49 protein-coding genes, 1 tRNA gene and 2 rRNA genes (1 of these 52 only partly in view) are annotated in these 45,693 nt (G+C 67.2%); 21 read left to right on the top strand and 31 right to left on the bottom strand.

Translation table 11 applies throughout. The annotated features are described in order from the left end of the window. Positions 1 to 737 (bottom strand): P-type ATPase actuator domain-containing protein (locus L1066_RS18825; RefSeq protein ID WP_446499923.1); only part of this gene is annotated, 737 nt, incomplete at its 3' end. Further along, positions 734 to 1,108, bottom strand: a complete 375-nt coding sequence (cmtR, locus tag L1066_RS18820) for a Cd(II)/Pb(II)-sensing metalloregulatory transcriptional regulator CmtR (protein WP_235737733.1) — start codon at positions 1,106 to 1,108, stop codon at positions 734 to 736. The genes cmtR and L1066_RS18825, both read right to left, overlap by 4 nt. 92 nt (positions 1,109 to 1,200) lie before the next feature. Here cmtR and L1066_RS18815 point away from each other — a divergent pair, with 92 nt between their 5' ends. The 7 genes from L1066_RS18815 (at position 1,201) to L1066_RS18785 (ending at position 7,003) form a co-directional block, all read left to right on the top strand. Beyond that, positions 1,201 to 1,491, top strand: coding sequence for a DUF6112 family protein (locus L1066_RS18815; protein WP_235737732.1), 291 nt, complete (start codon positions 1,201 to 1,203; stop codon positions 1,489 to 1,491). Between the two features lie 102 nt (positions 1,492 to 1,593). After that, positions 1,594 to 1,866, top strand: coding sequence for a DUF6112 family protein (locus tag L1066_RS18810; protein ID WP_067430786.1), 273 nt, complete (start codon positions 1,594 to 1,596; stop codon positions 1,864 to 1,866). Between the two features lie 49 nt (positions 1,867 to 1,915). Beyond that, the gene (locus L1066_RS18805; RefSeq protein ID WP_235737731.1) at positions 1,916 to 3,187 is read left to right on the top strand and encodes a TrbL/VirB6 family protein; all 1,272 of its coding nucleotides are present in this window, start codon (positions 1,916 to 1,918) and stop codon (positions 3,185 to 3,187) included. After that, the gene (locus L1066_RS18800; protein ID WP_235737730.1) at positions 3,184 to 4,653 is read left to right on the top strand and encodes an SCO6880 family protein; all 1,470 of its coding nucleotides are present in this window, start codon (positions 3,184 to 3,186) and stop codon (positions 4,651 to 4,653) included. Before L1066_RS18805 ends, L1066_RS18800 begins: the two co-directional genes overlap by 4 nt. Before the next feature lie 57 nt (positions 4,654 to 4,710). Further along, positions 4,711 to 5,106, top strand: coding sequence for a hypothetical protein (locus tag L1066_RS18795; protein ID WP_235737729.1), 396 nt, complete (start codon positions 4,711 to 4,713; stop codon positions 5,104 to 5,106). Then, positions 5,103 to 6,641: a putative type IV secretion/conjugal transfer ATPase gene (locus L1066_RS18790; RefSeq protein ID WP_376707702.1), complete on the top strand. Its 1,539-nt coding sequence runs from the start codon at positions 5,103 to 5,105 to the stop codon at positions 6,639 to 6,641. The genes L1066_RS18795 and L1066_RS18790 overlap by 4 nt, the downstream gene beginning before the upstream one ends. Before the next feature lie 212 nt (positions 6,642 to 6,853). Beyond that, positions 6,854 to 7,003: a hypothetical protein gene (locus tag L1066_RS18785; protein WP_235737728.1), complete on the top strand. Its 150-nt coding sequence runs from the start codon at positions 6,854 to 6,856 to the stop codon at positions 7,001 to 7,003. Positions 7,004 to 7,041: 38 nt separating this feature from the next. On the opposite strand, the gene L1066_RS18780 is transcribed toward L1066_RS18785, so the two are convergent. After that, positions 7,042 to 7,434, bottom strand: a complete 393-nt coding sequence (locus L1066_RS18780; protein WP_446499922.1) for a heavy metal-responsive transcriptional regulator — start codon at positions 7,432 to 7,434, stop codon at positions 7,042 to 7,044. Between the two features lie 114 nt (positions 7,435 to 7,548). On the opposite strand from L1066_RS18780, the gene L1066_RS29205 reads away from it, so the two are divergent. From L1066_RS29205 to L1066_RS18770, 3 genes are all read left to right on the top strand, one after another. Then, positions 7,549 to 7,824 carry an FAD-dependent oxidoreductase gene (locus L1066_RS29205; RefSeq protein WP_446499921.1) on the top strand — a complete coding sequence of 92 codons (276 nt, stop codon included), beginning with the start codon at positions 7,549 to 7,551 and terminating at the stop codon, positions 7,822 to 7,824. Next, positions 7,821 to 8,969, top strand: a complete 1,149-nt coding sequence (locus L1066_RS18775; RefSeq protein WP_446499920.1) for an FAD-dependent oxidoreductase — start codon at positions 7,821 to 7,823, stop codon at positions 8,967 to 8,969. Before L1066_RS29205 ends, L1066_RS18775 begins: the two co-directional genes overlap by 4 nt. Before the next feature lie 212 nt (positions 8,970 to 9,181). Further along, on the top strand, positions 9,182 to 10,294 hold the full coding sequence (locus L1066_RS18770) for an ArdC-like ssDNA-binding domain-containing protein (protein ID WP_235737727.1): 1,113 nt from the start codon (positions 9,182 to 9,184) through the stop codon (positions 10,292 to 10,294). Between the two features lie 365 nt (positions 10,295 to 10,659). Here L1066_RS18770 and L1066_RS18765 read toward each other — a convergent pair whose 3' ends face one another. Then, positions 10,660 to 10,806, bottom strand: a complete 147-nt coding sequence (locus L1066_RS18765; protein ID WP_235737726.1) for a hypothetical protein — start codon at positions 10,804 to 10,806, stop codon at positions 10,660 to 10,662. Between the two features lie 86 nt (positions 10,807 to 10,892). Here L1066_RS18765 and L1066_RS18760 point away from each other — a divergent pair, with 86 nt between their 5' ends. From L1066_RS18760 to L1066_RS18735, 6 genes are all read left to right on the top strand, one after another. Beyond that, positions 10,893 to 12,653, top strand: a complete 1,761-nt coding sequence (locus tag L1066_RS18760) for a type IV secretory system conjugative DNA transfer family protein (RefSeq protein WP_235737725.1) — start codon at positions 10,893 to 10,895, stop codon at positions 12,651 to 12,653. Positions 12,654 to 12,751: 98 nt separating this feature from the next. After that, positions 12,752 to 13,192 (top strand): single-stranded DNA-binding protein, encoded by a 441-nt coding sequence (locus L1066_RS18755; protein WP_235737724.1) that lies wholly within the window; start codon positions 12,752 to 12,754, stop codon positions 13,190 to 13,192. A 3-nt stretch (positions 13,193 to 13,195) separates the two neighbouring features. Then, positions 13,196 to 13,828, top strand: a complete 633-nt coding sequence (locus L1066_RS18750; protein ID WP_235737723.1) for a hypothetical protein — start codon at positions 13,196 to 13,198, stop codon at positions 13,826 to 13,828. Positions 13,829 to 13,947: 119 nt separating this feature from the next. Then, entirely contained in the window at positions 13,948 to 14,268 is a 321-nt protein-coding gene (locus L1066_RS18745) for a hypothetical protein (protein ID WP_235737722.1), read from the top strand. Continuing rightward, positions 14,268 to 14,645, top strand: a complete 378-nt coding sequence (locus L1066_RS18740) for a hypothetical protein (protein ID WP_235737721.1) — start codon at positions 14,268 to 14,270, stop codon at positions 14,643 to 14,645. The genes L1066_RS18745 and L1066_RS18740 overlap by 1 nt, the downstream gene beginning before the upstream one ends. After that, positions 14,579 to 15,607, top strand: coding sequence for a hypothetical protein (locus L1066_RS18735; RefSeq protein ID WP_235737720.1), 1,029 nt, complete (start codon positions 14,579 to 14,581; stop codon positions 15,605 to 15,607). Before L1066_RS18740 ends, L1066_RS18735 begins: the two co-directional genes overlap by 67 nt. Here L1066_RS18735 and L1066_RS18730 read toward each other — a convergent pair. From L1066_RS18730 to L1066_RS18675, 12 genes are all read right to left on the bottom strand, one after another. After that, positions 15,500 to 16,933, bottom strand: coding sequence for an IS1380 family transposase (locus L1066_RS18730; protein ID WP_207082367.1), 1,434 nt, complete (start codon positions 16,931 to 16,933; stop codon positions 15,500 to 15,502). The two genes, L1066_RS18735 and L1066_RS18730, sit on opposite strands and share 108 nt — an antisense overlap. A gap of 336 nt (positions 16,934 to 17,269) precedes the next feature. After that, positions 17,270 to 17,575, bottom strand: a complete 306-nt coding sequence (locus L1066_RS18725) for a helix-turn-helix domain-containing protein (RefSeq protein WP_235737719.1) — start codon at positions 17,573 to 17,575, stop codon at positions 17,270 to 17,272. Position 17,576: 1 nt separating this feature from the next. Continuing rightward, positions 17,577 to 17,987 carry a type II toxin-antitoxin system RelE/ParE family toxin gene (locus L1066_RS18720; protein WP_235737718.1) on the bottom strand — a complete coding sequence of 137 codons (411 nt, stop codon included), beginning with the start codon at positions 17,985 to 17,987 and terminating at the stop codon, positions 17,577 to 17,579. Then, on the bottom strand, positions 17,984 to 19,180 hold the full coding sequence (locus L1066_RS18715) for a tyrosine-type recombinase/integrase (protein WP_235737717.1): 1,197 nt from the start codon (positions 19,178 to 19,180) through the stop codon (positions 17,984 to 17,986). Before L1066_RS18715 ends, L1066_RS18720 begins: the two co-directional genes overlap by 4 nt. A 6-nt stretch (positions 19,181 to 19,186) precedes the next feature. Beyond that, the gene (locus L1066_RS18710; RefSeq protein WP_235737716.1) at positions 19,187 to 19,417 is read right to left on the bottom strand and encodes a helix-turn-helix transcriptional regulator; all 231 of its coding nucleotides are present in this window, start codon (positions 19,415 to 19,417) and stop codon (positions 19,187 to 19,189) included. A gap of 178 nt (positions 19,418 to 19,595) precedes the next feature. Then, positions 19,596 to 19,672, bottom strand: a tRNA-Met gene (locus tag L1066_RS18705). A gap of 93 nt (positions 19,673 to 19,765) precedes the next feature. Next, on the bottom strand, positions 19,766 to 22,753 hold the full coding sequence (locus tag L1066_RS18700) for a UPF0182 family membrane protein (protein WP_235737715.1): 2,988 nt from the start codon (positions 22,751 to 22,753) through the stop codon (positions 19,766 to 19,768). After that, positions 22,750 to 23,289, bottom strand: coding sequence for a PPA1309 family protein (locus L1066_RS18695; RefSeq protein ID WP_235737714.1), 540 nt, complete (start codon positions 23,287 to 23,289; stop codon positions 22,750 to 22,752). Before L1066_RS18695 ends, L1066_RS18700 begins: the two co-directional genes overlap by 4 nt. A 54-nt stretch (positions 23,290 to 23,343) precedes the next feature. Continuing rightward, positions 23,344 to 23,787 carry a S16 family serine protease gene (locus tag L1066_RS18690; protein ID WP_235737713.1) on the bottom strand — a complete coding sequence of 148 codons (444 nt, stop codon included), beginning with the start codon at positions 23,785 to 23,787 and terminating at the stop codon, positions 23,344 to 23,346. Then, positions 23,784 to 24,395 (bottom strand): PDZ domain-containing protein, encoded by a 612-nt coding sequence (locus L1066_RS18685; RefSeq protein ID WP_235737712.1) that lies wholly within the window; start codon positions 24,393 to 24,395, stop codon positions 23,784 to 23,786. Before L1066_RS18685 ends, L1066_RS18690 begins: the two co-directional genes overlap by 4 nt. A 44-nt stretch (positions 24,396 to 24,439) precedes the next feature. Next, a complete protein-coding gene (locus tag L1066_RS18680) occupies positions 24,440 to 24,700 on the bottom strand; it encodes a hypothetical protein (protein ID WP_235737711.1) in 261 nt (86 codons plus the stop codon). 65 nt (positions 24,701 to 24,765) lie between these two features. Continuing rightward, on the bottom strand, positions 24,766 to 25,197 hold the full coding sequence (locus L1066_RS18675) for a molybdenum cofactor biosynthesis protein MoaE (protein WP_235737710.1): 432 nt from the start codon (positions 25,195 to 25,197) through the stop codon (positions 24,766 to 24,768). 319 nt (positions 25,198 to 25,516) lie between these two features. Between L1066_RS18675 and L1066_RS18670 the strand changes: the two genes are divergently transcribed. Further along, entirely contained in the window at positions 25,517 to 26,578 is a 1,062-nt protein-coding gene (locus L1066_RS18670) for a zinc-dependent metalloprotease (protein ID WP_235737709.1), read from the top strand. Beyond that, positions 26,575 to 27,171, top strand: a complete 597-nt coding sequence (locus tag L1066_RS18665; RefSeq protein ID WP_235737708.1) for an NUDIX hydrolase — start codon at positions 26,575 to 26,577, stop codon at positions 27,169 to 27,171. The genes L1066_RS18670 and L1066_RS18665 overlap by 4 nt, the downstream gene beginning before the upstream one ends. On the opposite strand, the gene L1066_RS18660 is transcribed toward L1066_RS18665, so the two are convergent. The 3 genes from L1066_RS18660 to L1066_RS18650 all read right to left on the bottom strand — a co-directional run bounded on the left by L1066_RS18660 (position 27,117) and on the right by L1066_RS18650 (position 29,688). Continuing rightward, complete coding sequence (locus L1066_RS18660; RefSeq protein ID WP_235737707.1) at positions 27,117 to 27,635, bottom strand: M48 metallopeptidase family protein; 519 nt, start codon at positions 27,633 to 27,635, stop codon at positions 27,117 to 27,119. The genes L1066_RS18665 and L1066_RS18660 overlap by 55 nt on opposite strands. Positions 27,636 to 27,645: 10 nt before the next feature. Continuing rightward, complete coding sequence (locus L1066_RS18655) at positions 27,646 to 28,677, bottom strand: PHP domain-containing protein (protein ID WP_235737706.1); 1,032 nt, start codon at positions 28,675 to 28,677, stop codon at positions 27,646 to 27,648. 216 nt (positions 28,678 to 28,893) lie between these two features. Continuing rightward, positions 28,894 to 29,688 (bottom strand): enoyl-CoA hydratase/isomerase family protein, encoded by a 795-nt coding sequence (locus L1066_RS18650; protein WP_235737705.1) that lies wholly within the window; start codon positions 29,686 to 29,688, stop codon positions 28,894 to 28,896. Positions 29,689 to 29,902: 214 nt separating this feature from the next. On the opposite strand from L1066_RS18650, the gene L1066_RS18645 reads away from it, so the two are divergent. Together L1066_RS18645 and L1066_RS18640 are read left to right on the top strand one after the other, a co-directional pair. Then, a complete protein-coding gene (locus L1066_RS18645) occupies positions 29,903 to 30,061 on the top strand; it encodes a DUF5679 domain-containing protein (protein ID WP_181407747.1) in 159 nt (52 codons plus the stop codon). A 127-nt stretch (positions 30,062 to 30,188) separates the two neighbouring features. Next, on the top strand, positions 30,189 to 31,109 hold the full coding sequence (locus L1066_RS18640) for a TOMM precursor leader peptide-binding protein (protein ID WP_235737736.1): 921 nt from the start codon (positions 30,189 to 30,191) through the stop codon (positions 31,107 to 31,109). A 19-nt stretch (positions 31,110 to 31,128) separates the two neighbouring features. Here the strand turns inward: L1066_RS18640 and L1066_RS18635 are convergent, their stop codons facing one another. From L1066_RS18635 to L1066_RS18615, 5 genes are all read right to left on the bottom strand, one after another. Then, positions 31,129 to 31,290 (bottom strand): hypothetical protein, encoded by a 162-nt coding sequence (locus L1066_RS18635; RefSeq protein ID WP_235737704.1) that lies wholly within the window; start codon positions 31,288 to 31,290, stop codon positions 31,129 to 31,131. Positions 31,291 to 31,398: 108 nt separating this feature from the next. Beyond that, on the bottom strand, positions 31,399 to 31,695 hold the full coding sequence (locus L1066_RS29320; protein ID WP_512699727.1) for a putative WhiB-interacting protein: 297 nt from the start codon (positions 31,693 to 31,695) through the stop codon (positions 31,399 to 31,401). Then, complete coding sequence (locus L1066_RS18625) at positions 31,664 to 31,972, bottom strand: WhiB family transcriptional regulator (RefSeq protein ID WP_235737702.1); 309 nt, start codon at positions 31,970 to 31,972, stop codon at positions 31,664 to 31,666. The genes L1066_RS29320 and L1066_RS18625 overlap by 32 nt, the downstream gene beginning before the upstream one ends. Positions 31,973 to 32,087: 115 nt before the next feature. Next, positions 32,088 to 32,267: a hypothetical protein gene (locus L1066_RS18620; RefSeq protein WP_235737701.1), complete on the bottom strand. Its 180-nt coding sequence runs from the start codon at positions 32,265 to 32,267 to the stop codon at positions 32,088 to 32,090. A 172-nt stretch (positions 32,268 to 32,439) separates the two neighbouring features. Then, entirely contained in the window at positions 32,440 to 34,458 is a 2,019-nt protein-coding gene (locus tag L1066_RS18615) for an ATP-dependent DNA helicase UvrD2 (protein ID WP_235737700.1), read from the bottom strand. 269 nt (positions 34,459 to 34,727) lie between these two features. Here L1066_RS18615 and L1066_RS18610 point away from each other — a divergent pair, with 269 nt between their 5' ends. Then, the gene (locus tag L1066_RS18610; protein WP_312008226.1) at positions 34,728 to 34,973 is read left to right on the top strand and encodes a mycoredoxin; all 246 of its coding nucleotides are present in this window, start codon (positions 34,728 to 34,730) and stop codon (positions 34,971 to 34,973) included. Here L1066_RS18610 and nudC read toward each other — a convergent pair whose 3' ends face one another. From nudC to L1066_RS18580, 7 genes are all read right to left on the bottom strand, one after another. Next, the gene (gene nudC / locus L1066_RS18605; protein ID WP_235737699.1) at positions 34,974 to 35,882 is read right to left on the bottom strand and encodes an NAD(+) diphosphatase; all 909 of its coding nucleotides are present in this window, start codon (positions 35,880 to 35,882) and stop codon (positions 34,974 to 34,976) included. It abuts the gene before it with no gap. After that, entirely contained in the window at positions 35,879 to 37,798 is a 1,920-nt protein-coding gene (locus L1066_RS18600) for a M3 family metallopeptidase (protein ID WP_235737734.1), read from the bottom strand. Before L1066_RS18600 ends, nudC begins: the two co-directional genes overlap by 4 nt. Positions 37,799 to 37,816: 18 nt before the next feature. Next, complete coding sequence (locus L1066_RS18595) at positions 37,817 to 41,041, bottom strand: ATP-dependent helicase (RefSeq protein WP_235737698.1); 3,225 nt, start codon at positions 41,039 to 41,041, stop codon at positions 37,817 to 37,819. Further along, complete coding sequence (locus tag L1066_RS27020) at positions 41,038 to 41,256, bottom strand: PD-(D/E)XK nuclease family protein (RefSeq protein ID WP_312008223.1); 219 nt, start codon at positions 41,254 to 41,256, stop codon at positions 41,038 to 41,040. Before L1066_RS27020 ends, L1066_RS18595 begins: the two co-directional genes overlap by 4 nt. Then, complete coding sequence (locus L1066_RS18590) at positions 41,157 to 44,270, bottom strand: ATP-dependent helicase (protein WP_283095508.1); 3,114 nt, start codon at positions 44,268 to 44,270, stop codon at positions 41,157 to 41,159. Before L1066_RS18590 ends, L1066_RS27020 begins: the two co-directional genes overlap by 100 nt. Before the next feature lie 97 nt (positions 44,271 to 44,367). Beyond that, positions 44,368 to 44,484, bottom strand: a 5S ribosomal RNA gene (gene rrf / locus L1066_RS18585). Positions 44,485 to 44,574: 90 nt separating this feature from the next. Further along, positions 44,575 to 45,693: ribosomal RNA gene (locus L1066_RS18580) — 23S ribosomal RNA — on the bottom strand; it runs 1,989 nt beyond the window's last position.

Here is a 45,693-nt window from a genome sequence, read left to right as displayed (position 1 = left end):
CGGTCGCCCTTCTCGGTCTGGGCCTGCTCCACCAGTTCCACGATCGTGGTCAGTGAGTTGTCCGTGCCAGCCGCGGTCGTTTCGACCTCCAGCACGCCGGCGGTATTGATCGCGCCTGCCGAGATCTCATCGCCGGGTTCGACCTCAATTGGGATCGACTCGCCTGTGATCGCCGACGTGTCCAGGCTCGACCGCCCCGCGCGGACGACTCCGTCGGTCGCTACCCGTTCCCCGGGTCCGACCACCATCACTTGCCCGACCAGGATCTCTCTCACCGGCACCTCGACCATGCTGCCGTCGCGGACTACGGTCGCGGTCTCGGGCACCAGTTTCAGCAAAGCCCGTAGGCCACCGCGGGCACGGTCCATCGCCTTGTCTTCCAACGCTTCCGCGATCGAGTACAAGAACGCCAACGCGGCAGCCTCCTCGACGTAGCCGAGAAGAACTGCGCCCACTGCGCTGATCGTCATCAGCAGAGCGATCCCGAGTTTGCGCTTGACCAAGTTTCGGATCGCGCCGGGTACGAACGTGTACGCACCCAACAACAGGCCGAGCCAGAACATCAACGATGCCGCTGCCTCCAGCGATGACCACTCCAGAGCCAGCCCCACGACGAACGCGATACCCGAGAAGATCGGGATCAGCAGGCCCCGGTCCCGCCACCACGGACTCGCCGGATCTTCAGCCCCATCCACTGCGGGAGTGGACGGCTCGTCACACCCGCACGCCGCGCTCACGAGACGTCCTCCGATGACGGAACCTCAGCCTCGCAGCAACCAAGCACGGTGCAGCCCGGGTCCATACACGGCACGTTCTCATCCACTGCCAACGTGACATCGACAAGCGCTGTCAGTGCAGCGCTCAGATGCGGATCAGCGATCTCATACCGAGTCTGCCGCCCCTCGGGCTCGGAAACCACGATCCCGCATCCCCGCAGACACGTCAGATGGTTCGACACGTTCGTCCGCGTCAACTCCAACTCCCGCGCCAACTTCGCCGGATACCCCGGCGAGCCCAGCAACGACAACAAGATCCGCGACCTCGTCGGATCAGCCATCGCCCGGCCCAACCGATTCATCACATCAACACGGGAAGCAATAGTCAGCATGCGATGACCATACAGCATCTACTGACCTATTGGCTCCAGGCTTGCCTCCGGCGCCAATCAACTGACCGACACCCTCGCCGCACCTACCGAGCATGACAACAATTGATGTGATGGCGCGGGCTGTCGGCCCTGACTTCGGCGCTGTTGGTGGCGCCCGCGACATGCGTGAGGTCATTGGCGCACTGCTGACCTACGGCCTCCTCTTCGCGTGCCTGATGCTGATCGTCTCTGCCGCGGCCTGGGCCATCGCATCGTCAAACGGCAGCTGGCAGTCCGCCTCGAAAGCGAAAGCCGGAGTCTTTGTCGCCCTCGGCGGAGCAGCCCTCACTGGTGGGGCTCTCGCCTGGGCGAACTGGCTCCTCGACGTCGGCGCCGTGCTCTGACCTGCGCGCGTGTGCGCACCTCTCGAACAGGTACACCCAGCGACTTCAGGAGGAATCGTGATTCACCTTGATCTACTTCCCGCTCTTGTTCAGGTTCTGCCGATGGACATCACCATCGACCCGAACTCCAACGGACTGCCCGGCATCGGACAGCTCCGAAAGATCGTCGGCGCCTCAATGACCGTCGGCCTGATCCTGGCCGTCCTCGCGTTGATCATCTCGGCCGTCGTGTGGGCGATGGGCTCGAACTCGTCCAACCCCCACCTGGCCGGCCGCGGCAAGTTGGGCGTCGTCATCGCCCTCGGCGCCGCGATCGTGACCGGCGCATCTGTCGCGTTGGTCAACTTCTTCTGGAACGTCGGCCAAGCGGTCTGAACTTCAGCAAGCGACGGGAGCAACGGCGATGGGCGTCTGCGATCTACCGGTGGTCTCCACCGTGTGCGACAAGGCCGGTGATGCGGCCGCGAGTCTGGTGACCGCGCCGTTCGACTGGCTCGCCGAGGGTATGGGCAACGCAGCTGAGTGGATGTTTGAGTCGGTCTGGTCCGTCTTCGACTCCACCACCTCGGTCGACATCACCAGCGACGAATACATGAAGGTCTACAACATCCTGTTCGGGGTCGCGGTGTTCGTGATGCTCGGCTTCTTCATGCTCCAGGTCATCGGCGGCATGATCCGACGAGAACCCGCCGCACTGACCAGAGCCCTGACTGGCTTGGCCAAATCGGTCCTCGGGTCCTTCGTCGCCATCACACTCCTCGCGCTGGCTCTGGAGATCACCGACCAACTCACCATCGGGATAGTCAACGCCGCCGGCACCAACATGGACGAGATGGGCGACCGCATCGCGCTCTTGGCTGTCGGCATCGGCGGACTCAGCCTCAAAGCACCGGGGGCCGCAGCGATTCTGACGATCTTCCTCGCCGGGATGGCGATCAGCGCAGCCGTGATCGTGTGGATCAGCCTGCTGGTCCGCAAGGCCCTTCTGCTGGTTGCCATCGTCTTCGCCCCGATTGCCCTGGCCGGTGCTTCGTGGGACCAGACCCGCGGCTGGATCGGGAAGTGGGCGACGTTCGTGATCGCGCTGATCTTGTCCAAGCTCGTGCTCGTGGTGATTTTCCTGCTCGCGACCGCTCAAGTGTCGGCACCGATCGATGCTGATCTGCAATCGGTGAGCGAGCCGATCGCGGGTGTGGTGCTAATGCTGATGGCCGGGTTCGCGCCGTACATGACCTACAAGGCGATCAGCTTCATGGGCTTCGACATGTACCACGCGATGTCAGCCGAACAGGAAGCCAAGTCCGCCATGAACCGACCGCTCCCGATTCCCTCAGGCGGCGGAGCCGGCGGCACTGTGCCGAAGATCCTCGGCGGGGGCAACGGTGGTGGTGGAACTGGTGGTTCGGGTGGTGCCCCGGCCCCGACTGCCGCACCCAACGCGGGAAGTTCAGGTGGCGCGGGATCTGGTGGGGGCGGTGCTGCCGCGGGTGGCGCGGTCGCAGCAGGTGCTGTGGTCGCCAAGGAAGCCGCGAGCGCCGGACCCAAGTTGGGCAACTTCGTCTCCAGCCAAGCCTCTGGCCAGGCCGATCAGGCCGCTGCTCCGACCGGCGCTTCCGGGACTGTTCCGGGCCACACCGCAGATCCCACTCCTCCGATGTCGAATCGTGGATCCAACCGTTCTGGAGGCAAGTCATGAACGCCGCTACCTCCTCGAAGCCCGGTGACTACGAACTCCAGCCGGTGAAGTTCTCCCGCCTCACCCGGCGAGGTGTCCTGTTCGGACTGGCCGCCTCCCAACTCGTCGTCATGGGGATAGGCGCCGTGATGCTCGTGTTCTCGCTGTACGTCGGCGGCGGGGCTAGCCTGATCGTCGCCTTCCCCGTCATTCTCTTCTGCGCCGCACTCGCGTTTGTCGGAGTCGGTGGCCACAAGCTCATCCAGTGGCTTCCCATCGCCGCCGTCTGGTTGTGGCGATCCACCGGCGGACAACTCATCTACCGGCGACGCGTCGTTGCCCCGCGACCTGTCGGCACCCTTGCATTGCCCGGTGATGCCGCCCCCTTGCGGCAATGGCTCGACCCCGAGACCGGCGCTGTGATGGTGCACGACCCGCACCGCAACACTCTGACCGCGATCGTCGCGGTCGCGCACCCGGCATTCATCCTGCTCGACCCCCTCGAACAACAACGCCGCGTCACCGGTTGGGGACGAGTCCTGGCCACCGCATGCCGCTCCGGACGCATCGCATCGCTGCAGATCATGGAGCGGACCCTGCCCGACTCCGGGAAGGGACTGGCCGAGTGGTGGCACCAGCACGGCACCGGGGACGACTCGTTTGCCGCGACGACGTACGGCGAACTCATCGACCGCGCCGGACCCGCCGGCGAACGGCACGCCTCCACCATCTCGCTGTCCCTGGACCTCAAGACCGCTGGCCGGGCAATCCGAGCCGCAGGAGGGGGCAACCGCGGATCTGCTGCCGTGCTGCGACAAGAGATGTCGACCATCGTGGCCGCGCTCCGCTCCGCTGACCTCTCCCCGTCGGACTGGCTCGAACCCGGCGATCTGGCCGTGATCCTGCGCGGCGCCTACGACCCCGACGTCGGTGCTGCCCTGGAGCGACACGGCGACGTCGGCCGTGACCTCGCCACTGCCGGCCCGGTCGCGGTCACCGAAAGCTGGTCGTCATTGCGGTCAGACTCCGCGCACCACTGCGTGCTGTGGATCAGCGAATGGCCCAGATCACTGGTGTTTCCGGGCTTCCTGGCCCCCGTGCTGCTGTCGTCGGGGATCCGCCGCACCTTCACCCTGCTCTACACCCCCATGCGCACCGACCAGGCCGCCCGCGACATTCGGAAGAAGAAGACCGAGTACGTCTCCGATGCCGCGCAACGCCAACGGATCGGGCAGATCGAAGACGCGCAACACAGCGCCGAGTACAACGACGTCCTGCAGCAAGAGGCCGACCTCACCGCCGGGCACGGGATCCTCCGGGTCACCGGACTCATCGCCATCACCGCAGGCGACCCGGACGAACTCGAAAGAGCCATCGCCGACATCGAGCAAGCAGCCATCCAGGCGTCCTGCGAAACCAGACGGCTCTGGGGACAGCAAGCACAAGCGTTCAGCGCGGCTGCGCTGCCGCTGTGCCGCAGCATCTGACCCGGGCAGCCGTACACACCTCGTTGGTGACCATCCCCGACACCTCTGGAGCACACCATGCCGTCGTTCGAAGACCCCGCCGTCGATGCCACCGAAGCTGAGCAAGCGTTGCGCGGTCTCGCGCACGCCACCCGACGTATCGATGACCCGACGCAGATCTACGGCGTGCTCGGGTCCTTGTCGCAGGCCATCGCATCGTTGAGCCAAGCCCTGCATCAAATCGGCTCGTTTCATGACGAGCATGGAGCACGCGCGGACGCGACGATCATCGACCCGCGCCAGACCGGCGCGGCCTATCGCGCATCGTGGGACCTGCACCGCGCCGCGGAGATGCTGAACAGTGTCGGCAAGTCCATCGACAGTGCACACGCGTCCGAGGCGACGATCGTCTACCAGCCCCGCCACCACGCAGCCCCTGGTCGCGGGCACACCGCCAACGGGGTGTCGCTGTGATCGACGGGGACGGATCGCGACTACACAGCGCAGTCCTGGTTGCTCCGAAGCGGGAACGACGTCGCGACCGCAAGGCCCGCAAGCTCGCGGCACGTGACTTGCTGGCCCGGGACCGCTCGGAGCAGAAGTCGGCGGCGAAGGCCAAGGCCGATGCGCTGGTCGCCGAACGGAAGGCGACTGTCTTGCTCCCCAAGGCTGGCGAACCAGGCCCGGCGGCGTTGCGCTCACCCGGCCGACTGCGGCTACCCCGCCACCAGGACACCTCCGCCACCCTTGCGGGGGCGTACCCGTTTCTCGCCGAGGGCGGGCTGGGCAGCGACGGTGTCTTCGTCGGCCAGGACCTCTATTCGGGCAGTTCGTTTGTCTACGACCCGTGGGTGCTCTACGCCCGTGGGCTGATCACCGCACCGAACGTCGTGTTGGCCGGAATCGTCGGCTCGGGGAAGTCATCGCTGGCCAAGAGCCTCTACACACGCTCGATCCCGTTCGGACGTCGTGTCTACATCCCCGGCGACCCGAAAGGTGAACACACAGCCGTCGCCGAAGCCGTGGGCGGTCGAGCCATCGCGCTCGGCCACGGGATGGCCACCAGGTTGAACCCGCTCGACGAAGGACACCGCCCGGGCGGCATCGACGACGCTCAATGGCTCGCGCAGGTCACCGCCCGTCGACGCGACCTACTCGGAGCGCTGGCCGAGACCGTGCTTGACCGGCGGCTCTCACCGTTGGAGCACACCGCGATCGACATCGCGCTGGCCGACGTCGTACGCACCGCAGAAGTGCCGGTGCTGCCACTGGTCGTCGACAGACTCCTGGAGCCCGACCCCGCCACGAAGCCGGACAGCAGGTTGGCCGAAGACGGACGCCTGCCCGGCCACGCCCTGCGCCGTCTGGTTGCCGGCGACCTCGCTGGGCTGTTCGATGGCCCCTCGACCGTGCGGTTCGATCCGACGCTGCCGATGATCTCCCTTGACCTCTCGCGCGTCACCGAGAACGCAACCCTGGTCTCGGTGCTGATGACGTGCGCGTCGGCGTGGATGGAGTCCGCGCTCCTGGACCCGAACGGCGGACAACGCTGGGTCGTGTACGACGAGGCCTGGCGACTCATGTCCCATCCCGCACTGCTGCGACGCATGGACGCCCACTGGCGCCTCGCACGGCACTACGGGATCGCGAACATGCTGGTGTTCCACAAACTGTCCGACCTCGAGAACGTCGGCGACTCCGGCTCCGCTATGCGAGCCTTGGCGTCCTCGCTGCTGGCGAACGCCGAGACACGCGTGGTGTACCGCCAAGAATCCGACCAACTCGGCAGCACCGCATCCGCCCTGGGGCTCACCCGCACCGAGCAATCTCTGCTGCCCACGCTCGGCACTGGGCAGGGCCTGTGGCGGATCAAGCACCGCTCGTTCGTTGTGCAACATCAGATGCATCCCGCCGAGTTCGATTTGTTCGACACGGCCGGCCGGATGACCGGAATCTCCCGTGAGTTCAGAAATTCTGAAGGCGATTCTGCCGGGAACTCACGGGGGTAGCACTGTGTTTCAGCATAGGCGGCTGGGCACAAGACCGAACAGCACCGCGGCAGCGATCGGCCCGAGATACAAGGCGATCTGTGCTTCTCGGCAACCTCGACGACCTGGGTGATCTTCGTGCGGGCTGGCCCGCTCACGTTAGTCACCTGTCAGTCCCCGGAGGGGTCGCGAGTCTCAGGCACACATTCAACCCTAGAAGCTCGGCTTCCCCAATGACCGACATCACGGTCATTGCCGATCAAGATCACACCCCGGAGTCGTTGTCCACGACATGTATGCCGACCGCTCTCCAACTGCTGTTCGACTTCAGCCGCCGAGTCGACTGGGTGATTCTCGATGCCGGTTGGAGAATCTGGGCGTAGCGCAATGGCGGCGTTCAGGTCCGGCATTCGAGAGCAGTTCAAACGTATCGGCAGACCAGACCGGGGTCACAAGTGTCGGGTGCGGGGTCGGCAGCCGCGTCGCGCAGGCCTGCGATAGATTCGTGCAGTGCGGTGAGTTGGGCAATCTGCTGCTCAATCTCAGACAGGCGGGTGTGGAGAATATCCCGAACGTGCTCGCAGGGCGAGACGCCACTGTCACGAATGTCGATGATCTGGCGGATTTGGGCGAGGGTGAGACCTGCCGCTTGGCCGCGGTGGACGAAGTCGATCCGGTTGACAGCATCGGGCTCGTAGTCCCGATATCCCGACGGTGTGCGCTCCGCCGGTGGGAGTAGCCCCTGCTTCTCGTAGAACCGCAGCGTCTTGGCCGTCGTGCCCGCCCGTTGGGCGAGTTCTCCGATGCGCATCATGGATTCCGATCGATCATCGGGGCGTGTGCTTGACCTTCCCCTGTACTGGAAGGTCCAGTATGGCTGACACGGAGACAGCCAAGCGGTGACAGCCAAGCGGTGACAGGAGCAGCCATGCATACAAAGTTCGACCTCGCCATCATCGGATCCGGCGGTGGCGCGTTCGCCGCCGCGATCCGCGCCACCACGCTAGGGAAGTCGGTGGTGATGATCGAGCGCGGCACGCTCGGCGGGACCTGCGTGAACACCGGCTGTGTTCCCTCGAAGGCCCTCATTGCCGCAGCCAATGCGCGCCACGTCGCAGAGGACGCCTCAGAGCGCTTCCCGGGGATCGCGACGAAGGCGGGCCCCGTCGATATGGCCGCTTTGATCGGGGGAAGCAGACTTTGATCGAATCACTGCGCCGCGAGAAGTACGCCGACGTCGCCGACTCCTACGGCTGGCAGGTCCGACGAGGAGACGCCGCGTTCGCAGGCACGCCTGATGCACCACTTTTGGAGGTCACCGAGATCGGCGGGAGCGTCGCGACCGTTGAGGCCGAGCACTATCTGCTCGCCACCGGTTCCCGGCCTTGGGCACCGCCGATCGACGGCCTAGACGAAGCAGAGCACCTGACCTCGACCACGGCGATGGAGCTGACCAAGGTCCCCGAGTCACTGCTCGTACTCGGCGGCGGCTACGTCGCCCTAGAGCAGGCACAACTGTTCGCCCGGCTGGGGGCGAACGTCACCATGCTGGTGCGCTCCCGGCTGGCATCGAAGGAGGAACCAGAGGTCTCCAGGGCGCTTGAGGAGGTGTTCGCCGACGAGGGAATCCGCGTTGTCCGCCACGCAGTACCGACTCGAGTCTCCCGCGAAACAGGCGGCGCGGTCGTCGTGAGCGCCGACGTCGCCAGCGGAACACGAGAGTTTCGCGCCGGCCAGGTCCTGGTCGCCCTCGGCCGCCGCCCCGTCACTGACGGACTGAACCTTCTCGCCGTCGGAGTGAAGACTGGCCAGGCCGGGGAGGTCGTGGTCACGGATCAACTGCGGTCATCCAACCCGCGGATCTGGGCGGCGGGTGATGTCACCGGGCACCCCGAGTTCGTGTACGTAGCCGCCCACCATGGCACCCTGGTCGCCGAGAATGCCCTCTCCCACACCGAGAGAGCCATCGACTACGCACGGCTACCGCGGGTGACCTTCACCAGCCCCGCCATCGGCGCGGTCGGCATGACCGAGAAAGACGTCATCGCCGCCGGCATCCCCTGCGACTGCCGCGTGCTGCCCCTGCACCACGTACCCCGCGCACTGGTGAACCGCGACACCCGCGGGTTCATCAAGATGGTCGTGAACGCCGACACAAGCGAGATTCTCGGTCTGACCGCCGTTGCCAAGGACGCCGGCGAACTGGCCGCCGCCGGCGTCCACCTCTTGGGCAAGACCATCGCCGAGGTCGCCGACACATGGGCCCCCTACCTGACCATGGCCGAAGGCATCCGGATCGCCGCCAAGGCCTTCACCACCGACCCCTCGCAACTGTCCTGCTGCGCATGAGGATTACGCACGAGTTCTCAAGAGCGGGGGCGACGGCGACGAGCCGTCATGCCTGGTCTCTCGCTCAAGGTCTACGTCGTGGCCACTACGCTCCGGCGTGAGGTATCTGGGACCGCTCGGCTAAATCGAACGAAACCAAAGTAGATAGCGATTTCGGCCGTGGGGCAACGGGAGCACACCTGACTGATGACACGTCAGGGAGGTGAGCCGGCATGCGGCATCAGACACGCGACTCCCAACAGGCACGGGAGGCGAAGCTCGATGCGCTCCACACGAAGCTGACCGAATCGGTGGGCGCGTTGGTCAGCGGTGAGGACTGGCGCCGAGCGTTGGAGTTCTCGGCACGGTTCCGCTCCAGGTCCTTCAACAACACGATGCTGATCTACATCCAGCACAACGAGGCCTTCCAACTCGGGCGGGTTCTGGCGCCGACTCCGACGTACGTGGCGGGGTTCAAGCAATGGCAGACACTTGGGCGCCAAGTGATGAAGGGCCAATCCGGGTACGGGATCCTTGCCCCAGTCACCGCTCGGTTCGCTTCCCGCACCCCGAACAACAGCGAGTCGTGGCGCCGTCTGGGCCGCGGCGAACGCCCCCAGCCGGGTGAGGTCGCGCGAACGAAGATGGTTGGGTTACGGCCCGCGTATGTGTGGGACGTCTCCCAGACCGATGGCGATCCGTTGCCCACACAGCCGGCGCCCACACTGTTGTCTGGTCATGCGCCAGCGGGACTGTGGGAAGGACTCGCAGCCCAGGTCGAAGCCCACGGGTTCACGCTTCACCAGGTCCCCGATGCTGCGGCGATCGGAGGCGCAAACGGGCTCACCGACTTCTCCACCCGGCAAGTGTCAGTGCGTGCCGACATGGACGATGCTGCACGGGTCAAGACCCTAGCCCACGAACTCGGGCACGTCATGCTCCACTCCCCTGACGCCAGTGGCGCGACCGACGGCGCAGCCATCGATGCTGTCCTGCACCGTGGCATCGCCGAGGTAGAGGCCGAGTCCGTGGCCCTCATGATCGGCGCCGCCCACGGCCTCGACACCACCACATACACCGTCCCGTACGTGTCGAGTTGGGCAAGCAGCGTCCCCGGCGCCGACCCCGTCGAAGTCGTGCAAGCCACTGCAGAGCGAGTCCGTACGACCTCCCTTCGCGTGCTCGACCAACTCGACACCGCCCAAGTCGGCGACGGCGACCCTCCCGGACTCATCCGAGAGACCACGCAACGACGGGTGCCGGGCCGTCAGGCTCCGGGCCGCAGCACGGATACGCCCGAGTCGCGTCCTGTCATCGAACAAACCGAGCAGGCGGTCGGACTATGAGCCTGCTCAACCCCGCGACCGCGTATCGGCGATCCACCAACCGGCCACGAGTCCCGGTCGTCCTCCCGTTGGTCCGGGTTGACGTCGACAAGCAGGGACGCCTCGCCGTGACGGTTGACGACGCTCAGGTCCCTGATATCGCTTCCGGCGAGGAGTCGAGGCTGTCACGTACCGACCTGCGGCCGTTGCTTGACCGGATCGCATCCGAGCGCGGCTCTGCCCTGCGTGTGGAAATCCACGAACCTAACGGCAAGTTGTTCACCGACTTCCACACCTTCGAGCCAGCACTCGGCTCAGGAGCACCCACGCTCGCTGTCACGTCCCCTGCCAGCGCGGAGGACCCAGATGCGCGTCACACAAGGTTGTCAGCCCATCTGGGAACAGGTGAGGTCACCGGCACCGGGTTCAGCAGCGGTGAGGAGGTCACGGTCGCGGTCGTGATCTACCGCAGCGCAGCCGAGGCCGACGGGAGCATTGAGTTGCGCCTCCCCGTGGCGCTTCTCGAACGACACCGGGCTGACGTGGTGTTGGTCGGAGCAACCTCAGGGTCCGTCCGAGTCACCTCAAGCGAAGCACCCGAGCCGGTTCGTGAGGCGTCGTGAACGGCGGTGCCCGGCCCGTCGACGACACGCTCGTCAACCTCGCCCTGGTCGGGATCGCAGCACTCGGGCTGGTTGCAGCGGCACTGAGGTTCGCTGGCACCGTGACCGCGTGGGTGAGCGGAGTCGATCAGCCCGATGCAGACTGGGCAGCCGGACTCCACGTCCTCGCCGACCCGACCAATCCCGGCCGGGTGCTGCACGCTGACTTCGCGGGGTGGGCCTACTGGGCTGCGTTCGTTCTCATGCTCGCTGTCGTCGGCACCTGCGCTTTTGCGGTGTGGCGCCGTGTTGCAGCGATGCGGCACGCGTCGCGTCAGGATCCGCGACGTCTAGTCGGGGTCGCCACCCGCCACGACGTCACATCGACGGCCTCGAAGAAGGCGCTGCTGTCGCGCAGCGCAACCTTGCGGCCGAGCCTCGACCGCGCCGAACCCGGTGAGGTCGGCTACCTGCTCGGGCAATCTCGCGGGATGGAGATCTGGGCCTCGGTTGAGGACTCGGTCCTGGTGCTCGGTCCACCCCGTTCCGGCAAAGGCCTGCACGTCGTGATCAACGCCATCCTCGACGCACCCGGCGCCGTCGTGACCACCGCAACCCGGCCCGACAACATCGCCGCCACCATCACCGCCCGGCGAGAACGCGGCCCTGTAGCCGTGTTCGATCCCCAGTGCTTGGCCGAAGGGCTCCCGGCTGGGCTGCGCTGGTCCCCGGTCCGTGGCTGTGAGGACCCGCTGACCGCAATGATCCGCGCCACCGGACTCGCTTCGGCCACTGGGCTCTCGGCCGGTGGCGTCGAGTCCGGCGGGTTCTGGGAAGGCAAGACCCGCACCGCACTCCAAGCGCTGCTGCACGCCGCGGCGCTCGATCACCGCAGCCCCGCCGACCTGTTCGCTTGGACACTGTCACCATCCTCCGCGGCCGACGCGGTGGCGATCCTGGCCTCCCACTCCGGGGCAGCGACAGGGTGGGGAGAGTCGCTGGACTCGATGATCCACGCCGACGCCCGTACCCGCGACTCGATCTGGATGGGCGTCTCGCTGGCCCTGTCTTGCCTTGCCGACCCCCGGGTCCTCGACGCCGTCACTCCACGAGCCGACGAGCACTTCGACCCAACTGAGTTCCTCGCCAACAACGGCACCCTCTACTTGCTGGCCACCGGCGCGGGAGCAGGTGCCTCCTGGTCACTGGTCGCTGCTTTCATCGAAGACCTCGTCGAGACCGCACGCCGCCTGGCCGCCCAATCCCCCGGCGCACGTCTCGACCCACCATTGCTGTTGGCTCTCGATGAGATCGGCAACCTGTCGCCGCTGCCCTCACTGCCGGTGCTGATGGCCGAAGGCGGCGGCACAGGAATCACCACGATGCCCGTCCTCCAGTCGCTCTCCCAGGTACGCGACAAGTGGGGCGATCACGCCGCAGGCGCGATCTGGGACGCCTCCATCGTCAAGATCATCCTCGGCGGCACATCCTCAGCACGCGACCTGCAGGACCTCTCCGCACTCATCGGCGAACGCGACGAGAAGACCGACACCATCTCCGTGGGCGACTACGGCTCCCGGTCCCTCCAACGCTCCACCAGGCGCGTGCCGGTCATGCCACCCGAGACCATCCGCACCCTGCCGTTCGGCACCGCTCTCCTTCTGCTGCGCAGCTCGCCACCGCTCGTCACCGACCTGCGACCGTGGACCTCACGCAAGGACGCGGCACAGCTCCGCACAAATCGGACTGCAACCGAGTCAGCTCTGCGGCAACGCTGAACGGTCGTACGCCTGAGCGCCGGGTCGGTCGGGTGGCGTGCACCTGACTTCTGAGAGCGATTGCCAGTCATGGCGTCGCGCGAGGTCAGGAGTCGACAATGACGATCCCAACGCAGATGAGCCTGCACGGCTTCATCGCCACTGCACCCGAGCTGACGTACGGAAAGAGCGACGTGGCCAGATTCCGCGCACGAGTCGGAATCGAGCAGTGGCGCAAAGAAGCAGACGGTGCGTTCACCAAACTCGACCCGCAGTTCTGCGACATGGTGCTGTTCAAGTCCTCCGCCGAACGAGCCTACGCCCGATTCCGGGCCGGAGACCAGTTCGTCGCCTCTGGCTACGTCCACGAGTATGAGTTCGAGCGCGACGGCGCCACCGTGCAGCGTGAAGAGTTCGTCGCTCGCAGGATCGGGCACGACACCGCCCGCACCCGCTACAACGTTGACCGTCCGACGCCGGCGCCCGAACGGGACGCTGGCCCCGAGGCCGGTCGTGAATCCGACCGTACGGTCGAGCCGCCTGCTGCGATCGGGCTCTGAGCCATGGCATCCAAGCCCTCCGACGCGAACGGAGTGCAGCCCTCGTTGCTCGATGACGAACGCCATCCGGTGTTCGACACGTGGGAGAACCTCGACACGCTCAACCCACCTGCCGCCTCATCCGATGAGTCCGGGTGGTCGGAGTCTTTCGAGTCATCGTCGTTGGCGGAACCGTTGGGGCCGATCAACTGGAACACCCTCGGTGCCGACGAGGCCGAAGCCGAGTGGCTCGACCTCAATGCCTGGGTTAACTGGCTTCGCGGCACCTACGGACTAGCGCCGACCGTGGTTCCTCCGATGTGGCACCGACACGACGAACTCGTCTGGGAACTCTCCGCACTTCACCTGCACTGGCTGAATTCCTACGGCCCCGACGCCTCCCCGTCGTCCCCGTTGGGCTGGCACCGAGACTTCGCCGATGCCCGCAACCGGCTCCGCGACTGGGTCTCAGCCTGCGGCACCCGCCTCGACCGGGACCGCCCCACCCGACAGACGACCTGGCCTGGCGAACCCTCGCTTGAGGCCGGTCACGAAGCAGAGGTGAGCGACCGGGACGCCGACTTCGTCCAGTTCGTCATGGACGACGTCACCGCACGCCGCCAAGTCGAGGACCAAGTCACGCAACGAGCGTCCTGACCGTGCCTGTGGACGAAGGCCGACTCGTCCACAGGCACCCCGGTTCACCCGACAGCTGCGGGCCCAGGTGGCGGACGGTGACTGCCAAAGCACTTCACTCGATCGAAGGGAAACCAATCATGCTCCTTGCCCACGCGGTCACCCTGGCCGAAGCCCGCTCCTACATCGCAGCCCTGGCCGACGAGGCCGCAACGTTCGACAGCGCCGTCGAATACGAGCACGCACTGCTTTACCTCGACCTCATCCACGGCGACGACATCCCCGCGCTCGATGCGAGCGGCTTCACCGACGACCGCGCGATCTTGCACGCGATCGCCGTCAGCGCAGTCAAGGAACTCACCGACCATGGCGTCGACAAACTCCAAGTCGAGCTGCTGCTCGACATGCTCGACGTGGCACGAGACCGCGACGACCCGTGCGCGGACATCAGTGAGTTCTGATGTACGGCGACAACACCGCCCAACTGCGGGAAGCACTCGGCACACTCATGCAAATCACCCGCAACCGTTCTGACGTCGACGACCTGCCTGCCGATGCTGTCGAGCTGATCGGATCGTTCCGGCACAGCATCACCGTGTGGTGCCAGCAGGCCGTACGAGCATCCAACCCCCACGCCGAACTCGGCGGGACGACACCACGCACCCGCGGGCCGGCAGAGGAACTGCGGTACAGGCTCGCCGCGGCACGCTCCGCCTATGCCGCTCCCTCCCCACCGTGGACCAACTGGCCACGCCACACCCGAACCACGTCGTGGACCTCTGGCGACAAGCAGCCAAAGGCGCCGCCCTCGGAGAACACGACTTCGCTGCCGGACTGAGCTACGGCCACCTGACCGACGCCCAAGCGATGACCGTCCTCAAGGACGCCTCCGAGATCACCCGTGCCCTCACCGGGCTCGACCGCCGCTACACCGCTGCCATTCCCGACTGGGAACCGATCGACGAAGCCGATCTGCTCGGCCGGGCAGCCGTCGTCTGCGCCGCCCACGCGGGATACAGCGAACCTGACTACGCCGTCGACCGCAGCGGCTGGCGTCCACCCGTGCGGCTGGCTGACGGGCCCACTCTTCCCGGTCTGGGCGGGGTACTTCAAGCAGAGAACAACCTCCTCGTACGGCTCAGCTACCAACCCGACGCGTACAGCCTGCGACTGATCTTGGACTCCCAACGCATCGTCTCCCACCACGCCGCCAACCTCGCCCCGGCCGTGAGCGGCCATCGCGACGTCGCCGCGATGTGGGCCGAACGGGCCGAGACCTACTCGCTGCTGGTCGACCAGACCCGCAACCTCCGCGGCCTCGTTGGCCACGGAGTGGCCGCCGCGCAAGGTGCTCTCGCCGCATCGCGGATTCGAGGCATCGATCCCAACACCCCCGTCGAAGCGCGGGCACTGCGGCACCTCGACGCGTTGTTCACTCACATCGACCGCCGCATCGCCGACACCATCGCGGCCGGCGCCGACGACCGCAGCTACCTGATGCGCATCGGTATCCCTCGCGTTGACCTGTCCGCCGGTGGCGCGGTTAAGCCCGGATCCACCGATCGGCATGGCCGGGATGAGGTGATGGTGGTCGTCGCCGGGTGGGGGCGCCGGGGCGCGATGATCTGCCGGACCTCACTGTCCGGGGTGTTCCACGTTGTTCCTCGTCGCGCAGCTGTGGCTGCTGGTTGGTCAGGCCGCGAGGGCGGGTGGCGGGTCGCTGACTCGGTCAAACAAGGCAGTCCAGGCGGTCTCCCAGGGCCAGGCTTGTGGCAGATGCAGAGTGACCCGTCGTGCTGAGGTCGCGACCCGTGCTGGCACGGTGATCAGCTTGCGACGGATCGTGGCGGTGGTGGCCTTCGCGATCTGCGGGTCGGTGAGGCTGGCGGCGGCTCGGGTGAGGTTGAACGCCATCACGGCGAGCACCAACCAGGCCGCGTTGGCAGTGAACACCCCGGACGGCAGGTGCGCCAACGCTGCGTGTTTGAGGTCAGCGTGGACCTGCTCGATGACCGCGTGATGGCGGTGGATCGCATCGGCGGCGACGGTGTCGAGCACGTCGGCGTCGGTGGTGGTGAAGAACGCATGGAACCGCCAGGTGTCGAACAGGGTGTCTTGGCCGGCTGCCTTGTTCTTCTCGGCGTTGAAGTCCGGGATCCGCCGGACCACCAGCCGGCCCGGCACGTGGTCGGTCTTCTTCTGGGCGGCAAACGCGGTGAAACCGATCTCGGCGACCTCGGCCCGTGAGACCCACCGGCCACTGGCTTCGTCGAAGACGGCATCGGTGTACTCGATGGTGGTCCACGCATCGTCGTCGATGGTGGCGATGGCGGCCTTGACCCGCTTGTCCATCCGCACGGTCACCGACACCGCGGCCCCACCCTTGAGGGCGGCGTGAACTGGTCCGCGGCCGTAGAACGCCGAATCCATCCGCACTAGGACCGGGTGGGACTTGTCGAGCAGTCGTCGGGCGGTCCGCACCGCATCGCCGACCAGTCGCTTCGCACCGCGTGGTGACCCAGTCGAGCCCTTGCGGAGCCGTTGGGCCACGATCACCGGGACGGCGCCGGCGATGGTGAGGGTGGCGAGCAGGGCGTTGAGGCCACGGACACCTGAGTAGCCGAACCCGGCGCCCTGCTTGGCGTGGCCATGGACCTCGATGATCGTGTCGTCGACATCGAGCAACGCGTAGTCAGCACTCGCGTCTGCATCCGGGCTCACCTCGGCTGACGGACGCAACAGCTCGGTGAGTCCTGCCAGCGCGATGAGGAACCTCGACGCGATCGCGTCGAGCTGACGCACGTGCCCGAAGGTGAACGCCCGCAGGAAGGAACCCAACGTCGAAGGCGCGTAGGCGCGGGCGAATACCCTCCCCATGCCGCCGTGACGCAACAGCGCCATGTCATCGATCGAATCGGCACCAGCGACCATCCCACCGACCAGCGAGGCGACCTTCAACCCGGCGTTCGCGCCCTTGTCGCCCGGCACCGTCAAGTGCTGATCCGCCAGATCACGCAGCCCAGCGGACTCGGCCAACGCGAGCACCGGAACCAGACCACCGGCCGACACGAGATTCGGATCATCGAAGACCGCCGACGTCGCCCGCGACGTGTGAGAGAGTTTCACCTCAGAGATGTCCCTTGTGTTCGGTCGAATCGTTGCCTCAAGAACTCCGATTCTCCCGCTACACAAGGGCATTCTCGTTTACGGCGCGCTCACCAGACCAAGTTCATCGGTGGATCCGGGTTAAGCAACAGCGATCCCGCCACATTCCTCTCGACGTACCTCCAGGTGCCCCGGTGTTGGCCACGGCCAAGACCCGTCTGACGCCCAAACCTGATGAGCCGCGGGTTCCGGTTGGTTCAGCACGCTCACGCGCGTCCTTCACCCAGAGCGTCGAGACGGGCCAACGCCAGGGGCCGCAACCGCGCTCAGAGTTGTCGCTCTGAGCGCGGGCGAGGGTCAGGCGATCTGGTAGGTCTCATCCCCCACGGTGACCTCCACCTTGAGGCTGCCGCCGAGTGCGTCGGCGTAGCGGCGCAGGGTGTCGACCTTGGTGAAGTCGACCTGGCCACGCTCGATCTCCGAGACTCGTTTCTGGCTGACCGAGAGCGTCTCAGCGACGTCAGTCTGAGTGAGGGCCATCATCTCGCGTAGCTCACGGAGCTTGTAGGCACGGACCTCGGCGAGCATCCGCTTCATGTGGGCTTCCTGCACCTCTGGGTTGCCCGGCCGCTCTGCGAGCAGGTCATCCAACGTCTTGCCCATCTCAGTTCCCGCCCTTCTGCTTCTTCACTCGCGCCAGGTGCGCGTCGTACCGGTCATCAGCGACTGGGATGTTCTTGCGGTACCACTTGTCCCAGCGCCCTTGCTTGTCTCCAGCCAAGAGCATGATCGCGTGCCGCTTCGGGTCGAAGGCGAACAAGATCCGCACCTCGCTCCGTCCTGACGAACCTGGCCGCAGTTCCTTCATGTTGTTGTGTCGCGATCCCACGATGGTGTCCACCAGCGGTCTTCCTAGTCCCGGGCCAACGGTGGCCAGGATCCGGATCGCCGCGATGATCTGGTCGTAGGTGTCGTCGTCTGCCGCCTTGAGCCAGTCCTCGATCAGCCCCAGGCCAACAACCCAAGGATACCCTTTTCCTTCTACACGGGAAAGGGTATGACGGTCGTCATTCACTGGTCCGCCTCCCTCACCCGTGGAGCCAATGCCTCAAGGATCTCGGCAGTTATCGGGTTCACCTTCTCGTCAGGCTCGATGTAGTGCGCCTTGGTGATCTCCGACGACGTGTGACCGAGCATCTCGGACGCGAGATCCGCCCCGCCCGCGCGGTCGAGCATGGTGGCGACTGTCCGACGGAACGAGTGTGGCGTGACGCCCTCGATGCCCGCTCCCGACAAGACCGCTCTCAACCTGCGTCGCACGTTGTTCGTCGTAAGCGGCGTGCCATTGCGTGTGAAGAAGATCAGATGCTCAGGGTCCTCCGAAGCGATCTTGACCAGGCGCTCTCGGAGAACCTCAGCAGTGAAGCTGGGCACGGAAACCGTGCGCATCGACTTCATCGTCTTGGGGTGAGGCTGTCGATGCGTTGCCCGGCCTTTGGGCGACACGATCGTCCCGCATATTCGCACTGTGGCTGGTGAGCCCGTCACGTCAACATCGCATTTGCGGATGGCGAGGACTTCACCGATCCGGGCCGAGGTTCCGAGCATCACCTCAATGATCCGCTCCAACTGTCCATCTGGGGGCGGACCGGGGACGCCCGAGCCCCGCCGCCATCCCCGCACCGCGCCACGGATGGCTTCTACCTGGGCCACAGTCAATGCCATCGCCTGCGACGGCGGCTTACGGAGGCGGACCGTGTCTCGCACTGGGTTCTTCACCATCGCTTCGTAACGCACGGCCAAGCCGAGCGCGAGACTCAGCACGGTCCTTGCCTGCTTTGCAGTGCTGTAGCTCTTGGTCGTCGCCAGAGTTTTGATGAACTGGTCGACACGGCTGACCGTGATCTCACGGAGTGCGAAGTGCTCAAACGCGGGCAGCACCAACTGGCGCATGTTGCGCTCGTAGAGCGCTCTCGTGCTGGGGGCGATCTTTCCTTCCAGGTCCAGGTCTCCGAGCCAGACCTCGATCAAGCGAGCAAAGGAGCTGTCGGGCGTCAGTTCGCCAAGTCCACGACTGGATCCTGAGCGTTGCGTCAGCTTCTCCTTGAGCCGGTGCTCGGCGAGCTTGCGTGTGGCGGCGCTCGCCTCGACCCGGCGGACTTGACCGTCATGGTCACGAAATCGCGTGCGAGCGCGGATGGTGCCGTTCGGCAGGGCGGTGAACTCAATGTCGCCGTACGTACCGATGGGAGTTCGGGGCCTAGCCATGTGACCTCACCCCCGCTCCACCGGCCGTCCGGGCTGGGACTCGCGCCGGTTGTCTAACCAAGCACGCACGTCCGACACCGCGAACTTCAGATGGCGACCCATGCGGATCCCGACGGGCCCGCGACCGTTCTGGCGCCACTCGTAGATCGTCTTGATCGAGACACCGAGGTACTCGGACAGTTCGTCGATGCTCAGGAGCGGATCGAGTCCACTCAGCGGGTTCGTGTCGGTCTTCATGCACATCAGGTGCGCAGGGCGGCCCGCAACGGTCGGTGGCAACCGGAGTGTGCGGGGGCCACCCGGAGGGCCTGTCGACCGACGCGCCTAGAAGAGGGGCAAAACGGAGGGTTTCCGGAGGGGTGATCAATTCTCAAATGCTTTCAGCCCGGGATTCGCACTGAATCCCGGGCTGATCTGGTAGCGGGGGCAGGATTTGAACCTGCGACCTCTGGGTTATGAGCCCAGCGAGCTACCGAGCTGCTCCACCCCGCGTCGGTGAACAGAACATTACGGGGGTTGAGCCGAAAACCCAAATCGAAAGGCGGGCGACCGGAGTGACTCCGATCACCCGCCCTCGATCAGTGCTCAGTCCGTGGCCGTCGAGTTCTTGTCGGTCGCCAACTCGAGAGCCTGGGAGACGAGCTCCTCGGCCTCCTTGGTGCGGTCGGCGTAGGCGCCGAGGTCGCCTGCCTGCAGCGCCTCGTTGGCCTGGGTGAACTTCGTGTCGGCTCGCTCGAGGAGCGTCCGGATCCGGTTAGCCACCGAGCCCTTGAGCGGCTCGCCCGTCTCCGGGTTCTCGCCGGTGGTGCCCTCCTCGCCCTCGTCGTCGCCCGTTGCAGGCGGCGCCTCGTCGGTCGCGCCGGTCTCGCCGTCCTCCAGGGCGAGGACGTCGGCGACCGCCTCCGCGATCGTCGTACCGATGGCGTACTTGGTGCCGAAGGCCACCGTCACGTACTGCAGGACCGGGAAGTTGGCGGCACTGACGTTGCGCTGCACCGAATAGATGGGCTGCACGTAGAGCAGCCCCTCGCCGACGGGCAGCGTGAGCAGGTTGCCCTTGATGACCCGGAGGTTGTCGTTGCGCGTCAGCGGCTCCAACGTGGTTTGGATGACCTGGTTGGTGTTGAACTTGTTGGCCATCTGACCGGGCCCGTCGACCTGCGACGTGCCCGGCAGTTGCAGCACCCGGAAGGTGCCGTAGTCGTCCTGCGACGCATCAGCGTCCACGGAGACGAACGCAGCCAGGTTCTCACGCTGGTAGGGCACGTAGACCGAGGTCAGGGAGTAGATCGGGTCCGCTCCCCCGCTCGGCGTACGCACGCTCAGGCGGTACGGCGGCTGGTAGGTGCCCTTGACGTTCGGGTCCTCCGGCACCTCCCAGCGAGCATTGCCCTCGTAGAAGTCCTTCGCGTCCTCCACGTGGTACGACGCCAGCTGGTAGCGCTGCACCTTGAAGAGGTCCTCGGGGTAGCGCATGTGCTCCAGGACGCCCTCGGGGATGTCTTCCTTGTCCTTCACCGTGCCGGGGAAGACACTGCGCCAGGCCTTGAGGAGCGGGTCCTCCTCGTCCCACTCGTAGAGCGTGACGGTGCCGTCGTAGGCGTCGACCGTGGCCTTCACCGCGTTGCGGATGTAGTTGATCTCGTCGGTCGGCAGCGTCTGGAACTCGTTGCTCGTGCCGAGCGCGTCGTTGGTCATCGTCTCGAAGGACCCCCGCTCCGCCTGGGGATACTTGTCGCTGGTGGTGAAGCCGTCGAGGATCCACACGATCTTGCCGTCGACCACCGCCGGGAACGGGTCTGAGTCGACCGTGAGCCACGGTGCGACCTTCTCGACCATCTGCCGCGGGTTGCGGTCGTAGAGGATCTTCGAGTTCTCGTTGACCCGGTTGGAGAGCACGATGCTGGGCTCCCCGAACTTCCACGCATACATGAGCTTGCGCCACGTGCTCCCTACGCCCACACCGGACTCACCCGCGTAGGTGTTGGTCACGCTGCTGCTGGTCTCGGTGTCGTCGGGGAGGTCGAGCTCCACGTCACGGTCGCCGTCCTTCCCCTTGCCGACGATCGAGTACTCGGGGCTCTTCTCACCGAAGTAGATCTGTCCGCGGTAGCCGTCAGGGGCATAGAGGTCGGTGATGTCACCCTCGGGCGGAAGGTTCTGCTCGGCCCACGCGAGGTTGTCGGTGCCGGCCGCGTCGTTGCCGTCGGCATCCTGCTGGTTGCCGTAGGCCGCGATGACGCCGTAGCCGTGGGTGTAGACGGTGTGGAGGTTCGACCAGTTCTTGCTGCCGTCGGGCAGGCCGTCCTGGTTGAGCTCGCGCACGCCGATCACCACGTCACGTTGCTGACCGTTGATCTCGTAGCGGCCCACGTCGAGCACGTCCGGGACCGTGTAGTAGCCCTTCACCTGCTGGCGCTGTTCGAAGGTGGCGCGGACGACGGCAGGGTCGACGAGGCGGACACCGGAGACGTTGGTGACCTCCTGGTTCTGCTCCGCCTTGCTGAGCGAGGTGTCGCCCGCGTAGTCCTCGATCAGGGCGTCCTCGATGTCATAGGCCAACCGCGTGGCATCGATGTTCTTCTGCAGGTAGGGCTCCTCCTTCGACGCCTGCGACGGGTCGACCTGGAACTGCTGGACGATCGTCGGCCAGATCAGGCCGAGCAGGATCGAGGAGAGCACGAGCAGGCTCAGGCCCACGCCGGGCAGCAACCACGTGCGGCGTACGACGTTGGCGAAGAAGAGCACCGCGCAGATGATCGCGATGAACATCAAGATGTTCTTGGCTGGCAGCACCGCGTGGTCGTCGGTGTAGCCCATGCCGCTGTGCAGCCCACCGCCACCGTTCATGAGGTCGAAGCGGTCGAGCCAGTAGTCGGCAGCCTTCACCAGCACGAAGAGGCCCAGCAGCACCGAGAGCTGTACGGCGGCCGCCCCGGAGAGGCGGTCACCGCGCGACTGCAGGCGGATACCACCGAAGACGTAGTGCACCAGGGCTGCCGCGATGAGCGACAGCAGCAGCATCGCCATCGTGAAGTCCACGATGAAGTGGAACCACGGCAGGTCGAAGATGTAGAAGCCGATGTCCCTGTCGAAGTACGGGTCCTTCGTGCCGAAGTCCGATCCGTTGCGCCACAGCTGGTAGTCACGCCAGCGGCCGGAGGCGGTGGTGCCGGCGAAGGCACCGATCACCAACGAGATGCCGACGGTCAACCACACCCGGATGGGCGTGATCGCCAGGCGGTAGCGGTCGAGGTTGATCTGCTCCTGCGACGCCGGCCGGAACATCGGCCGGAACCGGAAGGCCAACGCCAGGTTGAGCGCGATCACCGCGGCCATCAGCAGGCCGAAGATCAAGAAGAGCATGATCCGGGTGCGCAGCAGCGTCGTGAAGACGCTCTCGTAGCCCACGGATCCGAACCAGAGTCGTTCGGTCCACAGCGCCGTGACACCGGTGAACGCCAAGAACAGCGCCACCATGATGCCGAGCGTGATCCACAGTGCCTTGGGGCGGCGCGGCGGCGGCTTCTGCCGCGCCGGCTGCTCCGGCTCCTCGTCAAACAAGTTGCTCATGGACGGGGGTCCTCCTCGTCGTCACCCTCGAAGGTGACGTGCAGCAATTCCAGCAGTTCAGGCACCAGGTCGAGGCTGCCGACGACCGATTGGTCGTCATCGTGTGCGCGCAAGCGGAGCGCACAGTAGGTCGCCCGTTCCCGGGTCACACCGGCAACGATCCGCACCTCCTGGCGCTCGGGGTGGGCGGCGGCGTACTCCTGCGCAGCCATCGGGTCATCGGGGATGCCGGCGTCGGCGCTGGGCGGGAGCACCAGTCGTTCGACGGTGACGGCACAACCGGCGACGCTGTCGGGCCACATCATGGTGGCCAGTTGCTCCTCGACCGGTCGGTCGGCATCGAGTTCCTGCTCGACGGGCGTGAAGGATCCCTCGGCGCTGGCCTCGTCAAGGCCCATCGCGTGGGCCAGGTCGGGCTCTGCCGCCACCAGGGTCGCGGTCGGCACGAGTGCGAACACCCGCGAAGGACGGTCCCACCCCTCCTGCGCAACGAAGTTCTCCACCTCCAGCACGGCTGCCGCCAGTGCCGGGTCCATCGCGTCCTCCCCGGCTCGGGGAGGTCCATCTCCTGCATCTCGTCCGTCACGTCGTCACTTCCCGCTGCACGTCGGCAGCTTGGCATTCTTGTCAGCGGCAAATGTCTCGATCGCTGCCCGGGCATCCTCGAAGGTGGACACCTTCGCCAGCCGCATGCTGCCGTTCGGCGCACCCTCGGCATCGGCACAGTTGTCGGCCGGGACGAGGAAGAGCTCGGATCCCGCGTCACGCGCACCGGCGATCTTCTGCTGGATGCCACCGATCGAACCGACGTTGCCATCGGCGTCGATGGTGCCCGTGCCGGCGACCGACCGTTCCCCGGTCAACGGGCCGGGCGTGAGCGTGTCATAGATGGCCAGCGAGAACATCAGCCCGGCGCTCGGGCCGCCGATGTTGGGGTCGATCCCGATGCTGACCTGGAACGGGAAGACGTAACTGGTGCCGGGATAGATGCCGATGACCGCGCGGTCCGAGTCGGGGTCCTTCGTCGGCGTCACCTCGAGGTCGACCTTCTCGCCCCTCGGCTGACCCGGATCTCCAGCGGGGTGCCCACCTCGGCCTTGCCGAGCACGTCGAGGAGGGTCTGGACGCCGTCGATGGCCACGTCGTCGACCTTGAGGATCCGGTCGCCTTCCTCCAGCACACCCTCGGAAGGCGAGCCCGGTGTCAGTCCGGCCACCTTCACGGCGGTCTTCAGGTCGTAGCCGAGCTCGGTCAGCGCCACGGCCAGGGCCACGTCCTGCGACGTCGTCATGTCGAGGTGGGAGCGGATCTTGTTGTCCTCATTGGTCTCGCCATCGCTGTAGACCACGTCGTGCGGCTGCACCGACTCGTCGTCGGAGATCCAGGCCCTCAGTGCCGAGAAGATGCTCACCCGGTCCTCGGCACGGTCGGAGGCGACGGTGGTCATCCGCAACTCTCCACCGTCGTAGTAGGTGCGGTGCCCGTCGACCTGGATGATCTCCGTGCCCCCGTTCTCCGCGAGCACATCGACCGTGATGCCCGGCCTGCTCGTGACGTAGGGCACCGGTACGAGCGCAGCCCCCAGCCACAACCCCACCATCAGGGGCACCGCAATCACCGTGGCAAGAGTTCGCCGACTCATGACGAAAGCCTCTCATTGTGGGACAAGAGCCCACCCACCACCCGTCAGGCGGTACGCCGTTCCTCACCCGACGCGTTCGCCCGAGGCGCTCGCGCAGCGACGCCGCTGCTGCGGTCGGGACGCCGGTTGAGCCGCGGCGACGCCTGCCGGAGACCCTGGTGCTCGGCGCGCAACGCCTTCGCCATTCGCTCAGCAGCCACGTCACGATCCACCTCGCCGCGGCCGTCGCGACCCAGCCATCCCACCCAGACCATGGCGAGCACCGTCACCACGACGGACGGGGCCAGCCACCAGAGGATCTCCACGGAACCAAGGGTGCCACCCGACACCCACCCATCCGGGTCGGACACACCCACGGACGCCCGAACGCTCAGGGCGCCCCGACCCACTCCTCGGTGCCGTCGGTGAAGAGCTGGTGCTTCCAGATCGGCACCTCGGCCTTCAGACGATCGATGAGGGCACGCGAGGCATCGAAGGACGACCCACGGTGGGCCGAGCACGTGGCGACGAGGACGGCGGCGTCCCCGATGGCGAGACTGCCGACCCGGTGCACCGCGGCGACCTGCACGTCGTACTCCTCGGCGACGGAGGCGCACACCTCCGCAAGCTTGTCGGAGGCGCTGGGATGGGCGGCGTACTCCAGACCGGTCACTCCGGAGCCGTTGTCGTGGTCGCGGACCCGACCCACGAAGAGCACCAGTCCCCCCGAGGTCGGGTCGTCGAGCGCACCCAGCACCTCGTCGACGGAGAGGGGTGCCTCACTGATCGCGGCATGCCGCACGCGGGACTCAGGGATGGCCATGCCGCAGACCCTACTGCCCGCCGCGGCCTCCCCGGCCCATCCATCAGCGATCCGGGCTCGGCAGCGGTTGTCCGCAGCGAGTAACTTTGGAGCATGGACGACAAGCCGGGCGACCAGCCGGAGAACCCGTTCCGGGGCACCCCTTCGAGGGGCTCTTCGGGGGCGGCCAGATGCCGGACCTCAACGCAATCATGCGCCAGATGCAGCAGATGATGGCGCCACACGACGGCGCCGTGAACTGGACGATGGCCGGTGACCTGGCCCGCCAGGTCATCGCCCAGCAGAAGGATCCCTCCCCTCCGAGCGCGACACCAGCCAGGTGGCCGACGCCGTGCACCTCGCCGATCTCTGGCTCGATGAGGTCACCGAGTTCGACTCCGGGGTCACCAGCACCGCGGCCTGGAGCCGCGCGGAGTGGCTGGAGTCCACGAAGGAGCGCTGGCAGGTGCTCGTGGAGCCGGTGGCCGAACACGTCGTCGGCGCCATGGGGCAGGCGATGCCCGAGGAGGCCAAGGCCATGGCCGGACCGCTCATCGGCATGCTCTCCCAGTTGGGCGGTGCGATGTTCGGCCAGCAGGTCGGTCAGGCCCTCGGCGGACTGGCCAGCGAAGTGCTGACCGCCTCCGACATCGGCCTTCCCCTCGGCCCCGACGGCCGCGCCGCGCTGGTGCCCACCAACGTACGTGCCTTTGCCGACGGCCTCGACGTCTCCTACGACGACGTGCTGCTCCACCTCGCCCTGCGCGAGGCGGCCCACCAGCGTCTCTTCGCCCACGTGCCGTGGCTGCGTGAGCACCTGATGTCGGCCGTGGCCAGCTACGGCGCCGGCATCAGCATCGACACCGCCGGCATCGAGGAGCAGCTCTCGTCGATCAATCCGGCCGACCCACAGGCCCTCCAGGACGCCCTCGCCGGAGGCCTCTTCGAGCCCAAGCGCACCCCCGCTCAGGAGGCCGCGCTGCAACAGCTGGAGACCACGCTCGCCCTTGTCGAGGGCTGGGTCGACGAGGTGGTCAGTCAGGCCGCCGCCGAGCGGATGCCCAGCGCCACCAAGCTGCAGGAGGCCGTACGTCGCCGCCGCGCTGCCGGCGGACCCGCCGAGGAGACGTTCTCGGCCCTGGTCGGCCTGGAGCTGCGCCCGCGACGGCTCCGCGACGCCGCCACGCTGTGGGGCTCGTTGCGGTCCCGCCAGGGTGTGGAGGCCCGCGACACGGTGTGGTTGCACCCCGACCTGCTGCCCACCGCGGCCGACCTCGACGACCCGCTCGGCTTCCGTGAGGGTCAGGAGCTGCCCAGCGAGATCTCCGACGAGGACTTCGACGCCGCCCTGCGCCAGCTCCTCGACGGCGAGAAGCCCGACGACGGCCCCGCGGCCGAATGAGCCTGCACGCCGACGCCTTGGCCGTGGTCGCGGGTTGGACCGCCCCGGGCCAGCGTCAGGAGGCGCTGCGCGCCGAGATCGCGACCCATCTGGGCACGCACCCCACGGGCGTGTGGCGCACCTGCTTCCCCGACCACCTGACTGCCGGCACGATCGTGCTCTCCGACGACGCGGAGCACGTGCTGCTCAACCTGCACGGCAAGGCCCGGCGCTGGTTCGCTTTCGGTGGGCACTGCGAGGAAGGCGACGTCACGCTCGCCGCGGTGGCCAGGCGTGAGGCGCTGGAGGAGTCCGGTCTGCCGGCCGAGATGCTCCGCTTCGACGAGACTCCCGTGCACATGGACATCCACACCGTCGACTTCTGTGATCCGCGCGGGCCCGTCCGCCACCTCGACGTGCGTTTCGTCGCCACGGTTCCCGCCACCACCGCCCACCGGGCGAGCGAGGAGTCCCTCGACGTCCGCTGGTGGCCACTGGCCGCGCTGCCCGAGCTCGGCGACGAGATGCTCGACCTCATCGACCACGCCCGGCGACGCGTTCAGTCGGCGTCGGTCGGCTCCTCCTCGCGCGCGGCCGACCAGCCCTCCAGATAGCCCTTGGCACGTTCCGCCTTGGGATAGGCGTTGACCCACGCCCAGAACTTCTCGTCGTGGCTGGGCTCGAGCAGGTGCGTGATCTCGTGGAGCACCACGTAGTCGAGCACCCACAGGGGCATCCCCTTGAGCCGGGAGGAGATGCGGATGGTCTTGTCCCCCGGCGTGCACGAACCCCAACGCGCGTTCTGGTTGTCGACCCAGCGCACCGACTCCGGATCGGCGAGTCCGCCCAGATAACGGTCGGACAGGTCGAGCGCGCGGGCCAGCAACGCCTCGTCGGGCGGCTTGCGCTTGCGCTCACGCCGCTCCAGGCGCTGGACCATCGTGGCGACCCACTCCTGCTCGGCCTTCTTCGACATCGTGGCCGGGATGAGCACCACGACGGTGTCGCCCTCGCGATAGGCCGAGACCGTACGGCGTCGGCGCGACGACCGCCTGACCTCCACCTTGGGACTGCCCATGCACTTCAAACTATCGGTTCGCCCATGCCAGCAAGCGCTCCACCCGCCAGGTGTTGACGATCCGGTCGGGTTCGATGCCTGCCGCCTCGGCCCGCTCGCACCCGTGGTCGAGGAAGTCCAGCTGCCCCGGGGCGTGGGCGTCGCTGTCGATCGAGAAGAGGCAACCGAGGTCGCGCGCGAGCTCCAGCAGCTTCGTCGGCGGGTCCCGCCGCTCAGGTCGGGAGTTGATCTCGACGGCCACCCCTTCCTCGGCGCATGCGGTGAAGACGGCCCGGGCGTCGAAGCGCGACTGGGCCCTGGTCCCCCGCCCACCGGCCACCAGTCGACCGGTGCAGTGGCCGAGCACGTTGGTGTGCCGGTTGCGCACCGCAGCCACCATCCGGCGGGTCATCGCGTCGGGTTCCATCGCCAACTTGGAGTGCACGCTCGCCACCCGCACCTCGAGCCTGTCGAGCATCTCCTCGGTCTGGTCGAGGCTCCCGTCGTCGAGGATGTCCACCTCGATTCCCTTGAGCAGCCGGAAGCCTTCACCGAGATGGTCGTTGACCGCATCCACCACGTCGAGCTGTCGGGCCAGACGCTCCGCGCTCAGCCCCCGAGCCACCTTGAGCCGGGGTGAGTGGTCCGTGAGCACCTGGTAGTCGTGGCCCAGCTCGATCGCGGTGAAGGCCATCTCCTCGATCGGCGAGCCGCCGTCGCTCCAGTCGGAGTGCGAGTGCAGGTCTCCTCGCAGCGCCGCCCGGAGTGCGCGTCCCCCGGGGACCAGCGGGCCGGCGTACCGCTCCTCGAGTTGGGCCAACCGTTCCGGGATCTCGCCACGTACCGCCGCCGCCACGACCTTCGCCGTGGAGGCTCCCACGCCGGGCAACTCGGTCAGGGTGCCGTCCTCGACGCGTGCGACCACCTCCGCCTCCTTGAGCGGGATGAGTGTCGCAGCAGCCGCACGGAACGCCTTCACCTTGTAGGTGTCCTCGCGGCCCCGCTCAAGGAGGAACGCGATGCGGCGCAGGGCCGCTACCGGCCCCAACAGCTGCTCCGACATGCGTCTCTCCCCTCGTCATCCACAACTCTGCCCCATTTGCCCACAGGTTTGTCCACACGTTGTGCACAGGCCGGAGTGGACCCGACGTTGACCACCTCGACCTGACCGCCTAGGTTTTGTGCAGAAGAGGCCCCCGGTCTCCCGCTTCGGCGGAGAAGTCACCACGCTCGCAAGGGGAAGGCAAGTGCTGGTGACCGTGACCTGGGGCCTCTCCTCTCATTTCCCGGTGAACCGGGGCGTACGCCGCTCCTTCGCCGCCGCGATGCCCTCCAGCAAGTCGGTCGTCGCCATCGTGACGGGTTGCGCCACCGCCTCCCAGCGCAGTGCGGCTTCGATGTCAGGTTGTGGGGAGGCCAGCCCCTGCTTGGTCAGCCTGGTCGCGATCGGGGCACTGCCCGCGATCTCGGCAGCAGCAGCGACCACCTCGGCGACCAGCTCCTCACCGGGAACCACCCGAGACACCAAGCCCATCCGCAGCGCCTCCTGCGAGCCGACCGCCCGCCCGGTGAGCAGCAGGTCGCGCGCGGCCGCCTGCCCGACCACGTCGGGAAACAGCCATGACGACGCCATGCCGGGGTGCAGCCCGAGTTTCACGAACGGGGCACTGACTCGTGCCTCCTCCGCCATCCAGCGGATGTCGCAGGCCATGGCGATGCAGAGGCCAGCACCGACGGCCGGCCCATTGATGGCTGCCAGGGTCGGCACCTCGAGCTCCCGGATCGTCAGCCACGCGCGATAGAAGGGGAGCATCCGACCACGCAGCTGATCGACACTGGCGTCCGGTTCGGCAGCCAACCACGACAGGTCGCCTCCGGCGCAGAAGGCAGAGCCTGCACCGGTGACCACGACGGCCCGCAGATCGCGGTCGCGTTTCAGGTCGCTCACGGCCCGTACCCAGGAGGCGGTCATCTCGTCGGACATCACGTTGCGGCGGTCCGGATCATCGAGCGTGAGCACCGCGACTGCGGGCTCGGGGCGCTCGATGCGGAGGTGGATCAGCTCTTCGCTCATGGCTCCGGAGCGTAGTCCGGAGCCGACCGGAAGCCCCGGCGCCGGGCACTGCGACGCGCCGTGCCGGGTGGCGCCCACGCTCAGGCTCAGGCGTGACGTAGGGTTTTCATGGTTCGGACGGTGTGTTCGCATGTCCCCGGACCCCGGCGGGCTTCCCCCACACCCCCGTCGCGACGACCCAGAAACATTGACGTACGAAAACAAGGAGGCCGTCATGGCGGAGACCTGGAGCGGTGAGTTCTACTGCGTGAAGTGCAAGGCCAAGCGTGAGGCCACCGGTGAGGTGAAGGTCAACGACAAGGGCACCCGGATGGCGAAGGCCGTCTGCCCCGAGTGTGGCACCAACCTGAACCGGATCCTGGGCAAGGCCTGAGCCCCGCACAGAACCTGTTTCGACGGCGATCCCTTCGGGGGTCGCCGTCGTGCATTTTCCTCCCTGTCCCTCAACCCCTGTGGAGAACGTACGCCGCCGGTGAGGCTCGTGTGCTTGGCTCGTGCGCATGCACATCGGCGCCCATCCCATGCTTCGTCCCGGCGTCGTGGTCTGTCGACGCGGCGACGGGACGCTCCAGATCGGCCTGCAGCCCGAAGGAGCCGTCCACGCCCGCGACATGCCGGACGTGCGCGCGCTCCTTGCCGGCCTGCGTGACGGGGCACCTGCCCCGGACCTGGCCTCCTTGGACCCGCGCGTCGCCCGGTGCTATCTCGACCTGGTCGAGCACCACCTGGTGATCGACGGAGACGACTACGTCGCCGGCCTCGGCCGGTCCACCGATGCCGCCGCTCGCGAGTTCCTCACGGCCGATGTCGCTGAGCTTGGCGGCGTCGCTCGTCGCCGCAACCGTGCCGCGATCACGATCGGGGTCGAGGACACCGGCCTTCCAGCGGCCGGGGATCGCCTGCTGTCGCTCGTGCAGGCCGCTGGTTTCTCCGTGCTCCGGCGTCCCTTGGCGGCCGAGGCCAGCGCGGAGTTCCCGACCGTCGACGCCGTGCTCCTCATCGACGCCAACGTCACCGATCGTGCCGTGGTGGACCGCTTGGTCGCCGATGGTGTCCCCCACCTGCCCCTCAGCTGCGCCGAGGGACGGGTCCTGCTCGGCCCCTTCGTCGCTCCCGGACGAAGCAGTTGCCTGCGCTGCGTCGACGCCGCCCTGGCCGAGCACGACCCGCGACGCGCCTTGGTGATCGAGCAGTACGCACGCCACCGCTCTGCCTGGCCGGCCGCCGTACCCCACGATCTCCTCCAGGTTGCGCTCGGCTGGGCGGTCCGCGACCTCACCCGGTGGGTCACCGGTGAGCGGCCGACCACCTGGTCGACCGTCCTCGAGATGGACCCTGCGCTCACCCTCCCTCGACACTCCTTCCCGCCACACGTGGAGTGCGGGTGCTCGTGGGACCGGCTCTACGCACAGTTCGGCTGAGGAGCGCCTGGGCGAGGCTTCACCACCACTCGGAGTCGAGCTTGCCCTCCATTGCCCGGAGGTTGGCGCGCGAACACTCGTCGCAGAAGACGACCTTCCTGCCGCGTTCGACCGCGGTGGACCAGGTCAGCGGGGGCACCACGCCGGCGTACGTTCGTCCGCAGTGGTCACACGTCACCATGGCGCCCAATCTACTGTGGCCGGCCGCGCCCGTGTCCGCGAGAACGGCCCGACCACCACGAGGTGATCGGGCCGCTCCCCTGTCGGACGGGCGCTTGGCCTGTCGGGATCAGAGCCTGGCCAGTGCCAATCGGGCCTGGCGTGCCGCTTGCTCGGCCCGACGACTCATCCGGCGGGCCAAGGAGGCCTCCCGGGCAAGCCTCCGGTTCTGCGCCTCTCCCAGGCGCGCGGACATCTGAGCGCGCGCCAGTTCTTCATGCATTAGTTCCATGCCATTGCTCCAGTTCTTCAAGCTGCTCATGTCATTCGCTTCTCGTGCTGGTCGCCGGGCCACCCGACGACGCGTTTCTCGGCTGTGCGCCCTGTCGTGCGGATCAGGCTGCTGCGTTCTTGCGGGGACGGCCACGCGGTCGCTTGCGTGGGATCACCACGCCCTGGAGGAGGAGCTCGCCACCCCAGACGCCCCAGGGCTCACGCCGCTCGAGCGCACCGGCCAGGCACAACGCCTGGACGGGACAATGCGTGCAGAGCGCCTTGGCACGCTCCACGTCGGTCGGGGACTCGGCGAAGAAGAGCTCCGCGTCGTTGGTGCGACACGGAAGTCGGTCCTCGTCCACTCGGTCCGCTGCTTCGTGGAGCTTGCCGAGGGTGGCGGCCGGCTCCAGGAAAACATGGACGGTCATATGTTCACCTCCTCCTTGACCTGATCTGGGTGCTGGATCGTGCTGGTCAAACAAAAAGACCGCGGATCCCGGTTTCGGGTTCCGCGGCCTGGAGGTCAGCCGACGCGTTGAGGGATCAACTGGTCGGTGGACTCCAGACAGGGGTCCCCTGGGTGCGCTTGGCAGCGACGGCGGCGAAGCCACGCGTGTGCTCACGACCTCGATCTGCGACGAGCGCCACGGACGTGGCCGCTGCAGACATGACGAAGGCCGGCGCAAATGCTGCTGCCGGTGCCTGGTTGATGATGTTCACCATGGGGAGCCACCTCCTTCGGAGCTGTCGGGCGCGGGTCGTGCCAAGACCTGAGTGCGCGGTTGATCGATGCCGCTACGCTACTGGGCTCCTATCAGAGCCTGCAAATTCTTTTTCGACTTTTCTTGGAAATTCTTTTCGGAGCTCGAGCGAGGCGTCCCGGAAGTCCCCTTCGTCACTCTTTGATGAGGTCCAGGACGTCAGCACCGTAGGCCTCGAGTTTGCTCGGCCCCACCCCGGAGACCTTGAGAAGTTGGGCCTCGTCGACCGGACGTGACTCGGCGATCGCCTCGAGGGTCTTGTCGGTGAAGACCACGTAGGCGGGCACCTCGTCTTCGCGCGAACGCACGGAACGCCACTGCTTGAGTCGATCGAAGAGCGCCTCGTCGTAGGTGGTCGGGCATTCACTGCAACGCCCCACCTTCCGCTCCGCGGCGGAGCCCAGCGGCTTGCCGCAGGTGCGACACATCGCGGCCTTGGCCGCCTTCTTCCCCGGCCGTCGGGCCGGTGCGGAGTCGGGCCGGAGTCCGTCGAGGAACCGCGAAGGCTTGCGGGATCCGCGCCCACCAGGCGTCCGCGACCTGCTCCAGGAGACCACCAGGTTCCGACGCGCCCGGGTGATGCCTACGTAGAGCAGGCGTCGCTCCTCCTCGACCTCCGCAGGGGTCTTGGCGAAGCTGATCGGGAGGGTTCCCTCCTGCACGCCGGTGAGGAAGACCGCGTCCCACTCGAGTCCCTTCGCCGTGTGCAGCGTGGCCAGCGTGACCCCCTCGGCCACCGGGGCGTGCTGCTCGGCGGCACGACGTTCCACATCGGCAACGAACCCGGTCAGGTCTCCGCCGGCCGCCGCGAATGACTCAGCCAGGGTCAGCAGTGCTTGGTAGGACTCCCAACGGTCGCGTACGGCGCCCCGTGCCGTCGGCGGCTCGGCCGTCCACCCGCGACCGGCGAGCGTGCCCCTCACCGACTCGACGAGGTCGTCGCCCGCCGAGGCCCGAGCGGTGCCGCGGATCAACGTGATCGCCTCACGGACCTCGGGGCGTTCGAAGAAGCGGTGAGCACCGCGGATGACGTAGGGAATACCGCGTGCGCTGAGCGCCTCCTCGTAGGCCTCCGACTGGGCATTGATACGGAAGAGCACCGCGACCTCGGCGAGCGGCACGCCGGAGTCACGCAGCCGCAGGATCTCGGCGGCGGTGGACTCAGCCTCCTCCACCTCATCGGGATGCTCGATCCACGTCACACCGGGACCGCTGGGACGCTGGGCGAGAAGGTCGACGCTGCGCGAGGCCGTGCCACGCAGGAGCGTGTTGGCGGCCGACACCACCTCCGGCGTGGAGCGGTAGTTGCGCACCAGCTCCACGGAGGTGGTGCCCGCATGCTTGTGCGGGAACCGGCGCAGGTGCTCGGCGTCTGCGCCTGCGAAGCTGTAGATCGTCTGCGCCGGGTCTCCGACGACACAGATCTCGTCACGGCCGCCCAGCCACAGGTCGAGCAGCGCGACCTGGAGGGGCGAGACGTCCTGGAACTCGTCGACGGTGAAGAACCGGTACTGCCGGCGGACCTCGGCAGCGACCCGCTCGTCGTCGGCAAGCATTGCTGCCGTCAGCAGCAGCACGTCCTCCATGTCCATCCGGTCCTCGAGGCGCTTGGCCTCCTCGTAACCGGCGAAGACCCGCGAGACCTCGTCGGCAGTGAGCCCACTGACCTCTCGCCCACCTCGGGCCGCGATGCCGGCGTACTGCTCGGGCGTCACGTTGCTGACCTTGGCCCACTCGATCTCGGAGGCGAGGTCGCGCAGTTGCCCCGTCTCGGTGGCGATCCGAAGTCGCGAGGCAGCACGTGCGACGAGCCCGAACTTGGACTCGGTCAGCTGGGGCAGGTCGCGGCTGTGGATGCGTGGCCAGAACCAACGCAACTGACGCAACGCCGCCGAGTGGAAGGTGCGTGCCTGCACGCCGGGAGCGCCCAGGGAGCGCAGGCGGGTGCGCATCTCCCCTGCTGCCCGCGCGGTGAACGTCACCGCCAGCACCTCGGTCGGGGAGTAGACGCCCGTGGCCACGCCGTGGGCGATCCGGTGGGTGATCGCGCGGGTCTTGCCCGTGCCGGCACCGGCGAGCACCCGCACCGGCCCGCGCAATGCCTCAGCGACTGCCCGTTGCTCGGGGTCCAGGGCCTGCAGCAGGTCGGTCATCGGGGAAGCTCCTCAAGGTCGGCGGATCGCCCCAACACTAGGTCGCAGTACCGACACGGTGGCCAGCGACCGGGTGAGCGCGCAACAACTCGCGAACTCCCGGAACAGACGTGGCCGGAACCCATCGCTGCTCCCATGACTGCATGCTGGTCACGGGCGCCTGGCCACGACGCACTGGGCCGGGGCAAACTCGCTTCCGCGGGGTGGAACATTCTCATGTCGCGCGACGTTGCCCAACAGAAGACCCCAGATCTGGAAGTGAGACCTCCGTGAGCAGCTTGACGATGTATTCCACCCCTTGGTGCGGCTACTGCCACCGTCTGAAGGGGCAGCTCGACCGAGAGGGCATCGCCTACGAGGTCGTCGACATCGAGCAGGTCCCGGAGGCCGCAGCCATCGTGGAGCAGGTCAACGGCGGAAACCAGACGGTGCCCACGCTGGTCTTCGCCGACGGCAGCGCCCAGACCAACCCGAGCCTCGCCCAGATCAAGGAGAAGCTCGCCTCCTTGGCCTGATCACCATGCCCCCGGCAGCTCCCCTCCGTACCACTCCTCGATGAGCGAACGCGAGATCGAGACCCCTCCGGGCAACACGAGTTCACCGCTTGCGGCCCGGTCCTGCATCTGCCCACGGGTGAGCCAGATGGCATCGGCTATCTCGGATCCGTCCACGTTGATCGTGGACTCGATGGCCCGTCCGAAGAAACCGAGCATCAGGCTCGCGGGAAGCGGCCACGGCTGGCTGTCGAAGTAGCCCACCTCTCCGACGACGACCCCGGTCTCCTCCCAGACCTCGCGACGCACGGCATCCTCCAGACGCTCGCCGGGCTCGAGGAACCCCGCAAGCGTGGAGTAGCGCCCCTCCGGCCAAGCGCCATTGCGGCCGAGGAGACACCTCTCCTCGCGACTGCCCGGCTCGCCGTCGGTGATCAGCATGATCACGGCGGGGTCGGTGCGCGGGTACTGTTCCTTGCCGCACGCCTCGCAGGCCAGCACGTGTCCGGCCATCCTGCTGGCCAACGTGCCCGCGCACCTCGGGCAGAAACGGGTCGCCCAGTGCCACTCGGCCAGGCCGATCGCATGCATCACCATCGGAGCCTGCCCCGGGTCGAGCACCCCGAGAGCAGCCCGCAGCATCAGCCACTCCTCACGGGCCCCGGGAGCCTCGGACGGATCGATGATGCTCGCGAAGTACGTCGTCTGGTCACGTTCCCCGAGCAGCACCCGCAGGCCGTCGATCGCCTCCTCAGGTGAGGTCCACACCAGCTTGCCGTCCTGCGGCCTGATCCGGGTGCCCGCCACGGTGAGCACCCGCGTGCTTGGGTCGGCCCACTGCTTCTCCAGCCACGAGTCGTCCTGGCGCTGAGCGCCGTGCCGGTCGTGCGGGTGCTTCGAGAGCGCGACATGGGGCAGCTCGCGGTTCATCGAACCTCCTCGGGTGCGGTGTCGAGCCAGGCCTTGAAGGCTGCGGAGTCGTAGGGCCTACCGAGGAAGGCCTCGACCAGATCAGCGGCGTCCCTACTGCCCCCGGGCGCCAGGATCGTGTCGCGGTAGCGTGCGGCGACGTCCGGGGCGAAGAGGTCCTCCGGGTCGAAGGCGGAGAAGAGATCCTTCGCGATCACCAGGCTCCACTTGTAGGTGTAGTAACCGGAGCTGTAACCGTCGAGGTGGCCGAATCCCGCATGGAAGTGGGTGTCGGGAATCGGCAGGATCGGGTTGTAGCGCTCGTGCAGCTGAGCGACGCGCGCGGTGATGTCGTCAGGGCGCTCCAGGTGCAGGCGGTAGGAGACGGCGGCGTAGAACGTCTGGGTCCTCGCCCGGATTCCCTTGCCGAACTCCTCCGCGGCTCGCATCCGGTGCACCAGCGCGGCGGGGATCGCCGCTCCGGCGTCGTTGTGGGCGAACCCCTGGAGCACGTCGACGTCCCACGCCCACTCCTCCAGCATCTGGCTGGGTGCCTCGACGAAGTCCCACTCCGTCGCAACGCCCGAGAAGCGCACCCACTCGTGCCGGCCGGCCAACATGTGGTGCACGAGGTGCCCGAACTCGTGGAAGAGCGTCACCACGTCGTCGTGCTCCATCAGCCCGCGTGGGAAGTTGCACACCAGCACGCCCTCGGCCAGCTGCACGCCCGCCACTCCGGGCACCAGGTCGAACTGCGCCGCGTGGCTGTACTTTCCCTCGCGGGGGTGCAGGTCGAGGTGGATCCGGCCCAGGACCTCGTCGCCCAGCCCGACGTCGTAGGAGGTGACGTCGCCGTGCCACGAGGGTGCGTCTGCCACCGGCGTCCATGTCAGTCCGAAGAGCCGGCCGGTGGCGTCGAGCAGTCCCTGCCGCACCTTGGTGAAGTCGAAGTACTGGCGCACCTGCTGGGCGTCGACCCCGAATCGCTCCCTGCCGACGACCTCGCTCCAGTAGCGAGACGAGGAGGCATCGATGCCGGCCAGGGTCGGCTCGTCGCGCCGGGCTCGTTGCACCAGGACCTCGATGTCCCGCTCAGCGCTGGTCCGGGCGTCTGCCGCGACCTGGTCGATGAAGTCACCGATCGCCGGCCCGCTGCCGATCATCTTCACCTCGGCGTCGAAGCTGGGCCAGTCATCGAAGCCCAGCAGTCGGGCGTGCTCGTGGCGCACCCGCAACAGCTCCCCCAACACCTCGTCGTTGGCTGGCCAGCCGCGGTTGAGGAACGCGTGCGAGACCGTACGCCGCGCCTCGGCGTCGGCGGCGTAGGTGAGGAAGGGGACCACGTCGGGATAGTCGGTGGTCAGCGTGACGTTGCCCTGGTCGTCGGCAGGATGTACGGCGATCCAGTCCTCCGGCAGGCCGGCCAGAGCAGCCACCGGCACCGTGGCGGTCCGGTCGTCGTCACGGATGTTGCGCCCGAAGGCCTGCCCGAGGTCGAGCTCGCGTGCCTGGAGCTCGGCGAGCCGTGCCCGGGTCGCCTGGTCACGATCGACACCGGCGCGGCGGAAGTCGCGCAGGCTGAGTTCCCAGACGCGGCGGGCGTCGACGTCGAGCTCCGCTCCCGGCACCGCCTTCAGCGACGTGTGCACGCCGGCGTCCTGCATCAGGTCGGTACGGAAGTCGTTGGCCTCCACCTCGAGTTCCTCGGCGAGGGCACGGACTGAGGCGTCGGGGTGCACCTGGGCGACGAGCGAGGTCACCGCGAAGACGTTCGCGAGCTGGATCTGCAGTTCGTTCCAGATCTCGAGCGCCGGCCCCTCTGCTCCGGCCAGTCGCCCTCGCAGCACGGCGGCCTCGGCGAGACCGTCGCCGCAACGCGTGGACAGCCAGGTCGACCAGTCACCGGCGACGTCGGGCAGGACCAGGGGCTTCAGCATGGCAGTCACGGCGCCAGACTAGACCCGCGTCCCCATCGACTTGAGCCGGACCAGCTCCTCGAGCTCGGCCCGTTCCGGCAGCTGATCGGTCACCTCGACGGTGCGGCTGCTCCGCACGTAGTGGAAGGCGGCCCTGACCTCGTCGACGGGTCTCCCCTGAAGCTCCGCCCACGCCAATCGATAGATCGCCAGCTGCAACAGGTCCGACTCCTCGCGGCGGCCGGTCTTCCAGTCGAGGACGAGGTGGGTACCGTCGGGCTCCGGATAGACCGCGTCGATCCGCCCCCGGACGACCTGGCCAGCCAGCACCAGCGCGAACGGAGCCTCGGTGGCGACCGGATGGCGCTCGGCGAACGGGCCGTTCTCGAACGCTTCGATCACAGTGCGCAGGTCGGCGTCGTCGTCAATGCCGCGGTCGGCCTGGCCCGGCAGGTCCTCTGGCCCCAGCAGGTCCTGTTGTCCGAACCGCGCTTCGACCCACGCATGGAAGCGGGTGCCGAACGATGCCGCGCGTGACGGCGGCCTTGGCATCGGTCGCGCGAGGTCACGTGCGAACTGCTCCGGCTCGTCGCGCAGACGCCGCAGGTTGGTGGCCGAGAGGCTGGACGGAAGTGGTACGTCGACGACCTCTGCCCGACCTCGGCGCGCCTCCGCGACCAACCGCTCCAACTCCGCGTCCCACTCGGCCACGAGAGCGGACTCCACGACGTCGAGGTCATCGGGCGCCTCGACGTCAACGCTTGCGACGAGTTCCGCAGCCTCCATGCGCCGCAGCGCCTCGGCAGTGTGCTCGGTGACCGGCCAGTCCACCGGCGTCGCTGATGCCTGCAACGGGTTGGGCGTGTCCTTCTCCGGCTTCTCCAGCCACTCGTCGGGCCGATCGCCCCACTCGGTGATCAGCTCCGCGATCGTCTTCTGGAAGGGAGAGGGACCCAGGGCTCCCTTGCGCCCTTCGACCCACAGGTAGGAGGAGACGACCAGCTCGTGACGAGCCCGGGTGAAGGCAACGTAGCCAAGGCGCAGCTCCTCCATGGCGTCGTGCGCCTTGGAGTCGTCGCGAAGTTTGTCGAGATGCTCCTTCTCGTGGCCGTCGAGCCGCGGCAGGTCACGGGCGTCGCCGCGCAACGGAGTCGGAAGCACCCCGGGCGCAGAGATCCACAGGCTGCGACCACGGGTGTTCGGGAACTTCTCCTCACACACTCCCAGGCAGAAGACGACGTCCCACTCCAACCCCTTGGACCGGTGCACGGTGAGCAGCTTGACCGAGTCGGCCTCACTCGGCGTGGCCATGTCGAGACCGTTGCCGAGCTCGTCCTCGGCCGTCAGGTAGGCCAACAGGGCAGACAGGGAGACGTCACCGTCGACGGCCCGGAAGTCGGCCACTGCCTTGACGAAGAGGTCCAAGTTGTCCCGGCGAGCCGTTGCGGCCGGGCTCGTCGACGAGGCGAGCTCGATGTCGATGCCGCAACTGTCGATGATGCGGCGTACGAGGTCGAGCAGGGGCTCCCCGGAGTGGGAACGCAACCAGCGCAACTCCGCAGACAGCAGTGCGAAGCGCTCCCGGGCAGCCTGCGAGTAGGGATGGTCGCCCGGGTCGTCGAGGGCGTCGCACAGGGACCGCACCTCGGTGGGGTCGGCACCGGCGACGGCAGCACCCAACTGGTCGTCGAGTGACTCCGCCTCCGGGCGTCCTCCTGACTCTCCCGCCAGCTCCTTGGCTCGGCGGCCGAGCAGCGCCAGGTCACGCGGGCCGATGGCCCACCGCGGACCGGTCAGCAGCGTCAACAACGACGCGTTGGCGGTGAGGTCGTGCAACAGGGTGAGGGTGGCCACCACCTCGGCAACCTCAGGGAGGCGAAGCAGACCGGCCAGGCCCACGATCTCCACGGGGATCTCCTGCGCCGAGAGCGCATCGAACACCTGCGCAGCGTGCGCGTTGTCGCGCACGAGCACGCCGATCTCACGCCAAGCTCCGTCGGGGTGCACCGTGACGAGGCGACGGTGTGCTGCGTGCACCTGCTCCGGCAACCACTCCAGCTCCCCGGGCTGACTCTCGTGCACGATCACTCGCACCGTGCCATCGGCAACGCCGTCAGGTGCCTCGAGAGCACGCACCTGCGGGAACTGCCGCAGGAGCGGCCGCGCCAACCTGTTCGCGACCTCGAGGATGCGCCGGTCGGATCGGCGGTTGACGGTCAGTGGGAAGATCGGGACGGCGGGATCACCGTCTGCCCCGGGGAAGTCATGACCGAATCCGAGGATGTTGGAGACCGAGGCACCCCGCCAGCCGTAGATCGCTTGGTTGGGGTCGCCCACCGCGGTGACGGCATGACCGCGTCCCTGCTCGGCGTCCGGACCGGAGAAGAGGCGGCTGAGCATGAGCGCCTGCGCGACGGAGGTGTCCTGGTATTCGTCCAGGAGCACGATCTTGAAGCGGTCACGCTCGTGCTGCCCGACGCTGGGTTGGGCATCCGCGAGCTTCGCGGCGAGTGCGATCTGGTCGGAGAAGTCCATCAGACCCAGGTCGGACTTGAGCTTGCGGTAGGTGCCGACCAAGCCGATGATCTCGTCGCGACGTTCGAGCGCGCTCAGCGCCGTCCTGATCGGCGCCTTGGCCTTCGCGTCTGCCAGTGCCGCGGAGAAGGCACGGTGCTCGCGGGCCTGCAGGTCGAGCAGGTCTTGGGCGTCGACCAGGTGCTCGCTCATCGCGCCCTCGAGGGCGAGGATGTAGTTGATCACGGTCTCCGGGTGGTCGCTGAGCTGTTCGACCGGGAGCCGGTGTCCCTGGATCGCGCGCACTGCCAGCTGATAGCGCGACCCGTCAGCCATCACGCGGGTGTCGGGCTCGTGCCCGATGAGGAGTCCGTGATCGGTGAGCAAGGAGGCTGCATAGGCGTTGTAGGTGGCAACGGTCGGTTCATTGGTCTCCGCGTCGTCGGGCCCGGAGGCGCGGCCGAGCACTCCGGCGACCTCGAGCGCGGAGCGGATCCGCCCCCGCAGCTCGCTGGCCGCCTTGGTGGTGAAGGTGAGCCCGAGCACCTGCTCCGGCGAGACGTCACCGTTGACCACCAAGAAGACGACTCGCGCAGCCATCAGCGCGGTCTTGCCGGAGCCCGCGCCGGCAATGACCACGGCGGGCTCCAGCGGAGCGCTGATCGCTGCCCACTGCTGGTCGCTGACCTGGAAGTCGGTCTGCATGACCCGTTGCAGCTCCGCGGGACTGTGGATGCGTGGCCGGCTCACGACAGCACCGTCCCGGACTGCTGGGTGGGGCACATCGCCGAGAAGGCGCAGAAGTCGCAGTGGGGGCCCTTGACGGCGTGGAACTCCTCCGTGCGCAGGGCCTTCGCCACGTCCATCAGCTGCGCCTCGACCCGATAGCTGCCGTCGTCGGTGGGGGTGGGCGGCGCCTGGGCCTGCACCGCGACCTTGCCCCGGCTCTCGAGGCGCAGGTGCACGAGCTCGGCTCCCCCGGTTCGGCAGGACGTCGCGCTTCCGCGGGCAGTGCGCCGTCGAGCGCTCCCTTCGCGACGGCGTACTGATAGAGGGCCAGCTGGGGGTGTTCCTCGACTTCGGCGCCCGTGGGCTTCCGCTTGCCCGTCTTGAGGTCCACGACCACGACACGTCCGGCCTCATCGAGCTCGAGCCGGTCGAGGAAACCCCACAGCACCGCACGCTCACCGTCGGGGAGCTCCACCTGCACACGCAGCTCCTGCTCCGTGGCCACGAGGGTACGGGCGCCGGCCGCGGTGTGCCACGCGAGGAAGCGACCGAGAGCGGCCTCCACGGCCGCGCGCTCGCGGCTCGCCGTCCACGGTGTCCGGAACTGCAGCTGACCCCACACCTGGTCGACAAGACCCATCAGGTCGCCGAGTGCATCGGGCGACGCGTCGAGTTCGCCCCGACCGATCCGTTCCGCTATGGCGTGCACGACCAGGCCGAAGCCTTGGGCACCGGTCGCCGGCGGGGAGCCACCGGCTTCGCGATCGAGGAACCACTGTGCCGGGCACGTCAACAGCGCCGAGACCGCACTCGCCGAGAGCAGCAACGGCTCGTCGTCGGGCCGCACCGGGGTGTCGTTCGTGGTGAAGGCGCGCGTACCCCACCAGTTGGCAGGGTCGGCTGCTGGCACCAGTGCCTGCGGCCCGACGCGCTCACCCTGCAACGCCACCAGCCGTCGGGCCGCAGCCTCCCGGAGGCCCTGCGCCGCGGCAGGATCGGCGACGGTACGTCGCAGCTCGGCCACCAGGCCTGCCAAGGAGAGCGGACGGGGCGGCCGACCGCTGCGGTGCACGACCTCGCTCCCCACCTCCGCGATGAATCGCGAGGGCTGTTCCCCGTCGTCATCCTGGGATGCCACGGCGGTGACCACCAGGCGTTGGCGGGCCCGGGTGCACGCCACGTAGAAGAGGCGACGCTCCTCCGCAAGCAGCGAGGAGAGCGGAGCGGGCGGCGTGAGACCGTCCAACCCGATGCGGTCGGGCTGAAGCAGTGAGCCACGGCGACGCAGGTCGGGCCACTGCTCCTCCTGCACGTGGGCCACCACGACCAGGTCCCACTCCAGTCCCTTGGACCGGTGAGCCGTCATGAGACGAACGGCGTCGCCTCGGATCCCCTGGTCGGCCAAGGTGTCGGCCGGGATCTCCTGGGCCGCCAGCGTGGAGAGGAAGGTCTCGACAGAGGTGTGGGCACGCTGCCCTTCCGTCTTGGCAGCAGTGTCGAAGAGAGCGCACAGCGCGTCGAGGTCACGGTGGGCCAAGCGCGCGCCCCCGCCCCCGGACTCCGCGGACGAGCGCAGTCGCATGGGCCACGACGTACCGGTCCACAGCTCCCAGAGCAGCGTCTCGGCCGTCTCGCCCTCCTGCCAGCGCGAGCGCACTCGGTGCAGCAACGCGCCGAACTCGGCTGCTCGGCGAGCGACAGGGCCCTCGAGACCGTCGAGGAATCCGTCCACCACGACCGCGCGACGCAACAGCTCTGCCGACGACTCCGGACCCCGTCCCTCAGCGTCGGCGACCGCACGATCTCGCGCCCGCAACTCCCTCGCGAGAACCCGGATGTCCGAAGCATCCAGGCCACCCAGCGGAGAGGTGAGCAACTGCTGCGCCCGGGTCCCGTCGACGTATCCCGTCGCGGCCGGGTCGGCGGCGTCGAGGCGAACCACGGCATCCAGACTGTCGAGCAAGGGCCGAACGGCGGGTTCCCGTGCCAGCGAGGTCTCGTCGCCGGCGACCTCCACCGGGACGCCGTGCCCGACGAGGGCCCGGCGCAGGCCCGGAAGCGTGTTGCGCCCGGACCGCACCAGCACTGCCATCCGGGACCACGGCACCCCATCCTCGAGGTGCGCCCGGCGCAGCAGGTCTGCCAGGTGGTCTGCCTCGGCGCGTTCCGACTCGAAGGTGAGAGCCTCGACCCTGCCCCCGGCCATGCCCTCCCCCACCGCCGGGTTCAGGAACCTCTCCCGTTCTGCTTCGGGCAGGCTTCCCGAGAGCGGCAGCCGACTCGCGATCAGCTGCGAGGCACGCAGCACCCGTGAACCGAAGCGGCGGGTCGTCCCGAGTGCGACGACGTCGGCAGCAGCGCCGTCGTGCCCACGGAACCGCGCCGGGAACTCAAGGATCCCGCGCACGTCGGCACCGCGGAACCCGTAGATCGACTGGTGCGGGTCGCCCACCACCACCAGATTGCCGCCATCGCCCGCAAGAGCCTCCAGGAGCGCCACCTGGGCGGGATCGGTGTCTTGGTACTCATCGACGAACACGTAGCGGAACTGACGCCGCAGCTCATCGCGGTGCTGCTCAGCGACGATGACGGCCCGACGCAGGAGGTCTCCGTAGTCCAGCGCGCCCAGGTCGTCGAGCACGGTCAGGTACTGCTCGAGGAAGAGGCCAGCGGTCGTGAACTCCTCGACAGCGGTCGACTTGCCCAGGGCCACCAGATCGCCTGGCTCCAGGCCGCGCTCACGCGCCCGCGCGAGGAGGTCATGCACCTCCTTCGCAAAGCCCCGCGTGCCACGTGCGGCCCGGAATCGCTCCGGCCAGTCAACCGCCTCCGCCGTCTCGGCGAGCAGTTCACCGAGGACGACGTCCTGCTCGGCGGCTGAAAGCAGTCGGAGTGGGTGGGCATAGAGCTCGGCCGACTGGAACCGCCTGACCAGGCCATAGGCGAAGGAATGGAACGTCGACGCCAGGGGCGTGCTCGTGGTGCGCCCCAGTCGAGCGGTGATGCGGTCCCTCAGCTGCTCCGACGCCTTGCGCGAGAACGTCAGGGCCAGCACCTGGTCCGGAGCCGCCCCACGGGATTCGATGCGATCGACAACCGCTTCCACCAAGGTCGTCGTCTTGCCCGTGCCGGGGCCGGCAAGCACCAGCAGCGGCCCGCCGCGGTGGTCGACCACACGACGCTGGTGTTCGTCGAGCTCAGGGACCGAGAGCTCTTCGCTCGCGGCCACGAGGTGGTGATGGGGATGCATGGGAACAGTCCACCATCACCCCCCGACAGTCTGTTGTGGGGTCCTGAAATGGGAAGTAGCCCACCCCCGGACGGGGGTGGGCTACTCCTGAAAGTATGTCCGGCGACGTCCTACTCTCCCACAACCTCGCGGTTGCAGTACCATCGGCGCTGTCAGGCTTAACTTCCGGGTTCGGAATGGAGCCGGGTGTTTCCCTGACGCTATGGCCGCCGTAACTCTACGGGCACACTATTCAACCAACATATAACTGGGGTTGGTTGTTGTCCCAGAACCAAACAGTGGACGCGAAACAAAAAAGAAGTAAGAAGACAAGCCCTCGGCCTATTAGTACCGGTCGGCTAGGCATTACTGCTGTACACCTCCGGCCTATCAACCCAGTCGTCTACTGGGGGCCTTACCCGGTTAACCCGGTGGGAAACCTCATCTTGAAACATGCTTCCCGCTTAGATGCATTCAGCGGTTATCACTTCCGAACGTAGCCAACCAGCCGTGCTCCTGGCGGAACAACTGGCACACCAGAGGTTCGTCCATCCCGGTCCTCTCGTACTAGGGACAGCCTTTCTCAAGTTTCCTGCGCGCGCGGCGGATAGGGACCGAACTGTCTCACGACGTTCTAAACCCAGCTCGCGTGCCGCTTTAATGGGCGAACAGCCCAACCCTTGGGACCTACTCCAGCCCCAGGATGCGACGAGCCGACATCGAGGTGCCAAACCATCCCGTCGATATGGACTCTTGGGGAAGATCAGCCTGTTATCCCCGGGGTACCTTTTATCCGTTGAGCGACGCCGCTTCCACATGCCAGCGCCGGATCACTAGTTCCGACTTTCGTCCCTGCTCGACATGTCTGTCTCACAGTCAAGCTCCCTTGTGCACTTACACTCAAAACCTGATTGCCAACCAGGCTGAGGGAACCTTTGAGCGCCTCCGTTACATTTTAGGAGGCAACCGCCCCAGTTAAACTACCCATCAGGCACTGTCCCTGATCCGGATAACGGACCTAGGTTAGACATCTAGTACGACCAGAGTGGTATTTCAACGATGACTCCACACTCACTGGCGTGAATGCTTCACAGTCTCCCACCTATCCTACACAAGCCGAACCAAACACCAATACCAAACTATAGTAAAGGTCCCGGGGTCTTTCCGTCCTGCCGCGCGTAACGAGCATCTTTACTCGTAATGCAATTTCGCCGAGTCCATGGTTGAGACAGCGCCCAAGTCGTTACTCCATTCGTGCAGGTCGGAACTTACCCGACAAGGAATTTCGCTACCTTAGGATGGTTATAGTTACCACCGCCGTTTACTGGGGCTTAAGTTCTCCGCTTCGAACCGAAGTTCTAACAGGTCCCCTTAACCTTCCAGCACCGGGCAGGAGTCAGTCCGTATACATCGTCTTACAACTTCGCACGGACCTGTGTTTTTA

This window comes from Nocardioides alcanivorans, assembly GCF_021555175.1.
Taxonomy (GTDB): domain Bacteria; phylum Actinomycetota; class Actinomycetes; order Propionibacteriales; family Nocardioidaceae; genus Nocardioides; species Nocardioides alcanivorans.
Note: the sequence above shows the minus strand (reverse complement) of the source record. Positions and strands in the feature narration are given on the sequence as shown.

Bases quoted from the DNA above. Each gene is read 5' to 3' on its own strand.
- cmtR (WP_235737733.1), bottom strand. From the start codon at position 1,108: ATGCTGACTATTGCTTCCCGTGTTGATGTGATGAATCGGTTGGGCCGG.
- L1066_RS18815 (WP_235737732.1), top strand. From the start codon at position 1,201: ATGACAACAATTGATGTGATGGCGCGGGCTGTCGGCCCTGACTTCGGC.
- L1066_RS18810 (WP_067430786.1), top strand. From the start codon at position 1,594: ATGGACATCACCATCGACCCGAACTCCAACGGACTGCCCGGCATCGGA.
- L1066_RS18800 (WP_235737730.1), top strand. From the start codon at position 3,184: ATGAACGCCGCTACCTCCTCGAAGCCCGGTGACTACGAACTCCAGCCG.
- L1066_RS18795 (WP_235737729.1), top strand. From the start codon at position 4,711: ATGCCGTCGTTCGAAGACCCCGCCGTCGATGCCACCGAAGCTGAGCAA.
- L1066_RS18785 (WP_235737728.1), top strand. From the start codon at position 6,854: ATGACCGACATCACGGTCATTGCCGATCAAGATCACACCCCGGAGTCG.
- L1066_RS18780 (WP_446499922.1), bottom strand. From the start codon at position 7,434: ATGATGCGCATCGGAGAACTCGCCCAACGGGCGGGCACGACGGCCAAG.
- L1066_RS29205 (WP_446499921.1), top strand. From the start codon at position 7,549: ATGCATACAAAGTTCGACCTCGCCATCATCGGATCCGGCGGTGGCGCG.
- L1066_RS18770 (WP_235737727.1), top strand. From the start codon at position 9,182: ATGCGGCATCAGACACGCGACTCCCAACAGGCACGGGAGGCGAAGCTC.
- L1066_RS18755 (WP_235737724.1), top strand. From the start codon at position 12,752: ATGACGATCCCAACGCAGATGAGCCTGCACGGCTTCATCGCCACTGCA.
- L1066_RS18750 (WP_235737723.1), top strand. From the start codon at position 13,196: ATGGCATCCAAGCCCTCCGACGCGAACGGAGTGCAGCCCTCGTTGCTC.
- L1066_RS18745 (WP_235737722.1), top strand. From the start codon at position 13,948: ATGCTCCTTGCCCACGCGGTCACCCTGGCCGAAGCCCGCTCCTACATC.
- L1066_RS18740 (WP_235737721.1), top strand. From the start codon at position 14,268: ATGTACGGCGACAACACCGCCCAACTGCGGGAAGCACTCGGCACACTC.
- L1066_RS18725 (WP_235737719.1), bottom strand. From the start codon at position 17,575: ATGGGCAAGACGTTGGATGACCTGCTCGCAGAGCGGCCGGGCAACCCA.
- L1066_RS18715 (WP_235737717.1), bottom strand. From the start codon at position 19,180: ATGGCTAGGCCCCGAACTCCCATCGGTACGTACGGCGACATTGAGTTC.
- L1066_RS18710 (WP_235737716.1), bottom strand. From the start codon at position 19,417: ATGAAGACCGACACGAACCCGCTGAGTGGACTCGATCCGCTCCTGAGC.
- L1066_RS18700 (WP_235737715.1), bottom strand. From the start codon at position 22,753: ATGAGCAACTTGTTTGACGAGGAGCCGGAGCAGCCGGCGCGGCAGAAG.
- L1066_RS18695 (WP_235737714.1), bottom strand. From the start codon at position 23,289: ATGGACCCGGCACTGGCGGCAGCCGTGCTGGAGGTGGAGAACTTCGTT.
- L1066_RS18685 (WP_235737712.1), bottom strand. From the start codon at position 24,395: ATGAGTCGGCGAACTCTTGCCACGGTGATTGCGGTGCCCCTGATGGTG.
- L1066_RS18675 (WP_235737710.1), bottom strand. From the start codon at position 25,197: ATGGCCATCCCTGAGTCCCGCGTGCGGCATGCCGCGATCAGTGAGGCA.
- L1066_RS18665 (WP_235737708.1), top strand. From the start codon at position 26,575: ATGAGCCTGCACGCCGACGCCTTGGCCGTGGTCGCGGGTTGGACCGCC.
- L1066_RS18660 (WP_235737707.1), bottom strand. From the start codon at position 27,635: ATGGGCAGTCCCAAGGTGGAGGTCAGGCGGTCGTCGCGCCGACGCCGT.
- L1066_RS18655 (WP_235737706.1), bottom strand. From the start codon at position 28,677: ATGTCGGAGCAGCTGTTGGGGCCGGTAGCGGCCCTGCGCCGCATCGCG.
- L1066_RS18650 (WP_235737705.1), bottom strand. From the start codon at position 29,688: ATGAGCGAAGAGCTGATCCACCTCCGCATCGAGCGCCCCGAGCCCGCA.
- L1066_RS18645 (WP_181407747.1), top strand. From the start codon at position 29,903: ATGGCGGAGACCTGGAGCGGTGAGTTCTACTGCGTGAAGTGCAAGGCC.
- L1066_RS18640 (WP_235737736.1), top strand. From the start codon at position 30,189: ATGCACATCGGCGCCCATCCCATGCTTCGTCCCGGCGTCGTGGTCTGT.
- L1066_RS18635 (WP_235737704.1), bottom strand. From the start codon at position 31,290: ATGGTGACGTGTGACCACTGCGGACGAACGTACGCCGGCGTGGTGCCC.
- L1066_RS18625 (WP_235737702.1), bottom strand. From the start codon at position 31,972: ATGACCGTCCATGTTTTCCTGGAGCCGGCCGCCACCCTCGGCAAGCTC.
- L1066_RS18620 (WP_235737701.1), bottom strand. From the start codon at position 32,267: ATGGTGAACATCATCAACCAGGCACCGGCAGCAGCATTTGCGCCGGCC.
- L1066_RS18615 (WP_235737700.1), bottom strand. From the start codon at position 34,458: ATGACCGACCTGCTGCAGGCCCTGGACCCCGAGCAACGGGCAGTCGCT.
- nudC (WP_235737699.1), bottom strand. From the start codon at position 35,882: ATGAACCGCGAGCTGCCCCATGTCGCGCTCTCGAAGCACCCGCACGAC.
- L1066_RS18600 (WP_235737734.1), bottom strand. From the start codon at position 37,798: ATGCTGAAGCCCCTGGTCCTGCCCGACGTCGCCGGTGACTGGTCGACC.
- L1066_RS18590 (WP_283095508.1), bottom strand. From the start codon at position 44,270: ATGCATCCCCATCACCACCTCGTGGCCGCGAGCGAAGAGCTCTCGGTC.